The organism is Klebsiella sp. CTHL.F3a (assembly GCF_019890895.1).
GTDB classification, from domain to species: domain Bacteria; phylum Pseudomonadota; class Gammaproteobacteria; order Enterobacterales; family Enterobacteriaceae; genus Klebsiella; species Klebsiella grimontii.
In genome coordinates, this window is record NZ_CP082360.1 from 3720594 (window position 1) to 3778264 (window position 57671).

General features: G+C 53.8%; 52 protein-coding genes, 1 tRNA gene and 1 pseudogene (2 of these 54 cut by a window edge). 27 read left to right on the forward strand and 27 right to left on the reverse strand.

Annotation, left to right across the window (positions count from 1 at the left end):
- The 4 genes from K7H21_RS17565 to K7H21_RS17580 form a co-directional block, all read left to right on the forward strand.
- A protein-coding gene (locus K7H21_RS17565) for a protein-disulfide reductase DsbD family protein (RefSeq protein WP_195321874.1) crosses the window boundary here: on the forward strand, nt 1-1945 show its 3' portion. 80 nt of this gene lie to the left of the window's left edge; 1945 of the gene's 2025 nt are visible here — the last part of the coding sequence; its start codon lies beyond the left edge, outside the window; the stop codon is at nt 1943-1945.
- 7 nt (nt 1946-1952) lie between these two features.
- The gene (locus K7H21_RS17570) at nt 1953-2675 is read left to right on the forward strand and encodes a DsbA family protein (protein WP_223035257.1); all 723 of its coding nucleotides are present in this window, start codon (nt 1953-1955) and stop codon (nt 2673-2675) included.
- 44 nt (nt 2676-2719) lie between these two features.
- The gene (gene dsbG, locus K7H21_RS17575) at nt 2720-3478 is read left to right on the forward strand and encodes a thiol:disulfide interchange protein DsbG (protein WP_004131154.1); all 759 of its coding nucleotides are present in this window, start codon (nt 2720-2722) and stop codon (nt 3476-3478) included.
- A gap of 107 nt (nt 3479-3585) precedes the next feature.
- Nucleotides 3586-3921 carry a gamma-glutamylcyclotransferase family protein gene (locus tag K7H21_RS17580; protein ID WP_004131153.1) on the forward strand — a complete coding sequence of 112 codons (336 nt, stop codon included), beginning with the start codon at nt 3586-3588 and terminating at the stop codon, nt 3919-3921.
- A gap of 43 nt (nt 3922-3964) precedes the next feature.
- Here the strand turns inward: K7H21_RS17580 and K7H21_RS17585 are convergent, their stop codons facing one another.
- A complete protein-coding gene (locus K7H21_RS17585; protein WP_004131152.1) occupies nt 3965-4993 on the reverse strand; it encodes an LLM class flavin-dependent oxidoreductase in 1029 nt (342 codons plus the stop codon).
- Nucleotides 4994-5185: 192 nt separating this feature from the next.
- A complete protein-coding gene (locus tag K7H21_RS17590) occupies nt 5186-5563 on the reverse strand; it encodes a RidA family protein (protein WP_049112743.1) in 378 nt (125 codons plus the stop codon).
- 246 nt (nt 5564-5809) lie between these two features.
- On the opposite strand from K7H21_RS17590, the gene K7H21_RS17595 reads away from it, so the two are divergent.
- Complete coding sequence (locus K7H21_RS17595; protein ID WP_049112745.1) at nt 5810-6697, forward strand: ATP-grasp fold amidoligase family protein; 888 nt, start codon at nt 5810-5812, stop codon at nt 6695-6697.
- A 35-nt stretch (nt 6698-6732) separates the two neighbouring features.
- On the opposite strand, the gene K7H21_RS17600 is transcribed toward K7H21_RS17595, so the two are convergent.
- Both K7H21_RS17600 and K7H21_RS17605 read right to left on the reverse strand, forming a co-directional pair.
- Nucleotides 6733-7803 carry an ATP-binding protein gene (locus tag K7H21_RS17600; RefSeq protein WP_004131147.1) on the reverse strand — a complete coding sequence of 357 codons (1071 nt, stop codon included), beginning with the start codon at nt 7801-7803 and terminating at the stop codon, nt 6733-6735.
- Entirely contained in the window at nt 7800-8504 is a 705-nt protein-coding gene (locus tag K7H21_RS17605; protein ID WP_004131145.1) for a response regulator, read from the reverse strand. The genes K7H21_RS17600 and K7H21_RS17605 overlap by 4 nt, the downstream gene beginning before the upstream one ends.
- 358 nt (nt 8505-8862) lie before the next feature.
- Here K7H21_RS17605 and crrC point away from each other — a divergent pair, with 358 nt between their 5' ends.
- Nucleotides 8863-9249, forward strand: a complete 387-nt coding sequence (gene crrC, locus K7H21_RS17610) for a colistin resistant protein CrrC (RefSeq protein ID WP_049112746.1) — start codon at nt 8863-8865, stop codon at nt 9247-9249.
- 318 nt (nt 9250-9567) lie between these two features.
- On the forward strand, nt 9568-12687 hold the full coding sequence (locus tag K7H21_RS17615; RefSeq protein ID WP_142468727.1) for a multidrug efflux RND transporter permease subunit: 3120 nt from the start codon (nt 9568-9570) through the stop codon (nt 12685-12687).
- 643 nt (nt 12688-13330) lie between these two features.
- Here K7H21_RS17615 and K7H21_RS17620 read toward each other — a convergent pair.
- Entirely contained in the window at nt 13331-13552 is a 222-nt protein-coding gene (locus K7H21_RS17620) for a cold shock domain-containing protein (RefSeq protein WP_004131140.1), read from the reverse strand.
- A 667-nt stretch (nt 13553-14219) separates the two neighbouring features.
- Between K7H21_RS17620 and cspE the strand changes: the two genes are divergently transcribed.
- A complete protein-coding gene (gene cspE, locus K7H21_RS17625) occupies nt 14220-14432 on the forward strand; it encodes a transcription antiterminator/RNA stability regulator CspE (RefSeq protein WP_004131139.1) in 213 nt (70 codons plus the stop codon).
- Between the two features lie 139 nt (nt 14433-14571).
- On the opposite strand, the gene K7H21_RS17630 is transcribed toward cspE, so the two are convergent.
- The 12 genes from K7H21_RS17630 to K7H21_RS17685 form a co-directional block, all read right to left on the reverse strand.
- On the reverse strand, nt 14572-16005 hold the full coding sequence (locus K7H21_RS17630; protein WP_004131138.1) for an anion permease: 1434 nt from the start codon (nt 16003-16005) through the stop codon (nt 14572-14574).
- A 108-nt stretch (nt 16006-16113) separates the two neighbouring features.
- Complete coding sequence (gene acnB, locus K7H21_RS17635; protein ID WP_049112753.1) at nt 16114-18714, reverse strand: bifunctional aconitate hydratase 2/2-methylisocitrate dehydratase; 2601 nt, start codon at nt 18712-18714, stop codon at nt 16114-16116.
- Nucleotides 18715-18782: 68 nt separating this feature from the next.
- On the reverse strand, nt 18783-19349 hold the full coding sequence (locus tag K7H21_RS17640; protein WP_004131136.1) for an RBBP9/YdeN family alpha/beta hydrolase: 567 nt from the start codon (nt 19347-19349) through the stop codon (nt 18783-18785).
- A 32-nt stretch (nt 19350-19381) separates the two neighbouring features.
- Nucleotides 19382-20254, reverse strand: coding sequence for a triphosphoribosyl-dephospho-CoA synthase CitG (gene citG / locus K7H21_RS17645; protein ID WP_004131135.1), 873 nt, complete (start codon nt 20252-20254; stop codon nt 19382-19384).
- On the reverse strand, nt 20229-20777 hold the full coding sequence (gene citX, locus K7H21_RS17650) for a citrate lyase holo-[acyl-carrier protein] synthase (protein ID WP_004131133.1): 549 nt from the start codon (nt 20775-20777) through the stop codon (nt 20229-20231). Before citX ends, citG begins: the two co-directional genes overlap by 26 nt.
- On the reverse strand, nt 20774-22294 hold the full coding sequence (gene citF / locus K7H21_RS17655; protein WP_142468731.1) for a citrate lyase subunit alpha: 1521 nt from the start codon (nt 22292-22294) through the stop codon (nt 20774-20776). Before citF ends, citX begins: the two co-directional genes overlap by 4 nt.
- A 33-nt stretch (nt 22295-22327) precedes the next feature.
- On the reverse strand, nt 22328-23203 hold the full coding sequence (gene citE / locus K7H21_RS17660) for a citrate (pro-3S)-lyase subunit beta (RefSeq protein WP_024359623.1): 876 nt from the start codon (nt 23201-23203) through the stop codon (nt 22328-22330).
- Entirely contained in the window at nt 23203-23493 is a 291-nt protein-coding gene (gene citD / locus K7H21_RS17665) for a citrate lyase acyl carrier protein (protein ID WP_223035258.1), read from the reverse strand. The genes citE and citD overlap by 1 nt, the downstream gene beginning before the upstream one ends.
- Before the next feature lie 24 nt (nt 23494-23517).
- On the reverse strand, nt 23518-24591 hold the full coding sequence (gene citC, locus K7H21_RS17670; RefSeq protein ID WP_049112758.1) for a [citrate (pro-3S)-lyase] ligase: 1074 nt from the start codon (nt 24589-24591) through the stop codon (nt 23518-23520).
- A 63-nt stretch (nt 24592-24654) separates the two neighbouring features.
- On the reverse strand, nt 24655-25518 hold the full coding sequence (locus tag K7H21_RS17675) for a fumarylacetoacetate hydrolase family protein (RefSeq protein ID WP_223035259.1): 864 nt from the start codon (nt 25516-25518) through the stop codon (nt 24655-24657).
- A 79-nt stretch (nt 25519-25597) separates the two neighbouring features.
- Nucleotides 25598-26836 (reverse strand): MFS transporter, encoded by a 1239-nt coding sequence (locus K7H21_RS17680; RefSeq protein ID WP_004131122.1) that lies wholly within the window; start codon nt 26834-26836, stop codon nt 25598-25600.
- 94 nt (nt 26837-26930) lie between these two features.
- Nucleotides 26931-28019 (reverse strand): 4-oxalomesaconate tautomerase, encoded by a 1089-nt coding sequence (locus K7H21_RS17685; RefSeq protein ID WP_004131120.1) that lies wholly within the window; start codon nt 28017-28019, stop codon nt 26931-26933.
- A gap of 158 nt (nt 28020-28177) precedes the next feature.
- On the opposite strand from K7H21_RS17685, the gene K7H21_RS17690 reads away from it, so the two are divergent.
- From K7H21_RS17690 to K7H21_RS17700, 3 genes and pseudogenes are all read left to right on the forward strand, one after another.
- Nucleotides 28178-29104 (forward strand): LysR family transcriptional regulator, encoded by a 927-nt coding sequence (locus K7H21_RS17690; protein ID WP_004131117.1) that lies wholly within the window; start codon nt 28178-28180, stop codon nt 29102-29104.
- 442 nt (nt 29105-29546) lie between these two features.
- Nucleotides 29547-30259, forward strand: a pseudogene (locus K7H21_RS17695) (aminotransferase class IV); the annotation flags it as partial.
- A 431-nt stretch (nt 30260-30690) separates the two neighbouring features.
- The gene (locus K7H21_RS17700) at nt 30691-31269 is read left to right on the forward strand and encodes a TetR/AcrR family transcriptional regulator (protein ID WP_139529381.1); all 579 of its coding nucleotides are present in this window, start codon (nt 30691-30693) and stop codon (nt 31267-31269) included.
- Here the strand turns inward: K7H21_RS17700 and K7H21_RS17705 are convergent.
- Nucleotides 31249-32340 carry an iron-containing redox enzyme family protein gene (locus K7H21_RS17705; RefSeq protein WP_142445485.1) on the reverse strand — a complete coding sequence of 364 codons (1092 nt, stop codon included), beginning with the start codon at nt 32338-32340 and terminating at the stop codon, nt 31249-31251. The genes K7H21_RS17700 and K7H21_RS17705 overlap by 21 nt on opposite strands.
- A 212-nt stretch (nt 32341-32552) precedes the next feature.
- Here K7H21_RS17705 and K7H21_RS17710 point away from each other — a divergent pair, with 212 nt between their 5' ends.
- From K7H21_RS17710 to K7H21_RS17725, 4 genes are all read left to right on the forward strand, one after another.
- Entirely contained in the window at nt 32553-33452 is a 900-nt protein-coding gene (locus K7H21_RS17710) for a DMT family transporter (RefSeq protein ID WP_223035260.1), read from the forward strand.
- 46 nt (nt 33453-33498) lie between these two features.
- Nucleotides 33499-34638, forward strand: coding sequence for an MFS transporter (locus K7H21_RS17715; RefSeq protein ID WP_223035261.1), 1140 nt, complete (start codon nt 33499-33501; stop codon nt 34636-34638).
- A complete protein-coding gene (locus K7H21_RS17720) occupies nt 34611-35840 on the forward strand; it encodes an 8-amino-7-oxononanoate synthase family protein (RefSeq protein ID WP_004131106.1) in 1230 nt (409 codons plus the stop codon). Before K7H21_RS17715 ends, K7H21_RS17720 begins: the two co-directional genes overlap by 28 nt.
- An 89-nt stretch (nt 35841-35929) precedes the next feature.
- Nucleotides 35930-37090: an aromatic amino acid transport family protein gene (locus K7H21_RS17725; protein WP_162626024.1), complete on the forward strand. Its 1161-nt coding sequence runs from the start codon at nt 35930-35932 to the stop codon at nt 37088-37090.
- Nucleotides 37091-37241: 151 nt separating this feature from the next.
- Here the strand turns inward: K7H21_RS17725 and K7H21_RS17730 are convergent, their stop codons facing one another.
- Both K7H21_RS17730 and K7H21_RS17735 read right to left on the reverse strand, forming a co-directional pair.
- On the reverse strand, nt 37242-37856 hold the full coding sequence (locus K7H21_RS17730) for a TetR/AcrR family transcriptional regulator (protein WP_004131104.1): 615 nt from the start codon (nt 37854-37856) through the stop codon (nt 37242-37244).
- Between the two features lie 186 nt (nt 37857-38042).
- Complete coding sequence (locus tag K7H21_RS17735; protein ID WP_004131103.1) at nt 38043-38882, reverse strand: AraC family transcriptional regulator; 840 nt, start codon at nt 38880-38882, stop codon at nt 38043-38045.
- 199 nt (nt 38883-39081) lie between these two features.
- Between K7H21_RS17735 and melA the strand changes: the two genes are divergently transcribed.
- Nucleotides 39082-40389: an alpha-glucosidase/alpha-galactosidase gene (gene melA / locus K7H21_RS17740; RefSeq protein WP_004131102.1), complete on the forward strand. Its 1308-nt coding sequence runs from the start codon at nt 39082-39084 to the stop codon at nt 40387-40389.
- 184 nt (nt 40390-40573) lie between these two features.
- Here melA and K7H21_RS17745 read toward each other — a convergent pair whose 3' ends face one another.
- Nucleotides 40574-40936: a RamA family antibiotic efflux transcriptional regulator gene (locus K7H21_RS17745; protein WP_004131101.1), complete on the reverse strand. Its 363-nt coding sequence runs from the start codon at nt 40934-40936 to the stop codon at nt 40574-40576.
- Between the two features lie 98 nt (nt 40937-41034).
- Entirely contained in the window at nt 41035-41631 is a 597-nt protein-coding gene (locus K7H21_RS17750) for a TetR/AcrR family transcriptional regulator C-terminal domain-containing protein (RefSeq protein ID WP_004131099.1), read from the reverse strand.
- 167 nt (nt 41632-41798) lie between these two features.
- On the opposite strand from K7H21_RS17750, the gene K7H21_RS17755 reads away from it, so the two are divergent.
- Complete coding sequence (locus tag K7H21_RS17755) at nt 41799-43235, forward strand: DHA2 family efflux MFS transporter permease subunit (RefSeq protein ID WP_223035904.1); 1437 nt, start codon at nt 41799-41801, stop codon at nt 43233-43235.
- 164 nt (nt 43236-43399) lie between these two features.
- Here K7H21_RS17755 and K7H21_RS17760 read toward each other — a convergent pair whose 3' ends face one another.
- Entirely contained in the window at nt 43400-44185 is a 786-nt protein-coding gene (locus K7H21_RS17760; protein WP_154902543.1) for an SDR family oxidoreductase, read from the reverse strand.
- A 51-nt stretch (nt 44186-44236) separates the two neighbouring features.
- Nucleotides 44237-45133 carry a GntR family transcriptional regulator gene (locus K7H21_RS17765; protein ID WP_004131078.1) on the reverse strand — a complete coding sequence of 299 codons (897 nt, stop codon included), beginning with the start codon at nt 45131-45133 and terminating at the stop codon, nt 44237-44239.
- Between the two features lie 191 nt (nt 45134-45324).
- Between K7H21_RS17765 and K7H21_RS17770 the strand changes: the two genes are divergently transcribed.
- Genes K7H21_RS17770 through K7H21_RS17800 form a run of 7 tightly spaced genes read left to right on the forward strand, consistent with a single transcriptional unit; the run spans nt 45325 to nt 52004 of the window.
- Nucleotides 45325-46137 (forward strand): ABC transporter substrate-binding protein, encoded by an 813-nt coding sequence (locus K7H21_RS17770; protein WP_004131076.1) that lies wholly within the window; start codon nt 45325-45327, stop codon nt 46135-46137.
- Between the two features lie 28 nt (nt 46138-46165).
- Nucleotides 46166-46891: an amino acid ABC transporter permease gene (locus K7H21_RS17775; RefSeq protein WP_004131075.1), complete on the forward strand. Its 726-nt coding sequence runs from the start codon at nt 46166-46168 to the stop codon at nt 46889-46891.
- Nucleotides 46888-47628, forward strand: coding sequence for an amino acid ABC transporter ATP-binding protein (locus tag K7H21_RS17780; protein WP_004131073.1), 741 nt, complete (start codon nt 46888-46890; stop codon nt 47626-47628). Before K7H21_RS17775 ends, K7H21_RS17780 begins: the two co-directional genes overlap by 4 nt.
- A gap of 13 nt (nt 47629-47641) precedes the next feature.
- Complete coding sequence (locus K7H21_RS17785; protein ID WP_049112764.1) at nt 47642-48817, forward strand: M20 family metallopeptidase; 1176 nt, start codon at nt 47642-47644, stop codon at nt 48815-48817.
- The gene (locus K7H21_RS17790; protein ID WP_004131069.1) at nt 48814-49914 is read left to right on the forward strand and encodes a mandelate racemase/muconate lactonizing enzyme family protein; all 1101 of its coding nucleotides are present in this window, start codon (nt 48814-48816) and stop codon (nt 49912-49914) included. Before K7H21_RS17785 ends, K7H21_RS17790 begins: the two co-directional genes overlap by 4 nt.
- Complete coding sequence (locus K7H21_RS17795) at nt 49901-51070, forward strand: M24 family metallopeptidase (RefSeq protein ID WP_004131067.1); 1170 nt, start codon at nt 49901-49903, stop codon at nt 51068-51070. The genes K7H21_RS17790 and K7H21_RS17795 overlap by 14 nt, the downstream gene beginning before the upstream one ends.
- Nucleotides 51071-51080: 10 nt before the next feature.
- Complete coding sequence (locus K7H21_RS17800) at nt 51081-52004, forward strand: dihydrodipicolinate synthase family protein (protein ID WP_142480728.1); 924 nt, start codon at nt 51081-51083, stop codon at nt 52002-52004.
- On the opposite strand, the gene K7H21_RS17805 is transcribed toward K7H21_RS17800, so the two are convergent.
- Nucleotides 51988-53085 carry a glutamine amidotransferase-related protein gene (locus K7H21_RS17805; RefSeq protein WP_139529375.1) on the reverse strand — a complete coding sequence of 366 codons (1098 nt, stop codon included), beginning with the start codon at nt 53083-53085 and terminating at the stop codon, nt 51988-51990. The genes K7H21_RS17800 and K7H21_RS17805 overlap by 17 nt on opposite strands.
- A 68-nt stretch (nt 53086-53153) precedes the next feature.
- On the opposite strand from K7H21_RS17805, the gene K7H21_RS17810 reads away from it, so the two are divergent.
- Complete coding sequence (locus K7H21_RS17810) at nt 53154-54362, forward strand: pyridoxal phosphate-dependent aminotransferase (RefSeq protein ID WP_142480727.1); 1209 nt, start codon at nt 53154-53156, stop codon at nt 54360-54362.
- Nucleotides 54363-54485: 123 nt separating this feature from the next.
- Here the strand turns inward: K7H21_RS17810 and K7H21_RS17815 are convergent.
- A tRNA-Ser gene (locus K7H21_RS17815) sits at nt 54486-54573 on the reverse strand.
- Between the two features lie 141 nt (nt 54574-54714).
- Nucleotides 54715-56343 (reverse strand): ABC transporter substrate-binding protein, encoded by a 1629-nt coding sequence (locus K7H21_RS17820; RefSeq protein ID WP_087828862.1) that lies wholly within the window; start codon nt 56341-56343, stop codon nt 54715-54717.
- Nucleotides 56344-56610: 267 nt separating this feature from the next.
- Here K7H21_RS17820 and yccA point away from each other — a divergent pair, with 267 nt between their 5' ends.
- Complete coding sequence (gene yccA / locus K7H21_RS17825; protein WP_004100829.1) at nt 56611-57270, forward strand: FtsH protease modulator YccA; 660 nt, start codon at nt 56611-56613, stop codon at nt 57268-57270.
- 89 nt (nt 57271-57359) lie between these two features.
- Nucleotides 57360-57671 carry the 5' portion of a sulfurtransferase TusE gene (gene tusE / locus K7H21_RS17830; RefSeq protein WP_004131058.1) on the forward strand. 18 nt of this gene lie beyond the right edge of the window, so 312 of the gene's 330 nt are visible here — the first part of the coding sequence; its start codon is at nt 57360-57362; its stop codon lies beyond the right edge, outside the window.

A 57671-nucleotide genomic window follows, 5' to 3' on the forward strand; every position in this document is an offset into this window, starting at 1 on the left:
GACATCCCCGCAAAACGACCACGCCCGGATCCGCTTTCAGGCGGAAAAAGGCAAAGATCGGATCGACGGACTGCTCTCTATTGAGCTGGCTTCCGGCTGGAAAACCTACTGGCGCTCGCCGGGTGAAGGCGGCGTCGCCCCGCAAATAATCTGGAACAACGGCGAACGGGCGCGGTGGTACTGGCCTGCCCCGTCAAGATTCAAGATTTCCGGCCTGACGACCCAGGGCTATCACGACCGGGTAGCGATCCCGATAACGATCGCCGCCGCCCCCGGCGACGTGCTGGAAGGCACGCTCACGCTGTCGACCTGCAGCAACGTCTGTTTGCTGACCGACTATCGGCTGCGTCTCGATTTCAATCAGCCCGCAGATGGCAAGTTCCAGGAAGCCTTTGCCCGGGCCATGCGCGCCGTCCCGGCGGATAACGGGGTGACGAACGATGTCGCCGCGCATCTTGTCGGTAGCCAGCTGGTCATCACCGCGACCACGACCGGCGGATGGAAAAATCCCGGGATTTATTTTGACCCGATGGACGGTGGGATTGTGGCCGGCGATCCGGACGTACGCGCCGAGGGCGACCGCCTGAAGGTAACGGTGCCGGTCACCGATGAATGGGGAGAAATACCCGCCACGCTGGCGGGAAAAGCGCTGTCGTTGGTGCTGACAAATGGCGAAAAAGCGCAGCAGATGAACCTTATCACTGGTGCGGATCTCGCGCCAACGGCGACGGTTAGTCTCGGGAAAATAGTGCTTTTCGCGCTGCTCGGCGGCGTCATCCTTAACCTGATGCCCTGCGTGTTGCCGGTGATGGGTATGAAGCTCAGCGCGGTGCTGCAGGCTGGGGCAGATCGGGGCCCGGTCCGGCTACGTTTTCTGGCCACCAGCGCGGGCATCCTGACCTCGTTTGCCCTGCTGGCGCTGATGGTGACGATGCTCAAGCTCACCGGCGCTTCACTGGGCTGGGGGATCCAGTTCCAGAATCCCTGGTTTATCGGCGTAATGGTTGCCGTTACCTTTCTCTTCGCGCTGAATCTGTTCGGGATAGTCGAGATGCTGCTTCCCTCGACTGCCGTTAGCCGGATGGCGACCGCCGGCGGCGCCGGGATAGCGGGGAGTTTCTGCGAGGGCGTTTTTGCCACGCTGCTGGCAACGCCCTGCTCGGCCCCCTTTCTGGGCACGGCCGTCGCTTTCGCGCTTGCCGCTCCGCTTCATGAGCTGTGGCTGATTTTCATGGTGCTCGGGCTGGGGATGGCTGCGCCGTGGCTGTTCGTCGCCCTGTTCCCGCAAACCGCCGCCCTGCTCCCCCGCCCCGGCCGCTGGATGAACACCCTGAAAATGGCGCTTGGCGTCATGATGCTGGCCTCCAGCTTCTGGCTGGCGACGCTACTCGGCGTTCACCTCGGCGATACCGCCAGCGGCGTGATGGCGCTGGCTCTCACCGTAGCGGCCCTGATCGCCTTGTTAGTCGCCCATCAGCGAACGACTCCCGCCCTCTGGCTGGTGGTTATCGTCCTGGCGGCGTATGGCGGTTTTCAGGTTCGCGGTCTGCTGGCGCAGGGTTCCACCGTCTCGTCGCCGCAGGCTAACGCTCAGCAAATTCGCTGGCACCCCCTCAGCGAGGAGGCCATCCGCAGCGCGCGGGCTGAGGGCAAACGGGTGTTTATCGATATCTCCGCCGACTGGTGCGTAACGTGCAAAGTGAATGAACACCGGGTGTTAAATCAGCCCGCGATCATTCGCGCGCTGGCTCAGCCCGATGTCGTGGCGCTGCGCGGCGACTGGAGCAAGCCTTCTGAGCCGATCGCCCGTTTCCTGCAGAGCCGAAATCGCTACGCCATTCCCTTCAACCAGGTCTACGGTCCGGGCCAGCCGCAGGGAGAAATACTGCCGCCGCTGCTCGATCAACAAACCGTCCTCAACGCCCTCAATCATGCCAAAGGTTAAATTAACGATGAAAAAAACGCTGCTCACCCTCGCTCTCCTCCCGGCATCTTTGACGGCTGTGGCGTCTTCGCCCCTTACGCCGGCGCAGGAGGCCCGCGTGCAGGAACTGGTTCAGGAGACGCTCATCGGCCACCCTGAAATTTTGATCGCCGCGGCCGAAAAACTCGATCGGCAGAATGCCCAGGCCGGGCAGGAATCGCTAAAGCAGGTGCTGTCGCAGGACGGCGATTTTCTCTTTCACGATCCCAACTCACCGCGAATCGGCGCGCAAAATCCGAAGCTGACGCTGGTCGTCTTTACCGATCATAACTGCCCGTATTGTAAAAAGTTTGACCCCTATCTGGAGAAAATTGTGGAAAAATACCCGGATGTTGCGGTGATCTTTAAGTTTCTGCCCTGGCGCTCCGAAAGCTCAATGACCGCGGCCAGGGATGCGCTCACCCTGTGGCGCACGCATCCTGCACAGTTTGTTAAATTTAACCATATCCTGATGGCGAAAAAGGGGTATCACGACAGTGCCAGCATTGAGCAGGCGAAGAAGAAGGCGGGAGTCATTGTGGCTCAGCCGGATGCGCAAAGCCTGGAGACGATTAAGCGCAGCTTAGCTGTCGCCGAAAAGCTTGGCATTCAGGGAACGCCGGCCACGCTTATCGGCGATGAGATGCTCTCAGGCTGGATCCCCTGGGAACAATTTGATGCCACAATCGGCGACGCGCTGAAAAAACAGTAACCCACGTCAGGGGGAGCGATCCCCCTGCATTGCGAGGCGATATGATGAAATACTTTTTACTGCTGGCGGCCTGGATGATGCCAGGCCTGGCGCTTGCCGAGGGGGCGATCCCCCAGATAGTTAAAAATTTTGGTGAACAGCAAGGGATTAAAATTATTAAGGAGATAGATTCCCCCGGCGGCGTGAAAGGCTGGGTCGGTCAGTATCAGGATATGGGGGTGACCCTGTTTTTGACGCCGGACGGGAAGCACGTTATTTCCGGGTATCTTTACGATGATAAAGGGCAAAACCTCAGCGAGGGCTACTTTAAAGAAGCGATCTATACCCCGTTAGGCCGCGAAATGTGGAAAAAGCTGAACGATGCCCGGCCGCTCAAGGAAGGCGCTGATTCCGCTGCCAGAAAAGTGATTGTCTTCGCCGATCCGTTCTGCCCCTACTGTAAGACGTTCTGGTCAGCGGCACAGCCGTGGGTAAAAGCCGGTAAGGTCCAGCTGAATACCCTACTGGTTGCCTTTCTCAACCCGAAAAGCGGCCGCTACGCCACGGCAATCCTGAATGCCAAAGATCCGGTAGCCGCCTGGCAAGAGTATGAACTCTCTGGCGGCAAAAAAATCCCGCGCTTTGACGGCGTGACGCCGCGGGAAACCTTTACTCTTCTTCAGCATAACCAAAAGCTGATGGATGATTTGGGCGCCAGCGCGACGCCGGCTATCTATTACATGAATGAACAAAACGAGCTCCAGCAGGTGATCGGCATGCCCGATAAGAAGCAACTGGTGGAGATGTTCGGGCCCGAGCCCTGATGAAGAGCGGGCGTCCCACGGGGCGCCTTGCTAACCCAAGCCTGACTGCGTATTTTTAGTCTTACGCTGCCCTTCCGGGCATTCAACGTTTGAATGAATGAGGAATAATGGAACGCTTATTTGTCTACGGTACGCTGCGTCCGGGCCACTCGAATGCCCATATTATGGACAACATTGGCGGAGAGTGGCTGCCCGGCTATGTGAAGGGTCTGTTTTATGAACGCGGCTGGGGAGCAGCCGCGGATTTTCCGGGGATCGTGCTCGACAACAACGGGCCTCGGGTCAACGGCTACCTGTTCCTGTCCGCGAATCTTAGCGCCCACTGGCCAATGCTGGATGCGTTTGAAGAAGGCTACGATCGCGTTGCCGTGGACGTTACCACGGAAGACGGTCAGCGCGTGACCGCCTGGATCTATCAGCTACAGCCGAAGGTCGCAGCGTAAAACCCTTTCGCCCCGCGCGTGCGGGGCGTCGCTCAGCGCGGGTTTATGCGTCGCGCCAGCCCATTGCCGGCGCAACGTGCTTCAGTATGGACTCAATCACGTGGGCGTTATACTCCACGCCAAGCTGGTTCGGCACCGTCAACAACAGCGTATCCGCTTCGGCAATCGCCTCGTCCTGCTTCAGCTGTTCGACCAGCTTTTCCGGCTCTGCGGCGTAGCTGCGGCCAAAAATGGCGCGGGTCTTCTCGTCGAGGAAACCTATCGAATCGCTCTCGTCACGGCCTGAACCGAAATACATCCGGTCGCGATCGTTCATTAGCGCGAAAATGCTGCGGCTGACCGACACCCGCGGCGTGCGCGTATGGCCCGCTTCTGCCCAGGCCTCGCGATAGGCGCGGATCTGCTTCGCCTGCTGAATATGGAACGGTTCGCCGGTTTCATCGTCTTTCAGCGTCGAACTTTGCAGGTTCATCCCCAGCTTTGCCGCCCACATTGCCGTCGCATTCGAACCGGCGCCCCACCAGATTCGCTCGCGCAGCCCTTCAGAATAAGGCTCAAGCCGCAGCAGGCCCGGCGGGTTGGGGAACATGGGCTGCGGGTTAGGTTTCGCAAACCCCTCTCCGCGCAGCGCGTCCAGCAACACTTCGGTGTGGCGGCGCGCCATGTCCGACTCGTTTTCGCCTTCGCCGGGAACATAGCCAAAATAGCGCCAGCCGTCGATCACCTGTTCCGGCGAGCCGCGGCTGATACCCAGCTGTAAACGGCCGCCGGAGATTAAATCCGCCGCGCCCGCATCCTCGGCCATATACAGCGGGTTTTCATAGCGCATATCGATCACGCCGGTGCCGATTTCAATACGTTTGGTTTTCGCCCCGACCGCTGCCAGCAGGGGGAACGGCGAGCTGAGCTGGCGGGCGAAATGATGCACCCTGAAATAGGCGCCATCCGCGCCCAGCTCTTCGGCGGCAACGGCCAGATCGATGGATTGCAGCAGCGCGTCAGCGGCCGAACGCGTCCCGGACTGCGGCGACGGCGTCCAGTGACCAAATGATAAAAAGCCAATCTTTTTCATGACGTGGGTGTCCTGGGTTGCAGGGAAGTCGTCGGCAGATGGCGCATAATGAAAAACGTGTCTGCCACATTATGCCTCTACTCTACGCATAACCAGGTGAGAATAAATATCGTTTGTTTAACCGAATGCTTCAAATAAATTGATTGAGTCTGCTCGGCGGCGCAGACCGCGGCCCGGGCAATAAACACGGGCTCACAGGCCGAATATCGCCTCAATTTCAATTTTGAGATCCGCAGAAAACAGACGGCTGACTTCTACGAGCGAGCTGGCGGGTAGGTGATCGCCGTAATTCCGGTAAAGCACTTTGCGCAGCTCGCCGATCTCATCAAAAGAAGTGATAAAGATCGTGACTTTGATAAGAGACGAAAAATCAATGCCTTCGGCGCGGGCAACGGTTCGTATCTGCATAAAAATCTCCTCCGCCTGGGCGGCAATACCGTCGCGCTGCGCCCGGGTGCCGAACGCGGTGAGCCCTGAAATGTAGAGCGTGTTTCCGTGCTTAACCGAATGGACATAGGGCGCCTTGACCTCGCCCAGTTCGGGGTAATTTTTTCGTACCATCTGACTCATACCGATATCCTTATTTAAGTTAAAACTGACAACCCTCTGACGCGCTGTTGTGACCACCCAGCGTTGCCGTATCAACGGTATTTTTACCGATTCACTAAAAGCCGGTTCTTACTGGCGCCAGCCGCGAACGCGTTTGATTTCACGCCAGGGCTGGTCACAGCCAGCCTGCTCCATCTCCACTCCATAATCTGAACAATATCACTCAATCCTCCTTCGTCAGAATGTTCATTACGCTCAGGAGGAACCATGAACAAGCTGAACTACTCTCTTAAATACGTCGAATACTTATTCAGAAAATACCGGGGAATGATGACTTCGGATCTTTATTTTCATACTGCCAAACTCAACAAAACGTCACAAACCTTTGCTAATCTCAAAAAACCCATCACGCTGAGTGAGAAGATATGCCACCGCCTCGTCTTCGATCATAACGCCCTTTATACTCTGCTGGCCGACAAACTGGCGGTCAGAGAATATGTCCTCACACGAACGCAGCTTGTGCAGGTGATACCGTTAATTGGCGTTTACCAGCGCGCAGAGGATATTGATTTTAGCAGACTCCCGGCGAAATTCGTGTTGAAGTGCAATCATGACTGCGGCAGCACCGTTATATGCAGCGACAGAGACAATTTTAATCCAGCCAATACCTTAAACCGACTCAAGCTGGCGCTTAAAAAGAATATGTATTACACAACCCGAGAGTGGCAATATAAGCATATTGCCCCGGTTATTCTCTGTGAGATGTTTATCGACTTATTTTCTGACCGAGATAAAAACGTTACGCCTGAGATGTTAAGAATACATTGTTTTCATGGGGTAGCCTGCTTTGTGGAGGCTGATTTCACCGATAAACAGGGGCGCGAATATATTAATGTCTATGACAGATCGTGGCGGCTGCAGCCTTTTCAGATGGAATATCCAAACACACTGGGGCCGGTTCCTGAACCCGAATCCTTTCATCGCGCCGTCACTGCCGCGCAGGAATTGGCAAAAGAGATTGATTACTGTCGTGTCGACCTGATGCTAAAAGAAAATGAAATTTATTTCAGTGAAATAACATTAAGTCCGAAGCGAGGTAAACTTAATATCACACCGGCGATATGGGATGCTAAACTCGGAGACATGTGGCACTGATGTCTCCAGAAACAGGCTCAATTGAGCCTGTTTTCTCAGGGCAGGTTGACAGGCCATGATAATTTAAAAATCGAGTGATTTTCTCGTGACAACCGATAGCTCACACTACCGCCGTGAGCGAGCATAATCGCTTTGACGACCGATAATCCCAATCCGCAGCCTTGAGGATTAATATGTCTGGCATATTCTCCGCGCTGAAAAGGTTCAAATAACAACCGCTGGAGTTCTTCAGGGATTCCGGGACCACGATCCTGAACCAGAATATAATTTTCTTTGCCAGAGGTTCCATTCTTTATCAGCAAAGTTCGGGAGGTGGAATATTTTAACGCATTATCGAACAGCACCGTCAGGCACTGCGTCATACGCAAAGGATCGCAAACGCACAACTGCTGCTTGAGTTCAGTGATAAGGGTGAACTGCTTGCTGCGAAACTCCGGTAAAAAAGTGTCAAGCGCGCTGGTAATCGTCGCTTCGAGATCGACCTCACTGAGCGTCAGCGTATAACCGGCGCCGCCGGAGGAACTCACGACCCGCAGATCCTCAATTAAATTAGTCAGGCCTTCCGTTTGTCTCAGCAGGTTTCTGAATAGCGCGGGCTCTGGCTCAAATACCCCTTCTACCAGCCCCTGAAGCCTTCCGCGCAGAATAGTGACGGGGGTTCTGAGTTCGTGAGCGATGGCCGCGTTCCACAGGTTCCTCTGAACATCGAGGGTCTGCAGTTTTTCCGCCATTTCATTGAAATCATTAACAAGATTATTAATCTCGCCCAGCTGAGAGCTGGTGCCGGACGCTCGTGCGCCAAGATTGCCCTGCGAAATTTGTTTCAGGCTCTGGGCGACGGCATTTAACGGCGTCAATATTCTGGCGGAGAGTTTAACGGTAAAAAACAGCGATACCACCAGACTGGTGACTGAAGCTATCGTGATCCACAGCCAGTCCAGCAAGGTCATATCATCTTCGCTCCCGGAGACGGCGCCTCCCGGCAGGTAATCAATCAAGAAGCTATAAAATAGATAAGAGCCCACCACGGCGATAGCGATAATAATGAAGGTTAACGACAGCATATAGGTCAATATCTGACGGCTCAGAATCGTTTCTTTGTTCATTTTTTCTCACCTAACCGATAGCCCACTCCTCTGATGCTCTCCGGGATGCCTTTGAGCCCCGCGTGTTCAAGCTTTTTCCGCAGCTTACTCATATGGCTATCAACGGTTCGATCGAGTGAATCCCCCTCGGGCAGGCAGGCATCCAGTAACTCTTCGCGTGAGCACACCTTTCGCGGACTGCGCGCCAGGTAGGTCAAAAGCTTAAATTCGGTGGTGGTCAACACCGGGGTGACAATCTTATTCTCGACGGTAATTTCCACGTAAAATTCATCGGGATAGATTGTCAGAAACGGCAATCTCAATGGCCTTGAATTGGCGACTTCGGCATTCGGCCGGGTTCTGCGGAGTACCGCTTCCACTCTGGCGATCACCTCGGAGGGATTAAACGGTTTTATCACATAGTCATCTGCGCCGAGCCTCAGTCCCATCAGTTTATCGACGTCCTGGTCAAGCGCGGTCACCATGATAACCGGCACGTTAGTCTCTTTGCGTAAGGTCGTCAGCACGTTCCAGCCATCATAAACGGGTAGATGGATATCCAGTAACACGAGGTCCGGTTTATGCAGACGGGTAAGATTGATCGCCTGCTCGCCGTCCTCCGCCCGACAGGTTTTCATTCCCGCCCGATGTAAATAGCCTGTCAGAATAGCGGCAATTTCATCGTCATCCTCGGCGATAATTATCAGATTGCTTTTGTTCATTTTAGTTTCCACATTACCGATAATAGATTTTATTTTATCTTAAAAAGATTTTATGCCGTACTTGTTTAAAGGTTCTACAACCAAATCTCAGGCACCTGCCGCGAGCGAATATTTTTCCGGTTAAAAGCAATGTGACAAGCCCGGAGTTAAAAAGTTGCACACGCCGCATTTTTTCCTGCCGATATAAAGCACGCGGAACGCGTCTCCATACTGGCTACACAATCACGAAATAAACAATCAACATACCGCTGCGACAATCCATCATCAAGGAAGAAAAGTGCAAGCGTGAGTGTGACACGCACGCCTGTGAATTCAGCTCGCCAGACAACTGATGTGGGCCCCTGTCAGAGAAAACATTATGGAAAGCTTAAGTAATATTCGTCGTGAAAAAGTTCTCGCTGCCTTTATATTTTCCCTGACAGCATGGGCGTTACTTTATTTATGGTTATACCTGGTGCATGCCATTGATGAAAAGGTAGCTTCCACGACGCTGTCATCGCCATTGGTCGATGCCAGTATCACCTTCTCAGTCCTGGCGTTTATATTCCAAAAGAAACCTGGCGCGTTAAGAGAATTAGCGATTATCGTCTTCTGGCTGGTATTAATATTTATTTATAGCATTGTTGTATTTAATATTCTTTTGAATATTACACCCGGCATATATGATATTGTCTTTTATTATGAGTGTTTTTTGCTGATCGTTTTCTGCGGTTCCCCGGTGTATTTATTGATGCGGATGATTTGATTTTACGCCATGAGAAAGATAGCCCTCTTAAGCAGAGTGCGGTAGCCGCGCTCATAAGGTTAACCGGGAGTACACATACACACTCCCTCCATAAATCGGCCATTGGCGGTCAACATCGCGCATTTAGACTTCGCCTCTTCCTCCTCGACCTCGTTCTGGCCGGATCGCGAGATATGCCATTCGCGCAGGAGACAATTGCTCGAACGTTGCCGCCCGGATGACGCTATCGCGCGAGTTTACCGGAGGATAGGCCCCGGGAAACCGAGCGGTCATCCTGAATTTACTGACCTTTTTGTTTGTTGACTGGATGTCTATCTGATGCCGCACTTTTTTATTGAACGTCCTATTTTCGCCTGGGTGGTCGCGCTGTTTATCGTGCTGACGGGAATATTGTCCATTCCGCGCCTGCCGGTTGCGCAATATCCTGCCGTCGCACCGCCGGGCATTATTATTTCGCTCAGCTATCCAGGGGCCAGCCCGGACGTGATGAATACGTCGGTTGTTTCACTTATCGAGCGTGAGATTTCTGGCGTGGATAATTTGCTTTATTTTGAATCCACCAGCGATACCACCGGAATGGCTTCCATTACGGTAACCTTCACGCCGGGAACGGACATTAAGCTCGCGCAGATGGATCTGCAAAACCAGATTAAAATCGTCGAGCCGCGTTTACCGCAGGCGGTAAGGCAAAATGGTATAACGGTTGAGGCGGCAAATTCCGGCTTTCTGATGATGGTGGGGTTAAAATCCCCGACGGGAGAGTATCAGGAGGCTGATTTAAGCGACTATTTTGCCCGCAATGTGATCGATGAGCTGCGCCGCGTCCCTGGCGTTGGCAAAGTTCAGCTCTTCGGCGGGGAAAAAGCGCTGCGTATCTGGCTGGATCCTATAAAGCTCCACGGTTACGGGCTTTCCGTCACGGACGTCGTGACCGCTGTCGGCCAACAAAACGTGATTGTTTCTCCCGGCAGAACGGGAGATGAACCAACAACGCCGCAGCAGGCCGTTACTTATCCGATAACCGTTAAAGGTCAGCTCTCATCCGTTGAGGCGTTTCGCAACATTACCTTAAAATCTGAGGTGACTGGCGCACGGCTAAAGTTGGCTGATATTGCGCGCGTGGAGTCTGGGTTACAAAGCTATGCGTTTGGCATACGAGAAAACGGCGTTCCCGCCACGGCTGCCGCTATTCAGCTCTCTCCCGGCGCAAATGCGATCGGCACGGCATCGGGGGTCCGCGCGCGGCTCGCAGAGCTTTCAGGCGTGCTTCCTGAAGCAATGGCGTTCACGGTTCCGTTTGATACCGCCCCCTTTGTGAAGCTTTCTATTTTGAAGGTGGTGGAAACATTTGCCGAAGCAATGGTGCTGGTGTTTCTCGTTATGTTGTTGTTTCTGCACAAAATCCGCTGCACGTTTATACCTGCTATCGTGGCCCCGGTGGCGCTACTGGGCACCTTAACGGTGATGCTGCTTAGCGGCTATTCCATCAATATCCTGACCATGTTCGGCATGGTGCTGGCAATCGGCATCATTGTTGATGACGCTATTGTTGTTGTGGAGAACGTTGAGCGCCTCATGGAAGAAAAGGGGCTCTCCCCGAAGCAGGCCACGCGGGAAGCGATGAGCGAAATCACCCCAGCCATTATGGGTATTACACTGGTGCTGACCGCAGTATTTATTCCCATGGGTTTTGCCGACGGGTCGGTAGGGATTATTTACCGGCAATTCTGCATTTCTATGGCGGTGTCCATTTTATTATCGGCATTCCTGGCGCTGACGCTCACCCCTGCCCTTTGCGCTACGTTACTTCGGCCTCATCAGCCTGACCGGAGTAAAGGCGGCAGGTTTTCCGCATGGTTTAACGCCCGTTTTGACCGCCTCGCCTCATTTTACGCCTCCGGGCTCGGGTTTGTTCTGAAACGGACCGGACGCATGATGTTGCTGTATACCGCGCTCTGTCTCGCGCTGTATGCCGGTCTATCCTCATTACCTTCGTCATTTTTACCGGATGAAGACCAGGGTTACTTTATGTCGTCGATCCAGCTCCCTTCCGACGCCACGATGCAGCGTACGCTTAAAGTGGTACAACGATTTGAAGATGAAATCGCCGCGCGGCAGGCCGTTGAAAGCAACATCATGATCCTGGGATTTGGCTTTTCAGGCTCGGGGCAGAACTCAGCCATGGCTTTCACCACCCTGAAGGACTGGAAAAATCGCGAGGGCGCGACCGCCCAGGGTGAAGCAGAGTATATTCAACGCAGTATGGAAAGCGTTCCCGATGCCGTAACGATGAGCCTGCTCCCTCCGGCTATCTCCGACATGGGGACCTCATCCGGGTTTACCTGGTATTTGCAGGACCGTGGCGGCAAGGGCTATCCGGCCCTGAAAAAGGCAGCGGATGAGCTGGTAAAGCGTGCGAACCAGAGTCACCTGTTGAACGATGTCTATATCGATGGGCTCCCTGAAGGGAGCAGCCTGATGCTTAACGTCGACAGGGAAAAAGCGGAAGCGATGGGCGTATCGTTTGATGAGATTAATCAAACGATTTCCGTCGCAACGGGCTCCAGTTACGTCAATGACTATACCAATAATGGCCGGGTTCAACAGGTGATCGTTCAGGCGGATGCGCCCTACCGTATGCAACCGGAGCAGTTATTGACGCTGTCGGTGAAGAACCGCTCGGGGCAGATGCTTCCTTTGGCGACGTTTGTGACGCTCTCCTGGAACGTTGCCCCACAGCAGCTCAATCGTTATCAGGGATATCCGGCCATCCGCATTAGCGGAAGCGCCGCCGCGGGCGAGTCCACGGGTAGCGCAATAGGGGCGATGGAGAGGCTGGCGGACCAGTTGCCGGCGGGTTTCGCCGGAGAATGGGCGGGGAGTTCGTTACAGGAAAAGCAGTCCGCGTCACAGCTGCCGGGGCTGATAATACTCTCGGTGCTGGTCGTATTTATGGTGCTGGCCGCACTCTATGAAAGCTGGTCGATTCCCTTCGCGGTAATGCTTGTGGTTCCTCTCGGCCTGCTCGGCGCGGTTGTGGCCGTGACGGTGGCGAATATGACCAACGATGTCTTTTTTAAAGTGGGCCTGATAACCCTGATTGGCCTTTCCGCTAAAAATGCGATTTTGATTGTGGAATTTGCCAGACAACTGATGAGCCAGGGAATGAACGTGGTGGATGCAACATTACTCGCCTCAACCCAGCGCTTACGCCCAATACTCATGACCTCGCTGGCATTTACATTAGGCGTCGTACCGCTGATGCTGGCCAGCGGAGCGAGCGACACGACACAGCATGCCCTGGGAACGGGCGTCTTCGGGGGCATGATAAGCGCAACGGTGCTGGCTATCTTCTTTGTCCCCGTCTTTTTCGTGATGATTACGCGGTGCATTGAACAACGTCGGAAAGGGGAAAACACCCCGCGCCATATTAAATAGCACGAGGTTGGTACGAGCGTTGCCGGAACGACAGGATGGGTTTTACGCCGCGTTAAGGGGAAGTATGTCGCCGCGCTTTAGACTCGCTTGCCTCACTCGTCCGGCGGTCTGGTCGTGATCCATTATTCTGGCCAGTCGCTAAAAAGCGGCTGGCTAATGGCGCGCGCTTTTCATTGCATCCTGCCTGCCCGGATTGCACGGTTCTTTTGTGCCCGGGAGATAAAATTTTCCGGACGAGTCAGGCTGCGTTCCGCCCGGGCACCCAGGGCGTCCAGACGCGGTCGCGCTGCCATCAGAGCCATTGCCCCCATCCGAGTTATTCCCATTCCCACCGTCGCCACCATTACCGCCGTTAGCGGCATGGACTGAGAATGCGCACAGCATGAAGAAACACACCACAAAGCGTCTGACCATCACCATCCCCTGTCATCGGATTTAAATACTGACTGAAAGCCGGTGAATTGTACTCGCTTCCAGAATCCGTCGAACGCATTTCTGCCGCATTGCCGGATAAGAAAAACCGTACGCGACGGTCGTGGTGCTCAGGGACAGGGCATGGAATAAGAGAGGAATAATCCAGAGACAGGCCGTCGCGATATCGCCAACACGGCTTTCACTATCGCGGCCGTAACGCTATAAATCGTTATTTATCGCACAGTATAACATGGGTAGCAGCAGGACCTTTGTCGTCTCTATGGAGTACAGCATATTCAACTTTCTGGCCTTCAAATAGGGTATTAAAATTATCCCCACGAAGCGCCGAGCAATGGACCGAAATATCTTTGCCGCCATCGAGAGGTGAAATGAAACCAAATCCCTTCGACTCATTATACCACTTGACCAGACCTTTAATTCTTGAGGACATACTGACTCCAGTTGCGCATCAGGTAATTGACAGAAAACGTGTCGGATTAAACGTATGGACTCAAAAGAAAGGGGGTATCAGCGATAGCGCCTGGTAATGAGAACGGCCGATAAATTTTTTAAGCTCATGCGTTTTTTTCGAATTAATAATTTCATTAATGCATGAATACCATTCATAAGCAAATTAAATTTTAGCCATCCAGATGCCCCACTGGGGATAAAATAATGAGAAATGGCCTTAAATTTATCGCGCTGCGACGCATGATATGGCTTCACCACCGCATGAGCCTGTTCGCAAAAATAAAAAAATACCCCCTCCAGATTCATCCACGTTATCGTAATCCAAAATTTAGTTAACCCAATGAAACTATGATAGTTATTATCATTAAACCCTCAACAAGGCGCTGGCAAATCACTCCCCCCCTCTTTCCGTATTACTCTCCGTCCCGGCCATATCAATTGAAATAAGTCTTGCTATCCGCGGTGAAGTATGTGACTAATGATTAGTCGGTTAAGTACACAGACATAATAAAGCGGTTTAGTAAAGCAGTCCTCATCTCAAGTGTTATCCGTTGATAATTCTTCCTTTTGAGTCTCCTTATCGTTATTAATTAGATTCTGTGCGAAACCTTTTCGCCGTAAGGCTCAGATATGTTGAGGTATTATCAATGTCTAATAAAATGACTGGTTTAGTAAAATGGTTTAATGAGTCGAAAGGCTTTGGTTTCATCACCCCGGACAACGGTAGCAAAGATGTGTTTGTACATTTTTCGGCTATCCAGAGCGGCGGTTTTAAGACCCTGAACGAAGGCCAGAAAGTCGAATTCACCATTGAAGATGGCCAGAAAGGCCCTTCAGCGGGTAACGTCTACGCCATCTAAGCTGCGCTTTATTCACTGGCGTAGATTTCAGCTTCGCTGCCGATGATGAAGTCACGCCAGTTCAAAAACCCTGACATCATGTCGGGGTTTTTTCGTTATGTCGCGAGCCGCCAGGTTCAAATAAAAATGCAGGCCGGCCTCAAAGTATTCCGTGCTGAATCAAAAAGCCCCACCACGGAATGCCAACAACCATATGAACCAGAAAAGTTAATAACGCTATTATGGTCCCGGTTAACCACCAGGATTTAATATCATTATAACCGGCGGCAAAAATAATCGGCCCGGCGGCACCACCATAGTGCGTGATACAGCCCCCGTAAGAGTTAGAAAACAGGATCGCGAGCGCCAGCAGCGCAGGCGCCGTTCCGGTAACCAGTCCGACGGTAGCGAAGACGGGAACCATAGCCGCGACGTATGCACCGCCGGAGGCGAATAAATAGCGCACGATGATGCTTAAAAAAACAATAATCACAATGGTCGTGTTACCGGCGCCGAGGAAATCCAGATGCGCGGACATAAAGGCGGCAAGCCATTTAAAAAATCCCTCTTTGCTTAAGGTCGCACTCAGTCCAATAATGCCGCCGTACCAGATTAACGTATTCCAGCCGCCCTTATTTTGCAGCACATCATTCCAGCAAATAACATTCGCGAGCAAAGCGCCAGCCATGGCGATCACCGCAACGGAGGATTCATTCAGCCCCAGATAATGAGAAAATATCCAGCCTGAGAGCGCGGAGATAAATACGACGATCAGCCCTTTCTCTTTCGAACTGATGGCACCCAATTCATTCAGGCCCGCAGTGGCTATTTTTATATTGTCTATTTCTTTTAATTGCGGGCGCACTATTTTGTAGGTGATATAAGGAATAACAGTTAACATCAATAGCCCGAGCGGTACCCCCGCCAGAGCCCATCCTACCCAGCTTATGCGAATATGAAAAATATCGGAAATTAACTGTAACGCTAAGGCATTTCCGGCAAACGCGGTCAAAAACATATAGCTGGTGGTCTTAGTCACCATATACACATTCACCATCAGGTAACGTCCGGCCTGACGCGGACTCTCTTTTGGCGTCGAACCTAACACCAGGGCAATGCTATTGATAATCGGGAATACGACGCCGCCGGCGCGCGCAGTGTTAGAAGGCGTCGCCGGTGACAACATTAGATCCAACAGCGCCGTGACGTACCCTAGCCGTAGGGTTGTCCCACCAAATTTTAAAATAAACCAGTACGCCAGCCGTTTCCCCAACCCGGTAGTGACAAAAGCGGCGCTCAAAGTAAACGCGCTAAATACCAACCATGTCGTTCCCGAGGAAAAACCGCTCAGTACATCCATTGACTTGACGGGAGAGTCATCAAATCTTGCCACCGTTAAGCATGACAAGCCTACCGCCGACATCATAATCACGGGCTCAGGATAAGGCTTACTCACCAGCCCTATAATGGACGCCAGATAGATGCCGGCCAGTATCCAGGCTTCTTTCGTCAATCCGTCGGGGGGTGGAATTATTATAGCTAATATAATAATAAAAATAAGCACCGCTATTTTTATTAGCTTGGACTTCAACATGCTTCACCTCGGCTACAATCCGTGTCGTTAAAAGCAGAAGCCTCATTCTTCTGAAGCTTCCGCTGAACAAGTGAGCTATTCACCGTTATTGTTTAATGCAGTAAAGAATTAGCCAGCAAATGTTTTAATAATATTTTTTTCATTATTCGTTGACTGATACTCTGGCAGCCGATCGAAGTTCAGGTAACGATAAATGTCGTCCCTTGTTGCTTTGATTTTATCCATGTGCCAGAAATATTGTTCAACGGTCGGCATTTTCCCTATCATCGCCGCCACGGCGCTCAGCTCCGCCGACGCTAAAAAAACGTTCGCATCGGTGCCAAGACGATTCGGGAAGTTACGAGTCGATGTTGAAACAACGGAACTGCCCTGACGTACCCGCGCCTGGTTCCCCATACACAGCGAACAGCCGGCGGGTTCAATTCTGGCGCCCGTTTTTATGAACTGATTAAAGTACCCTTCACTGGCAAGCTGACGCGCATCCATTTTCGTCGGCGGAGCCAGCCACAGCCGTGCGGGTATCTCGCGGGCGTCGGCAATAATTTTACCGGCGGCGCGGAAATGGCCAATATTCGTCATGCAGGAGCCAATAAAGACTTCATCTATCGGCGTACGCGCGACTTCCGACAGCAGCCGGGCGTCATCCGGATCGTTCGGCGCACAGACGATAGGTTCGGTAATTTCCCTAAGATCGATCTCAATCACCGCGGCATATTCGGCGTTCTCATCGGCCACCAGCAGCGACGGATTCGCCAGCCACGCCTCAATTTCCGCAATTCGCCGCGCCAGCGTGGCGGCATTTTCATAACCCTGATTAATCATCCAGCGTAGCAATGTGGCATTGGAGCGCAGATATTCCGCCACGTTCTCTTCTTCCAGACGCAGCACGCATGCCGCTGCGGAGCGTTCGGCCGAGGCGTCAGCCAGTTCAAAGGCCTGCTCCGCTTTCAGCATGCCGAGTCCTTCGATTTCCAGGATACGCCCGGAGAAGATATTGATCTTATTTTTTTTCTCCACCGTCAGTAATCCCTGCTTTCTGGCATAGAGCGGAATGGCGTGCACCAGATCGCGCAGGGTTATCCCCGGCTGCATCTCTCCCGTAAAACGGACCAGTACTGACTCCGGCATATCCAGCGGCATAATGCCCGTTGCCGCAGCAAAGGCCACCAGCCCGGAGCCACCGGGGAAAGAGATGCCAAGCGGGAAACGGGTGTGAGAATCCGCCCCGGTCCCTACGGTATCAGGAATTAGCATACGGTTAAGCCAGGAGTGGATAATGCCATCCCCCGGCTTCAGCGCCACGCCGTTCCGGCGGCTGATAAATTCAGGCAGCGTTTCATGCAGCTTCACATCAACCGGCTTGGGATAGGCTGAAGTATGGCAGAAAGACTGCATAACCAAATCAGCGGAAAAACTCAGGCAGGCCAGATCGGTAAGCTCATCGCGCGTCATTCCTCCGGTAGTATCCTGCGAACCGACGGTAGTGACTCGCGGCTCGCAGTACTGTCCTGGTCGGATCCCGGCAACGCCGCAGGCTCTTCCCACTATTTTCTGCGCCAGCGTAAAGCCGGCGGCGGAGGATGCTGGCGCTTTCGGCCTGCGGAAAACGTCGGAGGGCGCAAGGTTCAGTGATTGCCGCGCTCTGGCCGTCAGGCTCCGGCCAATAATTAGCGGAATGCGCCCGCCGGCGCGCACTTCATCAAGCAGAACGTCCGTTTTCAGGGAAAATGAGGTGATAGGCTGCTGGCTGTGGGCTTCGCAAATTTCTCCGCGATACGGATAGAGATCAATCAGCATTCCCGTTGATAGCGCGGAAACATCCATTTCAAGCGGCAGCGCGCCGGAATCTTCCAGCGTATTAAAAAAGATGGGCGCAATATTTCCGCCAAAAACAAAGCCGCCGCTTCGTTTATTCGGCACCCATGAAATATCGTTGCCAAGATGCCATAAAATAGAATTAGTTGCCGATTTTCGGGAAGAGCCTGTGCCAACGACATCTCCGACGTAGACCAGCGGGTAGCCCTCTTTTTTTAACTGCTCTAGCTGCCGTATCGGCCCACGGCTTCCCGGTTCATCCGGGCTTACGCCGTCGCGCGGATGACACAACATGGACAACGCATGCAGAGGAATATCCGGACGTGACCACGCCTCGGGCGCAGGCGACAAATCATCAGTATTGGTTTCCCCCGGCACCTTAAATACTTTCAGCGTGATCTTCTCCGGCAGCGCCGGGCGACGTAAAAACCATTCGGCGTCGGCCCATGACTGAAGCACTTTTTGCGCCCAGGTATTTCCTTGTTTCGCCTTTTCTTCCACATCCTTAAATTTTTCAAAAATAAGCAGCGTAGCGCTTAATTGTTCCGCGGCGCTGCTGGCCCAGCGGGGATCGTCCAGTAAGTGGATGAGCGGTTGAACATTATAACCGCCCTGCATGGTGCCCAGCAGTTCAATAGCCTGCTGAGGCGCAATAATACTCGCAGGTTTTTCTTCTTTAATCTGCTGATAAAGAAAATCGGCTTTAATTTTCGCCGCCGGATCGACGCCCGGCGGCACGCGATGCGCTAACAGCTCAACAAGGGCATTTTTATCTTCGCAGGTCTTGCTGGTTAGTAATGTAATTAATTCTTGCGTTTGCTCAGCGGTTAACGGCTTCGGTGGAATATTTTTTCCAGCACGTTCGTCGACATGCTTATTATAAGCTTCTAACATATGCTCTCCGTTTCAGAAGTTATTTATCTGAAGGTTGTTTATGTAATCGCGATATTCGGTTGGTAACATTAAGTTTTAATAAATTGCGGTAGCCCTTCACAAAATGCTGCTAACTGCTCCAGACCATAATTCCAGTCGCCGAATCCGGACTCAGCATTAATATGCCCGGCGTCACCCAGATCGATTAAACGTCCTCCCCAGCATTCCGCCCAGTACTGCGCTCGCTTAAAGGTCATTAACGGATCGTTTCGGCTGGCAAACATGAGGCTGGACGTCCGCAGACGCTCGGGAAGTACCGCCTCCTCCAGTTCGAAGAGCGATGGCTCCGCAGGCGCAACCATGACGATACCCGCTATATTCACCTTTTGTGTCTGAATCAGGCGACATGCGGCGAGCGCCCCAAAGCTATGCCCGACCAGCACAGCCGGGAGCTGACAGGTAGCCAGCTCCCGACGGATAGCGGACACCCAGGCATCAATATCCGGCTCCAGCCAGTTCCGCTGGCTTATCCGCTTCCAATACGGAAAACGACGACTCCAATAGCTTTGCCAGTGATGCTCATCGCTGTCTCGCAGGCCCGGCACCAGAATAATCGTCAACTTTTCGCGCAGCTGTTCCAGACGTTGGGTAGTCATTAAGCTTTCCTCTCCACGTTCAGTACCGCCCGTCAGGCCGGGTAATGGGAAAGTACCCAGCCAACGGCAAGGAGATCCGCGCTGCCGCCAGGGCTGAGATTTCTATCAATCAACGCCTTATCCATGTGTCTCAGCGCTTTTCTGAGCTTTTCACCCGCCAGGTGTTCCATCTTCAGAATGCGTTTTGCATAGCGCTGCACATACTGCAGGCCGCTTAGCCCGCCCCGGGACACCACATTGGTATCGGGGTTGAAGGCCATCAGGGCCAGCAGCATTCTGAGCAGCGCATCCTGCTCAGGTAGCCCCTCCCGCCGCGCTTTCTGCCACTGGGGCAGCCCAAACTGCCTGACGGTATAAAAACCGTTCTCCGCCTCACCCCGCGCGCCGCTAAACCCGAAGCGCTGAAAAATATGCTCGCCTTTGGTTTTGGCGAGGCCATTTTTTTTCAGTTCATGGCTAACCAGGCCCGCGCACATCGCACTGGTTTCCCGGCACAAATTGCGCTGGCTAAGCATCTGGTTGCGCTTAACAAGGCGCCCTGCGGCGGCACACAGCAGGCCGAGGGAAAAAATGCCGCCTTTGTGGGTGTTGACTCCCCCCGTGGCGTTGAACATCGCCTGTTCGCAGGCCAGTCCTGTGGGCCTTATCGCTAATAGCGTCTGCGGGGCAGGCAAATCCGCGGTCGCCACTCCCTGCGCAAAAAAGCGGGGGAACCAGGGCGAGACGGCGCGAATACTGGCCATAAACAGCGCGATGTTCATATCACGATGCGAGCCATTGTTCTCGCCATCAACCAGCCCGGGCTTTGGCGTTAATCTCACTTCCCGATACATCGCCTCGGCAGCCAGCCAGGCAATGCTTTCCCGTTGCTCAGCCCGTTCAGCGTTCACCGCGAAAGTAGTCATAGGCTAAATCCTCAATCACTTGCGCAAGTTCATTCTGAGAATGGCGGCGCATACGGGAACAGACGTGGGCAGCCTCATTGCAAATGAAGCATCTGCGCATCGGCTGTCGGATCGCGCTGCGCTTAATTAATCCGGATGTGGGACAAAAGACATCGATATCCCACAGACGCCCGAGAGGATGATGATCTTCAAGATGCGCCGTCACGTGCTTGATCATCCAGGCAGGCGCCGCTATGGACCAGAACGCTTCGGGCCCGGTGGGCTGAAAACTAACCTCGTGCCTGGAAACGTCCCAGCGATGTTTCCGCAGCAGCTGGCTGAACGCGTGCGTCGCCTGCGCCATAACCTGCCGGGCAAGCGGCGTATCTTTTACCTCGCCGGGCCAGACGAGCGTGGTGGATACCATCGGTTGTTCAAAGCGGCTCAGCCACGCCTGTTGTACACTCGCGCGCGCTTCTCTGGCTTTAAGGACTTCCTCAAGGGTGATAGAGGCGCAGGAAGCGTTTGTCGTTTCGTCGATCATTCTTTCACCTGCCTTACCACGTCAATGACGCTGCCATCGCGATAACGCACGACGCCGACAATGCGCGAGGTAAACTCGATCGGTTTCGGTTCGCCAGAAATCACCAGCGATGTCTGATAAAGCGCCTCGATATCAACAACCGGCAAACCGGCCGCCGTCAGCCTCTCTTTGACTTCCGGGCGGGCAGGATTCACGGCAATGCCGTGGTCGGTGACCAGCACGTCAATGCTCTCTCCCGGCGTTACGCGGGTTGTGACGTGCCTGACGACGGTGGGAATACGGCTGCGGATCAGGGGCGCGACCACGATAGTTAAATTTGCCGCCGCAGCGACATCGCAATGTCCGCCCGACGCGCCGCGCATCACGCCGTCGGAGCCGGTCAGTACGTTGACGTTAAAATCCGTATCAATTTCCAGCGCGCTTAAAATGACGATATCCACGCGGTCGCAGCAGGCGGCTTTCGCCGCCGGGTTGGCGTAAACGCTGGTCGAGATTTCAACGTGGTGCGGATTTTTCGCCAGCGACTCCCCCGCCGCGCCATCAAAACTTTGTGTATCCAGCAGCTTAGTAATCAGTCCCTTTTCATGCAGATCGACAATGCTGCCGGTAATGCCGCCTAAGGCAAAGCTGGCGACGATATTGTGCTTCCTCATGCGGGATTCCAGGAATCGCGTACAGGCGGTGGACGCCGCGCCCGATCCCGTTTGCAGAGAAAAGCCATCGCGAAAATAACCGGAATGCTCAATGACGTCCGCAGCAGACCGCGCGATCATCAGCTCTCGCGGATTGCTGGTCACGCGCGCGGCGCCAACGCTGATTTTCGCCGGGTCGCCTACGCTGTCGATTTTGACAATATAATCAACCTGATCCTGAATAATGCTGGCCGGCATATAGGGGAACGGTTCGATGCTTTCCGTCAGCAAAACCACTTTGCGGGCATATTTTGCATCGACCATCGCGTAGCCAAGCGAACCGCATCGGGATTTGCCGCCGGTGCCGCTGGCATTGCCATATTCGTCGCAGCAGGAGACCGCGAGGAACGCGACATCAATATTAATTTCACCCTTTTCAATCAGATTGACCCTACCGCCGTGCGAGTGGATCTGTACCGGCTCCTCCATCAGGCCGTGTGAAATCGCATCCGCTAATTCACCGCGCATCCCGGAGGTATAGATTTTGCTAATAACGCCTTGTTTAATATGCTCGATCAGCGGCGTGTTGCAGGTCATCAGGGAACTTGACGCCAGCGTTAACCCTCGCAAGCCTTTTTCCGCCAGCCGGGTCATAACGTAGTTAATCACTTTATCACCCTCGCGGAAGGCGTGATGAAATGAAACGGTCATCCCATCGCGTAAATCGCAGCGCGATAAAACCTCATCCAGCGTGTCGAAAAGTTTGCGCTGATATTTTTGCCGGGTATCTGCAAGATAGGGCGTATGGGTATTTGCGCCGGAAAATACCTCATATTGGTGCTGGGCGCCGGATATATTATGAAGGACTTCTGTTAATTGATTCATAGTTAAATCCTGTTGCTGGTGACTGAATGGAGATTATTGACGGATGCCGGAGGCATTTTTGCGTTCAATAACCACCCGGGCATGGTTGATGATCGGCGCGTCAATCATTTTGCCGTTCAGTGAAATCACCCCAAGTCCGCTACGCTCCCCTTCTTCGGCCGCGGCAATAACACGCTCCGCGTAATCAACCTCTTCCTGAGTGGGGGCATAGGCATTATGTAAGATCTCAATCTGCCGCGGATTAATAAGCGACTTACCGTTAAAGCCCATACGCTTAATCAAATCCACTTCTTTCAAAAAGCCGGCCTCGTCATTAATATCGGCATAGACCACGTCAAACGCATCAATGCCTGCCCCACGGGCCGCATGTAATACCGCGCAGCGCGCATAAAACAGCTCGGTACCGTCGCCGCGTTCCGTTTGCATATCCATGACGTAATCAAACGCCGCCAGCGCAATTCCCATCAGGCGTTGAGATGCCCTGGCGATAGCGACGGCATTAATGACGCCCACCGCCGATTCAATCGCCGCCATGAGCTGCGTAGAGCCCACCGGACGGCCGCAGCTCTCTTCAATACGCACAATTTCACGCTCAAGCTGATAAATATCTTCCGGCGTATCGGTTTTGGGTAAACGGATAACATCGACGCCGGCGCGCACCGCCGCTTCGAGGTCTTTTAAGCCAAACGGCGTATTCAGCGGGTTAATCCTGACAACGGTTTCAATATCTTTATACATAGGATGCTGTAACGCATGGAACACCAGCAGCCGCGCGCTGTCTTTCTCTTTCAACGAGACCGCATCTTCCAGGTCAAACATGATTGAATCGGGTTTATAAATAAAGGCGGTTGAAAGCATAGCGGCGCTTGAACCCGGTAAAAAAAGCATGCTGCGACGTAATTTTTTCATCATAATTTTTCCCACGCAATTTCGTTGCTGGCCGTTCCCCGTAAAATCGCCGCCTGCATTCTGGCGCGGATAACACAGTCCAGCGCGCCCTTATCCTCCACAATAATCTGGCCCTGCGTAACGTTTAATATGGAAAGTGTTTCATTGACCACTGCCGTAATCTGTTCACCAAATTGTTTGTACACTTCACTGTTGATAGTTATATCGAGCCCATAATCGTAGGGGCTGACTTTGACAACCAGGTCGCTGGATTCGAGCGTCCCGGCGATTGCCGCATGTAATATTTTCATATAAATATCCTGAACAATTATTTATTAAGCATCGACCATATCCAAATCGGGCTGCTTTGATTGATTCGCTGATAACCATTTATATAAATAAGGCATGGTAGTCGCTGGCACCATACTTTTAACGGTGTGCATATCTTCGTGATTTAACAATTTCCTGACCGCAGAGGCGGAGATGGGAAGATTATTAATATCGGTCATCCTCTGAATCTCATTCACCTTGATACTGGCGGCAGGTATTGTCATCTCATCCTCCAGCCAGTGATGCATTGCATCATTATATTGCGCGGTCACCTTGCAAAAGGGTTCAGTGCCAACAAAGCGCTGATTAATATTTAAAGCCGGAGCAATGTAACGGCGGAACATAAGCAAATCTATTGCGGCATACACCTCATTAATGATTTGTTTTTCTTTGAGAAAGTAACCGGGAAATGTTCCTCGAGAAATAATGTATTTTGAGCCAGGGTGAACAGTAATATTAGGCAGGTGCCGTGAACCCTCCTGAACCATGGCAAACCGTTGCCGAAAAGAAAACGTGGACAGATCTTCCTCAACGACAAAGACATGTAGCCAGTCGCACGCTTTCGCCGCCTGCTCAATCAGATACTGGTGCCCTAACGTAAAGGGATTTGCATTCATCACAATCCCGCCGATATTTACGGCGGTCACCAAATGCTGGCCCCGCAGTTGACGGCAGTAGCGATGGATGCCAACCGGCGAATTTTCCATCAGCGTCGCTCTGTTATCGAGTGTGACCAAAGGATAAAATCCGCATCCCTGGAATGACCGCACATTATCCGGACACGTCAGAAGAAAAAGCTGATGTTCGCCGTTCTGAATAGCCTGCAACTCCGCTTCATGAATGATTTTCAGGCCTAACGCTGTGCCACGCCATTCTCTGGCAACCGCAATGCATTTTAACGTATTCCCCGCAAGCCCGGCGCAGGCAACCAGCTGCCGCTGACAGCGTGCGACAACAAATTGCTCAATGTCGCCGTCGATACCTAATCCATTGTTCTTCAGAAAGAGAATGATTTCTTCTCTGAAGGTACCGTTGCTAGTTTCCACTTTCTCGAATTCTAGCGTTTGGTCGGTGTACATCTTGTTTCTCCTGCCCATACCTTAATGGGCGTCAAAAAATAATCTTGCCCGAGCCTGCGGAGACTACGACATCTGCATTTCGTGCTGCGGTTTTGATTCGATAATCGTATTCATGAGATGACCAATATTTTCAATAACCACCTCGACCCGATCGCCTTGATGCATAAAGAGAGGGGGGGTTCTTTTTTTACCTACGCCGCCTGGGGAGCCGGTAATAATGACATCGCCGGGGCTGAGAGCAGTAAATGTACTGATATAGCTAATCAAATCGGCGACTTTATGGATCATATTGCTCGTCGAATCATTCTGAACCAAGATGCCATTCAAATAGGTTTGAATAGACAAGCGGTGGGGATCGGGTATTTCATCAACGGTTGTCAGGCAGGGCCCAAATGCGCCGGTCTGCCGCCAGTTTTTCCCGGCGGTAAACCAGGCATGCTGCCAGTCGCGTACCGATCCATCCATATAGCAGCTATAGCCGGCAACATGGCTCAGGGCAGCGTCGGTCTCGATATTCATACCCGGTTTGCCAATAATAACGGCCAGTTCGCCTTCATAATCAAATTCATTAGATAGCGCGGGTTTTAATATCGGCGTTGCATGCCCGGTTTGCGAGTCAGGGAAACGAACGAAAAGGGTCGGTGCATCGTTGGTTTCAGAAAACTCTTTTCTTTTTTCCGCATAATTCATACCGACGCAGATAATTTTCCCAGGGCTTTCAATAACGGGTAAAAAAGTAATATCAGCCATCATAATATCGACCGGATAATTAACATACTGCCCGGCAATCTCAATGGCGCCCCACTGCAACAAGTCCTTCAGCGTACTATATTGATGACCAATTTTGCCACCCAGGTCAATAATGCCTGTCTCCGTCAAAATTCCATAACTCTTACGACCATGATGAACATAGCTTGCTAATTTCATGATGACACCTTACTAACATTGAATTTCTTTGCTCACGCCATTGGATATGACGTGAGTAATTTACTTCGCTACAAAGAATTTAAGACTCAACCGGAACCATGGCTTTTGTTTCGCTGGAAGACAAATACGTTGCAACCACCGCACCCACGGCCAGTAGTGCAATAATGAATCCCGTCATCCCCTGCCAGCCCATAGAGTGGAAAACAAAACCGTTCACGAAACCAATCACTGAGCCGCCCATGTAGTAGAAGAACAGATACAGCGCGACGGCCTGGCCTCGTGCATGCGTTGCATTTTTACTTACCCAACTTAAGCCAATGGAGTGACAACCAAAGAAACAGCCGGTAAAAACAACCGCGCCGATAATAAAGGTGACGACGTTAGAGGTTAAAGTCAGCAACATTCCCAGCGCCATCATTACAAACAGCGCGCGCAGGACTCTCATACTGCCGTATTTTGCGGAAAGGCGTCCCGCCTGAGGGGCGGTGAAAAAGCTCAAGGCAAAGCTAAAGGAGAGCAGGCCCGCATTCGCCGGAGAAATATGAAACGGTTCGCCTTTCAGGAAGAAAGCCAGGTAGTTATAGAGAGAGGTAAATACCCCAAAAATGATAAAGCTAATCACAAAAGCTAACGCCAGTTTTTTATTTTTAAAGTGAGATGCAGCGCCTTTCACTACACGAAGAACGTTAAGGTTTTGCGTTGGCTTAAAGTTCCGAGACGTCGGGAGCAAAAAGTTAACCAGCAAAGCAACCAAAATCAGGCTGATCGCAAAACCATAGAAAATGGTGTTTATTGAGATATGGTCGATCAGCTGGCTGGCCACAATACGCCCGGACATCCCTCCCATCGAGTTACCAAAGACGAAGTATCCAGTGACCACCCCAGCCACCACCGGCGCGACCTCCTCGCTGATATAGGCGGTTGCGGCAGCAGCGATACCGCTGAGCGCCAGACCAATGACCGCACGCAGAGCCACCAGCATCGCCCATGATTCGACAAGAGGACAGAGCATCGTCAGCAGTCCGCCAAGTAGCAGCGAAACGATAATTAATTTTTTTCTGCCGTAATGATCGGACAGCGTCCCGGTGAATAATAATCCTATCGCCAGAAGCGCCGTTTCTGCAGAAAGAATGATACTCACCTGACTAACCGGCACATCATATTCGACGGCCAGAACCGGTAACAGAGGTTGAATAAAAAAAAGTGAGGCTAATTCTGCAAGGCCGGATAGCGCCAGGGCCAGGATGATCCGAATATAATTACTGACCTTGACGGGAGCAGAATTAAGCTGGTTATCTTTCGTATGGGTTATAGCCATAAAATCCTCGACATTATTTTTTTAGGTACAGAGTTATGTAGCAACTACACGCTAGAGGACATCAGTACTTCATCGCATTAATGATATAAAATATTTATAACTCCTCCGCTAAAACATATTCCGGGACGCAAACCGTGCCTTCAAATAATTTACGGGAGGTTCTAATCACTGCGGCACGTGTTTTCTCAATGTCATTTCCCTCTTTAAGTAAAGATACGGAAATTTTCCCGCTTGGATGTTCAATATTAATTATATTGGTATACGGCGTCCTGGGCTGATCGGCCACAATGTGATGGGCTACCGACCCTTCAATTATCGTGGCCGTTGCTATGCCGATAGACCCCGTGATAGCCAGAGATTTATGGCAGGTATGAGGCATAAAATAACGAACTCTGATAGTCCCGCCTGCGCCGGGTTCACTCAGCAGAACCGGTTTTGGGATCACTTTATCGGCAACATCGCCCAGCCCCATTTTCGCACCCGCCTTACGCCGAATCGTTTCCAGCTTAGTCATAAAGGCGCTGTCAGCATCAAGGTCGGCCGGTGATTCGTCTCCTCTTTTTCCCATCCGCTCTGCCCTAATCAGCACCATCGGCATCGCCATATCGATGCAGGTGACTTCCACATCATCAATCACATCGACGACGTTACCGGTTGGCAGCAGCTTTCCCGTCTTGCATCCAGCGGAGTTAAGGAAAGTCAGGCCAATCGGCGCGGCGCAGCCCGGAACGCCATCAATGTGCGTATCGCCTTCATAGTTGACATAAAAATTCGGCGTTTGTACTTCCGCATCTACCAGCGTACCGGTATTCAGGTTGCGAATTCGCACTGTCGTCACCGGACTTTGCGCCTTAACAAGGCCTTTTTCAATCGCAAAGGGTCCTACGGCACAGAGCATGTTACCGCAGTTGGGCGTGGTATCGACGCGACGCTCGTTGACCATCACCTGGACAAATAAATAGTCAACATCAGCATCCGGACTGTCCGAGGGGCTAACAATCGCGACTTTACTGGTTTGGGGGCTGCCGCCGCCAATACCATCAATTTCAAGTTCGTGACCCGCGCCCATTAAGCCCAGCAGCACAGCATCGCGTTCTTCAATTTTTGTCGGTAAATCACTGGCCAGAAGCACCGGGCCTTTCGAAGTACCGCCACGCATCAGTACACAAGGAATCTTTAACATTATGTTTCTCGTTTCACGCATTGATAAGAGCAATGTCAGGATTCCACAGACGAATACATAATGCTAATGCCAATAAAACCAACCATTAATACGTTTTGCGTATAAATAGCGGTTAGGTTAGTGTGTTTGCATCGCGACAAAGTCTGGAGTGAAATCTTATGCTGCACGATCTTCAAGGTATACAAGCGTTTGTTAAAATTGCAGAAATTGGATGCTTCACAAGAGCATCACATTTTCTTCACACATCCCAACCGGCGTTAACGCGGCGGATCAAAAAACTTGAAGAGCAGCTTGGAGCTACGCTATTTGAACGGACAACCAGAAACATCAAACTCACGGCAGTAGGCAGAGAGTTTTTACCTAAGGCAAAGAATTTAATAGATTTTTATGAAAGCTCAATCCTGAGTATTAAAGAAATGGCCACTCATCAAAGCGGTGTCGTCACCCTGTCCTGTCTCCCCACCGCAGCGTTCTATTTCCTCCCCTCCGTCATCAGGGACTATAACAACCACTATCCCAATATCCGTATCCGAATCCTCGAGCACAGCGCCAGCGATTGTCTTGAAGCTGTCTTAAACGGTGACGCAGATTTCGGCATAAACATGATAAACATCACACATCCCAATATTGATTTCTCGCCGCTGGTCAATGAGCCTTTCGTATTAGCCTGCCGACGGGATCACGAACTGGCGCAGAAGTCGCTGATCTTGTGGGAAGACCTGGCCAACTTCAGGCTTATTGGCGTTAGACGCTCAAGCGGTAACCGCTCTCTGATCGATCAAGCGCTGGAGAATATGGACTGGAAGCCCAACTGGTTCTATGAGGTCAGGCATCTGTCGACATCGCTGGGTATGGTAGAAGCAGGGCTTGGCGTGGCAGTGGTTCCCAGTCTGGCCATGCCGACCGATGAGCATCACATTCTTGTCAGCCGTCCACTCGTTGAGCCGGTTATTCGCCGCACGCTCGGTCTCGTGCTGCGCAGAGAAACGGCGCTTAGCCCTGCAGCGGAAAAGTTCAGGGAGATGCTATTACAACTCTGGTCACAGGATACAAGCAGCCCGTGGATAGGGAAATTTACCCGCTAAAGCCGTTTTCATCTTCTGCACTCTATCGCCAGACGCTGCGTAAGGGGCATGGCGATATCATTTTCAGGCCGGGACGCTCGTCGGGCAAATATTGCCGCTCTTTGATGAGCCTGCCGGTCAGAAGTGATACTTTTAACGACCCCGCAAGCTATGACTCCCACCCGTTCGGTGTTTTTAAATTCGGCGACAGGAATAAACCACCTTAGAACGATAGCGTATTGAGTTATCAATAATCTGTGCAACACGCCATGATTAAGCTAAACAGCTTAGGTATCAGTAAATAACGTTCGGGCATGAGTTAAACCAGAAGAACAATAATGCACTGATAACAAACTCCGTCATCGTGTTCGCGTAATACATTGTTTTCAGAAATGACTTTCTCATCAGGGTAAAAATATGCCAGGAAAAATTCATAGATACGCATTGCCCACACGCAGATGGAAAAGTGGGGCTCGGCCAAAGTCGTGATGAGCTAACCGATATGATGTACAACACGCTGAAGATCAACGGTATGACGGACGGCGCCCTCTGCGACTCATGGTCACCCGCGGCAAAAAGCTCACGCCAAATCAGGACCCGCGCTTTATCCTCGGTGGCGCTACTATCGTCTGCGTAGCGGAATATAAGGTTGTTGATGAACAGGCCAAACGGCGAGGCCATGCCTTGTTCACCTCGACCTATCGTACCAGCGCGCCGGATTTCTTCGATTTGCGTCTTAATTCCCACAGCCGCCTGCACTAGATTCAGACGCTATTGCCGGTGCAGATGAAGCGCTGATGATGGACCCTCATGGTTTCGTCGCCAGCTGCCATTCCACCAATTTTTTCTCGTATGCCGGGGCAAACTGTGGACCTCACACGGCCTGTACTGCTTTAACGATATTACCCACCGCACGATCTTGTCGCTGGCGCGCCGGCAGGGCATCGGCGTGCAGGAAAGATCCTTTAGCCTTGTCTAAGCATTCACTGCTGACGAAGCTTTGTCACCTGAACGCTGGCAGGTATTACCCCGGTGAGCAGGCTCGACGGCAGGCGCTTCGACCTCAACGAAAATCCCGTGACCCAATGCATCAGCGGCTGGTATCAGGATTATTTACAGCAGGTGGAGTCGCCGCCCACCGACAATCGCCGGACGAAAAAAAACCCGCAGAGATAGCGCGGGTCGATTTAAATTCAAATCCATTGACTGCAAGTAACATCACAATAACCGAGCGTTATTTTATGACTTGTGTCACAAAAACATCACCCCCTGTTCGGGGGGGATGCTAACTTCTACCCGGCCTCTCTTTATCCGTCCCGAGCGCAAGGTGAAGGGCATAAGGGCATGAAATGGCGACGCCTGCGTATTTCTGTTTCATGCGCAACTGAGATGGCCTGAGGATTTTTGCTTTTTTCGAGGCCGGATGTAAGAATCGACGTACGTTTTTGATGGGTTAACGCGTTCACTCATGCCGCCCACCGCTGGGGCATGGATATCGGTACCGGGATAACATTGCGTCTGCATCGTTGCGATGCCCGCCCGACATATCAACTGCTGACTGCTATCTACCAAAGCCCTCTGTATTACTACCTTCAACGGGAAACAGTATGAAGCCAAAACAAGCGGAAATTATCCGCCATTCTATGTCCCTGTTTAACAAAGAGGGGTATCAGTCGCCGAGTATTGACCGAATTTCGGAGAACGCGGGCATCTCCAAAATGACGTTCTACCGCTACTATCCGGATAAAGAAGCGCTCATTCTTGATATTTTACAGCAGAAAGAGTGTGAGTTTATGCAGGCGCTGCAGGACATTACCGCGGATAAGCCCACGGGGCGTGAGAAGCTATTTGCCGTCTTTGAATACTACAATAACTGGTTCACCTGTGCGGATTTTCACGGCTGCATGTTCACCCGCGCCCTGTTTGAATACGGGGCCTCGTCTCCCGCTATCCGAACGATATGTTCACAGTTTAAATCGCGCCTCTACCAGTTTTTCCGCGACATCCTCATCGGGCTATTAAAACCAGAGCCTGCGGAACGGGTGGCGATGATGATGCTTATGCTGATTGATGGCGCGATTGCCGCCCAACAGGCCGAGTCATCGGAGTGCCGGGAGATCCCTCCCGGAATAACGGCCTGGAGCGCGGCGAAAGCGCTTATCTATTCAGAGGGCGGTACCCTCTGATTCGCGGTCAGCGAGCGTGCGTAACGCCTCCAGCAGACAATCGTAATAATCGCAGCAAGTCTGAAGACGCAGCGCTGCGCCAGAGTAGACCTCTTCCAGCGCAGCCGGATTTTTATTGCCAATCGGTACGATAACGTTATTCAGCCATCCATCCGCATGGCCGATATCAACCTCGATATGCTCTGAGTAATAATGGACGTCGCGATCCGATAGCCCGATACGGCGGCATCCTGTCACCAGCTTCTGGTACTGCGGCGGATCCAACAGTTCCGTCATCGCCATGACGCCAAGCGATTTGTAGTAATGCTGACGGTTAACGCCGCCCAACATAAACGCGTTGTAGCCAGCGAGCCCCTGCCAGTCGTACAGATGGGCAAAATGGTTTTCAGGCAACGCAATATCCCTTCTCTTCAGTAAATCCTTATACAGATTAACGTGCGTGATCTCCTGGCTGCCCTGGCCTATTTCATCCCAGAGATTCTGGGCAATCTCTGCGCGCGTTTCAGGCAGAGAACCGACCAGCCCCATTGCCACCAGATCGAAAAACAGCAGATTCAGCGCGCTATCGCTTTTGAAGAAATAGTCTATTTGCGTAACGGAAGCAGAAGAAGCGAGAAAATCAAACAGAGGATGGTGCGAGGCCGGGTGTTTCTGACAGAGGTCACGAAGTTCCTCAACGATATTGCCGGCGTTAAGCGCGGGTATCGGGAATGCGAACCGTTTTTTTTCCACCCGTAGCCATTCTGACTCGATGTAGCTTCTAATCCCGCAGAGCAAGGGATGGAACTGGTTTTTTGCCGCTGCCGATAGCGGCTCCGCCAGCCATGCCTGGTACAGTTTAAACAGCGCGCCGTGGGCACGCTTTTTAGCCTGCGGATCGTTGGCGGTAAAAGCTTTGATGCAGGTGTTTTCGGTCAGGTACCAGACTCTGTCGGCCAGTAGCGGATTGGCCGTAAGTTTTAGTGAAAGCGCGTTGCTGTGGAGAAGCTGGTCAATCATGTCATCCAGAGAGAGCCTGGCCATTGCGGAATGCTGTTCATTCCCGGTGAAACCATTTTCTGTCTTACGCATCGATTTATCCCTGTATAATGCATGGTATAGATACGTTATCGTACAGATATATATGCTGCAATCAGATTTTTTGCACATGCGTAACAAATTTTTAATTATTTGTTTTTTAAACAAATAATAGCAAAAACCAAAATAATAATAAAATTTAATTGATATATTAAAAAAAATAAAGTTACCATTTAGTACAGTTCGAAGCGATGCAAGGAATCAGCATGCCTTACCTGTTACTCACGCTGGCGGCCCTGTTTTGGGGAGGGAATTATGTCGTAGGGCATATTCTCGTTCAGGGCGCGGACCCGATCCTGATGACCGAAGCGAGATGGGCGTTGACCGCGATACTGCTGGTATTGCTCTATCAGCGGCAAATCCGCGACAGTCGCCTGCTGTTCCGCCAAAATGCGCCAACGCTGCTGATTTTAACGCTGTGCGGGCAGGTAAGTTTTCCCTTAACTCTCTATATTGGCCTGCAGTCGACTTCGGCGCTGAACGCAGCGATTTACATGTCTGCGACCCCCTGCATGGTGCTTATTATTAATCGGTTGATTTTCCGCGACCGGGTGTCGGCGCGTAACTGGTGGGGGGTACTTTTTAGCACCGCAGGCGTCCTGCTGCTGCTTCTGCACGGCAATCTGACCAACGCTGAGGGGCTAAAAGGCTTTAGCCAGGGCGATCTGTGGGCAATGGGGTCCGCGCTGAGCTGGGCGGTATATTGCTCTCTGTTACGTAACAAAGATCGTCGTATCCCCGCCAACGCTTTCGTCGCCGTCAGTTCGCTTCTCGGTGCCCTTATTCTGCTTCCGGTGGTGATTTTCTGGCTGTGGCGGCATCCCGCGACCTCATTCGCTTCGTACCACGATATCGCTTTCCTGACCGGACTGGCGTACCTGGTTATTTTCCCCTCATGGCTGGCCTACTTATTCTGGAATAAAGGCATCGCGGCCATTGGCGCCACTCGCGGGGAAATTTATACCCATATTATTCCGCTATCTGGCGGCATATTAAGCATTCTGTTTTTACACACCCAGCCGCACCTCTATCACTTACTGAGCACGCTGCTAATTTTGACCGGGATCGCTATTTGTTCACTCGCTAAAAAAGCAGCACCGCATTAAAAATAATAACGCCACGTTTTAATCAATATTAACCGAAGAGTTTAACATGCTCAGGATATACTTATACCTTATTCTCGCCACATCGGTTTCCGCGCTGGCGACAGATATGATCGTGCCGGCGCTACCCCTGTTACAAAAAGCGTTCCACAGCGATTATTCATCTATTCAGTTAACCATTAGTGGTTTTCTGGTGATATACGCCTGTAGCCAATTATTATCAGGGTTTATCGGCGAAAAGCTGGGTAAATTACGCGTGCTGACGGCCAGCTTTTTGCTTTTCCTGGCGGGGAGCCTCCTCTGTTTTATGGCCGATAGTTTATCAATGCTGTTGGCCGGCAGAGCATTACAGGCCGTGGGCGCCGGGGCAGGACCGGTTCTGTCTAAAGCCATCGCCAAAGAGACGTTTTCTCCCCTGACGCTCAAGCGCGCCCTTTCCGATATTTCTTCCGCCAGCGCGGTGGTTCCGCTTATTGCGCCGCTGGCCGGCGCCGCAATCCTCGGCCATCTGAGCTGGAACCATATATTCCTCGTTATGGCCCTGTTTAGCGTCGTTACCCTCCTGCTGTCTCCGCGCCGCCTTGGGCATCGCGATAGCGCTGCGGCGCCCTCTTCTTCCGGGTTTATCACGCCGGCATTTATCCAGGGAACGCTGCTGGTTTCGCTGATCCTGAGTTCGCTGTTTTGCTATATCTCGCTGTCGCCGGCCATTTTTATGCAGCAGCTTGGGCTGAGCACAATGCACTACTCGCTGCTGTTTTCCGCTTCCGTGTTGTTTTTTATTATTGGCAATCAGTTCTCAAAATTTGAGCGCATAAATAACCCCTGGATTTTGTTTATCATCAATGCGCTGGCGGTCACCCCATTTATTATCGGTAGCCACTCACTCATATTATGCATCGCTGGATCGATGATTTTTAATTTCAGCCTTGGCGCCTATTACCCGACCGCCAACTTTATCGCACTGCAAATCAAAGGTACTAAAACCGGTATTGCGGCATCGGTCACCGGTTTTATTCAAACAGTCTGCGCCGGCGCCATCAGCTATTTCGCTGTAAAACTCACGGACACCGGCCTGGGGTTTGACAGAACCCTCGGCACGAGCACGTTAACGCTGGCAATTTTATCTCTTCTGGTAGTCACGACAATGAAGGTAACGCAATGGAAAACTGGCAAAAAAGGAAAATAGATAGATCGCTAAAATATCAAACCAGGGTGTTCTCTGAACATATTAATGAACTGGTGGTAGCCAAAAGGGATGGCAAGGTCATTACCCTCGACGATGGCAGAAAAATGGTGGAGTTTGTCTCATGCTCCTATCTTGGGCTGGAGACTCATCCGGCGCTGAAAAAAGCGGTTATCGACGCGATTGAGCGTTTTGGCGTGCAGGTTTCCGTCGCCAGAACGCGGGTAAAAGTCGATCTGTTCCCGCAGCTGGAAGCGCGACTGAATCAAATCATGCATGGGGCTCATACCCTGACGTTCAACGCGGTGACGCCCTGCCATATCGCGGTATTACCGCTGCTGGCGTCCGGGACGCTGCCGCATTTTACGTTCAGTAAAAAACCCTATTTTATTATGGAGAAGACCGCCCACGCGACGCTGCAAATCAACCGTGGTCTTTTACAGCAGTTCGGGGACGTCGTCAGAATTGATTTCCAGGATACGCCGCGGATCGAAGAGGCCTTTCGCTATGCCGCCAGCCAGGGACTGACGCCGATATCGGTATCAGACAGCGTAGGCTCCATGGGCGGAGTCGCCCCGGTCGCGCAGATTGTCCGCCTGGCGCATCAGTATGACGGCTACGCATATATAGACGATGCGCATGGCACCTCTATCTACGGCGACTACGGTTCGGGATATGTGATGGCATGCCTAGGCCATCGGCTTGACGAGCGTATTATTATCGCCGGATCGCTGTCTAAAGCTTTTGGCTCGCACGGCGGATTTATCGCCTGTCACGCCGCAGAGACCATCAATTTTATTAAGACCTATGGCACAACCTACGCCTTTGGCGGACCGCCGTCATTGCCAGGGATTGCCGCCTGCGTAGCCGCCGCCGATCTCCACCTGGACGGCACCGTCGCTGCCCGCCAGGAGAAGTTACAGAATGTCATTCGCTATTTTGACGAAGTTTTCGGCAAGACCGAAATCGTAAACCGGGGTACCACGATGCCGATTCGGGGGATCCTGATTGGTAACGAAGATCTCGCCATCACGATGTGCAAAAAGCTGCACGATCGCGGCTTCGCGACGACCGTGGCGATGTATCCGACCGTTGAAGAAGGGCACGCCATTTTGCGCTGCGCTTTATCAGCTCTCCACGAGAGCGGGCAAATCGACGACTTCTATCGAAACTTCAGAGAATCACTGGCTGAAGCCACGAAATAAATAGCTGCTGCCGGCCTGCTTCGTCAGGCCGCTTACGGACACTCATTCATATGAAAGGAACAGGGTTCCCTCTGCGCGGAACGTCTCTCATGGTGGCGACCATTATCGGCGGCGGCATGTTCGCGTTGCCGATCGCGTTCGTCCACGTATGGTTTTTAAAAGGCCTGCTGATCCTCTCGGCAACGGGCATATTGATGCTGATGACGGGGCTAATCCTCGTTGACATCACGATGCGATTTCCTCCCGGCGCCAGCTTTCATACTTTCACCAGCGCGCTGCTCGGCCCCGCCGCCAGCGTTATCATCGGGGTAGCCTTCTGCTTTGTGCTCTACCTACTGACCTACGCGTACATCTCAGGCGCCGCGTCAATATTGCGCGATCTCTTACCGCCCGATGCCAGGGGCCGCAGCTGGCTGCCGATAATACTGCTGTCGCTGACGACCTCGGCGATCCTGTGGGCAGGCGGCAGATTACCCGGCTATATCCTCTCCGGCCTTATCGCCGCCAAGTTCACCCTGTTTTTTCTGCTGTTCGCCGGTGCCGCGGGTGGCGTAAAGCCGCTCAGATTGTTCGACATCTCCGCCAGCACGCCGCTCGGGTATTACCTGCCGATCGTGCCGGTCTGTATTATCGCTTTTGGCTTTCATGGCAGCGTGCCCTCCCTGAGCAGAATGTACAGACTGGATAATCATCGCGCGGTTACCCGCTCTCTCTATTACGGCTTTGCGGTTTCACTGATCGTCTACGCTTTCTGGCTGACGCTGACCATGGGCGCGCTCACGCCTCAGGCGATCCAGCATGTCAGCGACCAGGGCGGGAACATCGGGGCCTTCATTACCGCCCTTAATATCCACCAGACCACCTCGGCGACCCGCCTGACGCTGGTCTCCTTTGGGTGTATTGCCGTTTTAGCCTCACTGATGTCGGCCTCAATCGGCTTGAGTGATTATCTTGAGGATATACTGAATAAAATCAGCCGCCGGGGATCGCGCCCGCTGGCAATATTTCTGACCTATTTCCCTCCTGCTCTGGCCTGTATTTTCGCCCCACAAGGATTTTTATCTGCTCTCGCCTTTGCCGGCATTTCACTGGTGCTATGGAGTATATTATTGCCGCCTTATTTACTCATTAAGGCCAGGCGCTCCGCCCTGCCGCCGGTATATATTTTCCCGGCCAGCAATGTCCTTCTGAAAATGATGATTATCGTCGGCGCCCTACTCTGGCTACTGATGATTTACGCTTTTCTTTAGTAGATATGCATCGCAAGGTCAGTAAAAAATGCTTCAGCTGGGCCATCAAATCCCGGCACAGACGACAAGCGGCAAAAAGCCTGAGCATGGGAAACGCTTAATCAGCTCCCGCATACTCAGACCAGTGACCAAAAAAAAGAGCGGTTATCATTCAGGGGGCCAGGCTTCTTAGAATCAACGAGGAGAGAATGACCGCTGCCGTCGGCGCCGCTTCAAGGTTAAACTGCAGCTGAACAGGGTTAATGAAGGGGCACATCACCATGTATATCGCATAGGTTGCCTCGTCAAGAGGGGTTTTCCTCTCGAACTCGCCGGCCTGCCTGCCTTCGACAACAATGCTTTCAATCAGCTTTAACAGGCGTTCCGCATACCTTTCCGTTGATGGCCACTTCTCCCGGGAGGCGACGGCGGCAATGTCATAGAGCTTACGATCGTGGAAAAACAGTTCGCTTCCCGCTTCGGTGAGCGCGCGAAACAGGCGGCGTAATTTTTCGCTGGCTGATGGCGCATCCGCCACCGCTGCAAGTACCGCCGTCATGATCGTCTCCAGGCGGTTAGCGCAGATCACTTCGCCGATAGCCTGTTTGGAATCGAAAAACTTATAGATGTAGGCCTTTGAAAAACCGATAGATTTAGCCAATTCCGCTACGGTGGTTTTTTCGTAGCCGTAATGCCCGAAATGCTCAAATGCGGCGTTGACGATTTGCTCCCGGACGCTGTGATCGAGCGGGCCACGTGCTGATGGTACGTTCATTTTTTTAGTCATTCTGTTAGCTTAACGCGGTGGTCTTTGATTGACAAATAGTGACCATTTTATCATTCAGCCACAATTTCGCTTGATGCAAGGTCATATAAAATTGTATCAGACAAAATCGTCCGCCAACAAAAGCATCGGCTCCCCCCGATAAAACTTTATTTCAACCACACCACAGAGGTAAATAAGCGGTAAACGTCACGTCGCCGGCTGCTGTTCAGAAAGGTATTTTTGCCGCCATTTAGCCGGAGATACGCCGTGCATTTTCTTAAAAGCCTTAGAAAAATGCAGCTGATTTTCATAGCCTACGGAAATACCCACAACTTTAATCGCCGTATTGCTGTTTTTGAGAAGGCTGACGGCGATGCTCATACGAAAATTGAGCAAATACTCCTTGGGACCTATACCGTAGGCGCTTTTGAACAACCGGCAAAGGTAGCTACGGTTGATATTGCAGTATGCGGCCAGGCTCTCAACGGTCAGAGGTTCGTGGTAGCGATTTTCAATTTTTTTGATCGCCTTTTGCAGGTGTCTGGTCTTGTCATCACGGAGAGGAGCCCGGTGATCATGCGTATTGCTGATTAAGGTCGAAAAGAAGAGATAGCACAGCCCCTGCACCTTCAGCCGGTGTTCATCGCCATGTTCGATAATGTGCCGCAGGTAGCCGAGGGCGCTGAGGTTGTCATTATTCAGATTGGGTCGGTAAATTGGCGATTGCCGGCTCAGATGGCACTCCGCGAAAATTCTGGCGGCGATCAGCCCATCGACCTCAAGCCACATATAATGCCAGGGATCTTTTTTATCCGCGCAGTAGGTGGTCACATCATGGGGGTGGATCAGAAACCCCTCCCCCGCGACGACAGGAAAAGCGCCGGATTCACTGTAAAAGGTGCCGGTTCCACTTATCACATAATGAAATAGATAATGCTGACGGACAGCGGGGCCATAACGGTGCCCCTTATGACAACTCTCCTCGCCGTACTGGTACAAGTTCAATTCGATATTGTCGGTATGATTGAGAGTAAAAGTCTTGTGCATCAGTAACTCGCGATTTTTTCCCCTCACATTATCAGAGATACCGCCAGTAAAGTCCCCCGGTTCAGTCAGATTCAGAGCTGGCTCACACTTTCTTTGCGACATCATTTTTCGCCATAGCAATATCACATTTAGCCATATTTCCGGGTCACGCCACAGCGTACAGTCTGCCTGACGAAAACAGCAGGAACGGAGAAATACCATGATTAAAGTGACATTTATGGGCGCGGGCAGCACCATTTTCGCCAGAAACGTACTCGGGGACATTATGGCGACCCCGACGCTGAAGGAGGTGGAGATTGCACTGTACGACATCGACGGCGCGCGTCTCAATGAATCACTCGCCATGTTGAACAATATCAACAGCAATACCAATGCGGGCAGAGCGAAGATCGCCGCTTACCTTGGCGTTGAGAATCGCCGCGCGGCATTGAAAAACGCCCATTACGTGGTGAATGCCATCCAGGTCGGCGGCTACGACCCTTGCACCATTACCGACTTCACTATCGCGAGAAAATATGGTCTCCGGCAGACGATTGCCGATACCCTGGGAATTGGCGGTATCTTCCGCGCACTGCGCACCATACCCGTAATGTTTGATTTCGCGCGGGATATCGAAGCCGTCTGCCCGAACGCCTGGTTACTGAACTACACCAATCCTATGGCCACGATAACCGGCGCTATGCTGCGTCATACGGAGGTGAAAACGGTCGGACTTTGCCACAGCGTTCAGGTCTGCGCTGAAACGCTGTTGAAAAGCGTGGATATGCCAACCGACGACGTGCAATTTCATATCGCGGGTATCAACCACATGGCCTGGCTGCTGGACATTCGCCGCCACGGCGAGGATCTGTACCCGGAAATTAAGCGCCGGGCCAGCGCCCTGCAGGGCAAGCATGATGATATGGTGCGCCATGAAATCATGAAAACTTTCGGCTATTACGTCACCGAATCGTCAGAGCACAACGCCGAATACATGCCTTACTGGATCAAACGCAACTACCCGGAACTGATTGAACGATTCAATATTCCGCTGGATGAATATCCGCGCCGGTGTATTGAGCAGATTGAACAATGGCAGCAGCAGAAAGTGGCGCTGACCCATGACACCAGCCTGACCCATAGCCGTACCCATGAATACGCGTCTTATATCATCGAAGCGATGGAAACCGATCGGCCCTATAAAATTGGCGGTAACGTGCTCAACACCGGTTTGATCACTAACTTACCTTCCGAGGCCTGTGTCGAAGTCCCTTGTCTGGTGGATGGCCAGGGCGTCACGCCATGCTACGTCGGCAACTTGCCTGAGCAACTGGCGGCGCTGAACCGTACCAACATCAATACCCAACTGTTGACCGTCGAGGCGGCGGTTACGCGCAAGCGCGAAGCTATCTACCATGCCGCTCTGCTCGACCCGCATACTTCCGCCGAACTGTCGATCGATGACACCCGCAAGCTGTGCGATGAATTGATTGACGCGCATGGCGACTGGCTTCCCACCTACCATTAATCGCCCTGCTGACCAGATACCTCCTGATAACTCACAAGGCGCGGCTTTTTCCGCGCCGTTCCTCATGGTTACCCAAAGAACAGGAGGTTTTGTATTTTCGGCGCTGTCTGCTTTTCTATTTATTGATAAATCTCTTCGCATCGAGTTATCTGCGGCGGCTTGGCCAGGGCTATCGGAAAGGAGATTAAAATTCAGCTTTGCCCGGGACGTAATAGGTTGTTTTGTTTTTCTTGCGATATTCACCGGGCGGCAAATGGAAATGCCGGGTAAATAATCGGGTGAAGGTTTGCTGCGAGTCATAGCCGTAGCGCAAACCAATACTGTAAATATTCTCATCGGTCTCGCGTAAATCTCGGGCAGCTGAATCCAGCTTTTTATTACGAATGTAGCGTCCCAGGCTCTCTCCTTTATATTGCAGGAACAAACGCTGCAGATACCATTTTGAATAGCCTGAGTAGTGAGCTATCTGTTCTATACGCAGTGGTTTATGTAAGTTATCGTCGATCCAATCAATGATAACGGCGATCACGGATTCAGAAATAAACATGGGGTCTCCTCCTTATGCATTCTCCCGGTATTATCAAGGTGGTTCTGTGGTAATTTTTGCTAAAGCCTGATGCTAATCGTGTTGTAATAAGCACAATATTAAGCTGATGGCATTGATAATCCTTTAATTATCAAAGACAGACCATACTCAAAAGCGGTATCCGGATGTGGCTTGACCAACGATTCGATATGGGAAATTTCTGCCGGTATTTTTGATAACTTTTTATTATCATTACCGTACGTTCGCGACTGTTCCTCTAATACGCACCCCAAAGTATATTCGCTAATCGCAAGTAATATCATTGCGGCTTCAGCCTCACTGAAACCGGCTCGGACAAGATAAACCAGCTTTGGATAAAAGGTTTCTCCTCCCACCCGGGTCGGCGATGTGCCTGCATGTAACAGAGCGCCGTCCCGATGGGCGAGCAGAGCGCGGCGGAAACTACGTGCGTTATCCGCCAGCCAACTTGTCCATTCCGAAGTTTCTTCGGGCACCGCTAGCGCATGGTGTTTGGCTAAAACAGCTGAAGCCATTTCTTCCAGCAAATTGGCCTTGTTTTTGAAATGCCAGTACAACGTCGCGGATTCCACGCCCAGTTTTTGTGCCAGTTTACGGGTCGTCAACGCTTCCAGACCGACTTCATCCAAGAGAGCTAATGCTGCCTCAATCACCTGATCTCGTTGAATTTTCGCCATGATATTGATCCTGTTGTTAATCCATTTACCCGTGCCAGCGGCCTGTGAAGAGACATTTTGTCTGCCCCCGGCGCCTGACGGAAACTTTAATGCAAATTACTCTATCAATGATAGATAAATTGATCAATGATAGATTTCTTCGCTTATCGTCTGTTAGGGGGCTTTTTATGAATATCCATCAAGACAAGCTGGTCAAGGAAACAACCCATCCGCGACCGACAAATGCCATACCGCCAGTGTTGTGGATGCAGGCAGCCATTATCACGCTGGGAGCTTTTTCCACCATGCTTTCATCAACGATGCTCAGCGCGGCGCTGTCCGCCATGGCCATCGGCCTGGGGGTGCCGGACTCGGCAATACAATGGATAGCAACAGCGTATCTTATGGCCCTTGCGGCAGGCGTTCCGCTGAGCGCCTGGGCCGTCAGACGCTTTGGCGCTACGCAGCTTTGGCTCTATGGGCTGATGTTATTTGCGATCTTCTCGGCAGTTTGCGCCCTTTCCCCACGTTTCGAGGTGCTGCTTGCCGCAAGGATAATGCAAGGTCTGGCAGGCGGATTACTCGTACCAGCGGGGCAAACTATTCTTGGTCTGGTCGTCGGACGCGAACGCCTGGGGCGGGTCATTGGCACGATTGGCGTCGCCATCGTCATTGCCCCCTTATTGGGGACATCGCTTGGCGCACTCCTGCTTGAAAGCTGCGGATGGCGAGGGTTATTTTGGATCACCGTGCCCTTCTGCCTGTGTGCCTATCTTGCCGGATGGAAGTTGCTTCCCCGTCCGACCATAAAAAATGACAGGCCTCTCTCGTTGGACTGGCTGGGGCTGGCGCTGGTCTTTTGCAGCCTGCCGATACTGATGGAAGGCATGAAAGAGCTCAGCCTGAATAGCGGCAAATATGGCTGGAACGCCATCATGCTCAGCGTGGGCGCCCTGTTCACCTGCTTGTTTATTTATCGCTCTTTGCGCATTGAATCCCCCTTACTTCATCTCGGGCTTTTCAAACATCGGGGCTTCGCTCTATCTGCCATATTGATGACTATCGGCGGCGCGGTGAATTTTGGCGGCCAGTTCCTGCTTCCTTTATATTTCCGCGACGTTTGCCATAAAACACTGGCTGAAGTGGGCTTGCTTCTTACTCCTCAGTTAATCGGTTCGGCGATAGGATTTCCGGTGGCAGGCTACTTTTCTGATAAGTTGGGGCCACGCGCGGTGCTGATCGTGGGCGGCTTACTCGCGGCATTTGCCACCCTGCCGCTGGGGATGATTGATGCGGAGAGTCACTATACGCTTGTGGGTGGCGCAATCGCCGTCAGAGGGTTCGGTTTAGCCCTGGCGACGGTACCCGCTATGGCAGCGGGCATGGCGATGGCTGGCAGCCGTCATGTCGCTGATGCCGCGCCTATTCTTAACATCCTCCAGCGTATTGGCGCGATGGCGGGAACGGCATTGATTACCGCGAGCTACCTCCAATTCGCTCCGACTAATGGGAGCTTAACCGCCTTTCACCACGCCGGATGGATACTTACCGCTGGGGCCGTAATGCTCGCGCTTTGCGCATTTTTTATGGTGAATCATTCCGCTTTAACAACGCAGGAAGAATAAAAGTTTAATCAGAAAATTTATCGTATTCAGACCCGATCCCAACACCTGCGGGTTAAATTTTTAGAGATGGACTTCGTTGCCTGCAAAATAAACAATTCAGAGCGGCTGATAAGCCGTCATGCCGGTCCGCTGCGAAACCGACCGGCATGACGCATTCTCCGTGACTAAATCGCGCCGATCAATCCGCCATCAACCCGAATCACCGCCCCGGTAATGTAGCTGGCAGGCTGGCTTGCCAGAAACGCAGCGGCGGCGCCGTACTCCTGCGGTTCACCGTAGCGCCCGGCCGGAATGCTCATACGACTCTTTTCGGCGACCGCTTCCGCACTGCTGTTTTCCCGTTGCGCCGTGAGTGCGTCCAGCTGCCCCACGCGGTCGGTGGCGATGCGCCCTGGCACCATCACATTCACCGTCACGCCGTCGCCAGCCACTTCACTGGCGAGAGTTTTCGACCAGCCGAGCAGGCTCATGCGCAGCGCGTTCGACAGGGCGAGGCCAGGAATGGGGGTAATCACGCCGGATGACGTGGTGGTAATAATGCGTCCCCAGCCGCGGCTGCGCATGGCGGGCAGGAGTTTATCGGTGAGCTGAATCAACGAGGCGACCATCACTGAAAACTGCTGTTGCCAGACTGCGCCACCTGTCCCCTGCGCCGATGCGGGCGGCGGGCCACCGGAATTATTGACCAGAATATCGATATCGCCCCACTGCTGGCGAATATCGGCAATCACCGTATCGAACCGCTCCGGGGCGGCCAGATCCAAAGGCCAGGCGCGGGCAGTGCCGCCCGTCTGGGTAATACGCTCCACCGTTTGCGCCAGTTTATCAGCATTGCGGCCGGTGACCGCCACTCTCACGCCTTCCTGCGCCAGCGAAAGGGCAATAGCCTGCCCAAGTCCGCTTCCGGCCCCGCACACCAGCGCCACTCGTTGTTGTATCTGCAAATCCATAAATGCTCCTGATTGTATTTTCAGAAGCAATATGTGCAAGAGCGATGCCAGCTATGCGCGACCGTTTTTGACATTGACCTGGTCAAACGCGTATTGCAGGTGTTTTCTCATCAATTCCGCCGCCTGTTCCTGCTTGTTCTCTCGCAGGGCATCGATGATAGCAACGTGCTCTTCGCACCACTCTTTTACGCGGCGCTTATTGTGATAGCTGCCAAATTCCAGCAAACGGCGCAGCCGGTTTTGTTGCTGGATAGCCTGTAGCACAAACAGATTGCCGCTGGCTTCCGCCAGCAACTCGTGGAATGCAGCGTCGGTTTCGAAAATCTCTTTTGCCGGAACCTGCGTAATGTCCGGGTGGGTAATAAGGCGCAGATGCTGGGCGCGCAGACGTTTAAGCATCTGCCTGTCAACATGCAGGTTAGGTGTCAGCAGCGCCGTCGGTTCAATCATCAGGCGAAAACCGTAGCTGTTGCGCAGGGCGACATCAGAGTTGAGGGTTTGCAGGAAGCGCCAGCCGTGCCCCGCATTACGCGCAATCAGACCATCCTCCGATAGCTTCACCAGTGTACGGGTCAGCACACCGCGATCGACTTCATAGCGCTGGCTGATTTCAGTCTGGGTAAACGATTCAGGCAGCACGCCCGCAATACGGTCATGGACCAGCTGTTCGTAGAGCTTCTGGTCATTGCTCTTGGACTGCTCAATCTCCAGCAGCTCCAGCTCATTGCTGCGTTTAAGCAGGAAAAATCCCTGGTTTGGACGCGCTTCAACCGCCCCCATTCGGGTCAGTTCTTTTAACCCGGCGCGCACCGGCGTACGCGAAACCCCCAGTGCATCGGCAAGATGTTGCTCGCGTAAATGATGACCTGGATCGAATTTTGCTTCAGATATCAGGTCGAGTATTTGCCGGGCTATCCGGCGACTGCTCGCAGTGGAGTCAGGCTGCATGGAGAACGCTTCCCTGAAATGCATTGTTGTGGTCGATATATACAATATCATGCACAACAAATTGCAGCAAAACAAAGCAAGGACTGCACGATTAACGTGCAATATGCACCAGGATGAGACGCTTTCTTCACATGTACAATTGTATTTATTGACACATTAAATTCAATTTAGACCTTAACCAGGAGACGACTATGTCCAGCAATTCTTTACTGTTTCGCCACGTGCGTACCTTGATGTTCGCGCTGACCGCCCTCCCGCTGGTGGGCCATGCTGCGGTGGAAACCATCGCCCCGGGCAAGTTGACCTACGGCACGGCGGCGACGTTTATGCCTTTTGAATTTGTGAAAGAGGGCAAGCTCACCGGCTTCGATATCGACCTGATTAACGCGCTAAGCAAAGAGATCCGGCTGACGCCTGCGCCGATGCCGATGGAGTTCAAAGGGCTTATCCCAGCACTGCAAGGGAAACGCCTCGATATCATCAACTCCGCCATGTACGTCAACCCGACCCGTGCCGCGCAGGTCGACTTCGTGCCCTACCTGAAGATCGGCAGCCGCGTGGTGGTGAGCAAAGGTAATCCGGCAAAAATCACCGGACGCGACCTGAGCCTCTGCGGTAAAAATATCGCCGTAACGCTCGGGGGGATCGAAGAGAGCCAGGCCCGGGCAGACAACCAGCGCTGTCTGGACGCCAAAAAACCGGCCATTAACGTCATGACCTTCCCCGCCGCTACCGACTCCGCCGTTGCCGTCTCCCAGGGCCGCGCCGATGCTGAATTCCTCTCCACGCCGGGGACCGTCGCCCTGCTAACCGAAAAAGCGGGCATGTTCGAAGCGGTTGGCGATGAGTTCGAGGCAGATACCCACATCGCGTTTGCCGTGCGTAAAGGCGATAGCGAAACCCAGGCTCTGCTGGAAAAAGGTCTCCAGGGCCTCGTCAAAAATGGCACCTACAAGCAACTGATACAGAAATGGAACTTCCCTGATTCCGTTGCTCTTTTCTAACCCGTCTCGCCATTAACCGGAGAACGCTATGTCGATCGAACTTATGTGGCAGTACTTCCTCTCACCCGAGTTTATTCAGGGTGCCTGGATGACGCTACTGATTACCCTCTGCTCACTGTTGTGTGGCGTGGTGCTGGGCCTGGTGTTGGCGCTATTGCAGGAAGCGCCGTTTCGCGCCGGGAAAGGGCTGGCCTTTTTCTACCTGTGGCTGTTTCGCGGGACGCCGGTGCTGTTCCAGATAATCTTTGTCTACAACGTGCTGCCAGGCTTCGGCTTACGCTTCTCCGCATTTACCTGCGCAGTGCTGGCGCTTTCGCTTAATGAAGGCGCCTACATGGCGGAAATTCTGCGCTCTGGCCTGCAGGCCGTAAAAAGCGGCCAGCGCACCGCCGGCATGGCGCTCGGTATGACCAACGGGCAGATCATGCGAAAAATCGTGCTGCCTCAGGCCGCACGCATCGTTCTGCCACCGATGGGTAACCAGATGATCAGCATGCTGAAATCGAGCGCGCTGGTCTCGGTTATCGCTGTTCAGGAACTGCTGCTGGTCGCCAACCAGACCGCCAGCGCCAGCTTCCGCTACTTCGAAGCGCTATGCGCCGCAGGCATCTATTACCTGCTGCTCACCAGCCTGTTTATGGTCTTCCAGTCGTGGCTGGAAAGCGTGCTGGATCCCAAACAGCGCCGCAGCAAAAGCCAGAAGCGGCTGAACCGCCTGTTTAAATTACCAAAACCCGCCCGGGAGGAACCATGAGCGAGAAACCGCTGCTGGAGATGATCGGCATTGATAAGACTTTTGGCCGCCAGACCGTGCTCAAGAACTGCTCACTTGAGGTGCAGCGCGGGGAAACCGTGGTACTGATTGGGCCATCGGGCTCGGGGAAATCCACCCTGCTACGCTGCGTCAACATGCTCTCCCCTGCCGACAGCGGCGACGTGTTCTTCGCCAGCCAGCACATCAGCCGCGGCGAAGTGCCGGTGCACAAACTGCGGCAGCGTATTGGCATGGTGTTCCAGAACTACGAGCTGTTCTCGCACCTGACGGCGGCGGAAAACATCATGCTGGCCCCGATGACGGTGCTGGGGATGAACCGCATTGATGCCCGCACGCTGGCGGACAACCTGTTGGCGAAGGTGCGCATCAACGAACGCGCGGACCACTTTCCGGACGAGCTCTCCGGCGGCCAGCAGCAACGCGTGGCGATTGCCCGAGCCCTGGCGATGAAGCCCGAGCTGATGCTCTACGACGAACCCACGTCAGCCCTCGACCCGGAGATGATCCGCGAGGTGCTGGAAGTGATGGCAGAGCTCAGCGCAGAAGGAATGACCAGCATGGTGGTGACCCATGAAATGGGCTTCGCCCGCCGGGCCGCTAACAACATTCTTTTTATGGAAAACGGCGAAATTATCGATCGCGCCAGCACCAGCGATTTCTTCGCCGGCCACGTCAGCGACCGCGCGCAGCGCTTCCTGACGCAAATATTACATTAACCACGGAGTTCCTATGTCCAGTTACCAGGTTGACAGCGCGCGTATGAAAAAAGACTTAGCGACGCTGGTTGCCATCAATACGGAGAATCCGCCGGGCCATGAGCGTGAAGCCGCCGAATGTCTGGAAGGCTGGCTGCTGACCGCCGGATTCGACCTCTCCTTTAGCGAATACGCGCCGGGGCGGACCAACGTTATCGCCGTCCTGCACAATGGACCGGGGCCGTGCTTCGCCTTTAACACCCATATCGACACCGTTCCGGCGGGCAGCGGCTGGACCAGCGATCCCTTCACGCTCGCCGAGCGCGATGGGCGCCTGTACGGGCGCGGCGCCTGCGATGCCAAAGGCCCACTGGTGGCGATGGTTGAAGCCCTGCGTTGGCTGGCCGCCAACCGTCAGCGCTGGTCCGGCACGCTGATGGGCGTGTTCACCGCCGATGAAGAGGTCGCCAGCGAAGGGGCGAAATTCTACGTACGTGATAACCCACCGGCGATTGATTTCGCGGTGATTGGCGAGCCGACATCGAATGCGACCTTCTCCGCTCACAAAGGCAGCTTGCGTCCTCGCGTGCGGGTAAAAGGCGTCACCGCGCACTCCGGCACGCCGGAGCTGGGGGTTAACGCCATTTACCAGTCCGCGCGCCTTTTAGGGCTGATTGAAGAGGCCCACCACCAGCAGGTGCGTTGCCGCTGCCACGATCTGGTCGGTAACGCCAGCCTGACGGTGACCCGCATCCACGGCGGGCATGCGGACAACGTGGTGCCCGACAGCTGTGAGCTACTGCTTGACCGCCGCATGGTCCCGGGTGAAGACGAAGAGGTCGTCAAGGCCGAACTGCAACAGCTACTCGACCACGCGTACGCTCATGCGGGCGTGGAAGCCGAAATTATCGCCTGGCAGCCCACCACCGGTGGCGCGACGCAAACCGACAGCAGCGAAGCCATTGTCGAGCAAAGCCTTGCCGCCTGTCGCCGTCACGGACAGAGCGAGCCTGGCCCGTTTGGTTTTCAGGGCGGCTGCGATCTGGTGCATTTCCGTTCGCTGGGCGCAAAGGGCGTGGTCATTGGCCCCGGCTCACTGGCCGTGGCGCACAAGCCCGATGAATTCGTCCCCGTCGATGAGTTTATCGCCGCGGCAGATATCTATCTCGATATTGCGCTCGCCATGCTGCCGCCGGAGCCCGGTTTATGAAAGCGCAGCTCTTTCGGGGAGAGCTGCATTATACCGGTGTGACGCTGCATACCGCCGCCTCTGGCCCGGTGACGGCGCTCGACACGGTCTGGCTGCGTCTGGAAGACCAGGGCGTGACGGGGGTTGGCGAAGTACGGCTCAATATTCGCTACCTGCATGGCTATAGCGAAGAGCAGGTGCTGAACAACCTGCTTCAAATCCTCAGCCGTTGGGACTGGCGCCGGCAGCCCGCGGCGCTACTTGCCGCGCTGGATGATGAGGACCACACGCTGCTGCCGCCGTCACGCATGGTGCTGGATATGGCATTGCACGATCTGCTGGCGCGGCAGGAGGGAGTAAGCGTTGCCGCCTGGCTGGGGGCGCAAGCGGGCCTGCCCGCCTGGCGCACCAATCAAACCCTGTTCTGGAGCAGCGAGTCGCGGATGCTGGAGCAGGCGCAGCGCTATGTCGATCGCGGTTTCACCGAGCTGAAGTTACGCACGGGCGTAGCGGATTTCGCCACCGACCTGGCCCGCCTGCAAAGGCTGCGTCTGCGGTTTGGCCAGCAGATTTCGCTGGCAATTGACGTCAACGGCCAATGGTCGCTGGCGCAGGCTCACGCGGCGTTCCCCTCTCTGCAAGAGCTGAATCTTAGCTATATCGAACAGCCGTTAAGCCCGGTATACGACAGCCAGCTTGCGGAACTGTACGGTTACGGCATCCCGATCATGCTCGACGAAAGCCTCAATAGCGACGCAGCCATTACCCGGCTGATTGCTGCCAAAGGCGCGCTATGGGGGCATCTCAAGCTGGTGAAATTGGGTGGCCTCGCTCCGACGCTTGTCGCCGCCAACCGTCTGCGGCTCGCCGACGTGCCGTTCATGATTGGTCAGATGAATGAAGGCCATGCCGCCACCGCCGCCGCGCTCCAGCTGTGCCGTGTGGTGCAACCGGCATTTGCCGAACTGTATGGCGCCGATGGATTAACCGACGATCCCGTCTGCGGGCTGGAATACCGCAATGGCATGGTCGCCGTTAACGACTCTCCCGGTCTGGGCGTGCAGTTCGATGCCGCGCGGGCCAACTTACTCCAGGAGTTTAACGATGCAAGATGTTAACAATGTGATTCAGGGCAGCGAGTCCGCCTTTCGCGCCGACGAATATGCGCAGCGCATTCGACGTACCCGCGAACGCTTAAGCCGCGCGGGCGTGGACGTGATGATTGTTACCGGACCGGAAAACATTTTCTGGCTTACCGGTCAGCAAACGCCGGGCTATTACACCTTTCAGGCGCTGCTGCTGCCGGTAGAAGGGGATCCGGTCTTTGTGATTCGCCAGCTCGAATACTTTAACTTTATCGCCAACACCTTTATTTCAGACGCCGCCATCTACCAGGATGGCGATAACCCGGTGGATTTTCTGGTGGGCATGCTGCAACAGCGCGGCTGGCTCAATAAGCGCATTGGGCTGGATAAACGCGGCTGGTTCCTGCCGATTGCCGTCTATGAAGCCCTGCAGGCGAAGCTCGGCGCTATTGCCGATACGGCTGGCGTCATCGAACCGCTGCGCGCGGTGAAATCGGCTGCAGAGGTGGAAAAAATCGCCGCCGCGGCGCGCTATGTCGATGCGGGTATGCGCGCCGGAATGGCGGCGATTCGCAGCGGCGCAGACGAAAACGCGCTGGTCTCGGCGATGATGGGGGCCGCCATTGCCGCCGGTTCCGAGTATGTCGGCATGGAACCGCTGGTCTCGACCGGCCCGCGCAGCGGCGTGCCGCACGGCACATGGCGACGTCGGGTGATGCAGGATAACGACCCGGTCTTCCTGGAGATGTCCGCCGCCCACGATCGCTACCACGCCGCGATGATGCGCTCCGCCTGGCTGGGCCGCCCGCCCGCTATCGCCATCGAAATGGAAAAAGTTTGTCAGGAAGCCCTGCAGGCCGCCCTCGACGCCATTCGTCCGGGCGCCACCTGCGAAGCGCCGCACCTGGCCTGCCAGAAGGTGATCGACCGCGCCGGATTCACCGAAAACTTCAAAAAACGCACCGGTTACGCCATCGGTATCGCCTTCGCGCCGGACTGGGGCGAAGGCGGCATTCTCAGCCTGTACAGCGGCGTCACCACCGAGCTGCAGCCTGGCATGACCTTCCACATCCCGCCGGCCCTGCGTATCTACGGTCAATTCACCGTCGGCGTCAGCGAAACCGTGGTGGTGACTGAAACCGGATATCGCCAGCTGGGTTCCCTGGCTCGCCCATTAACACTACTGTAAGGAAAGAAAGATGAAAGATATCAATGAGTGCCGTGAACGCCTGCGCGGTATTTTCAACATTACCGTCACCCCGTTCGACGCCAGCGGCGCGATCAACTACCCGGCGTTGCGTGAAAACATCGAACGCGTGATTGGTCTGGGCTATGACGGCCTGCTGATTGGCGGCACCTACGGCGAGTTCCCGGTAATGACCGTCGAAGAACGCCGCGAACTGTTTCATGAAGTGATGGCCTGCGTGGATGACCGCGTGGCGGTGATGCTATGCAGCGCCAGTTCCGATCCGCGCGACGCCCGCGAGCTGACCGTTCTGGCAAGCGAGCTGGGTGGCCTGCCGATGGTCACCGCGCCCTTTGTTAGCGAAATCACTGACGAACAGATCGTCAGCTACTTCAATGAGATGGCACCGTTATCTAAAACCGGCATTCTGGTGTACAACGCGCCGGGTATCGGCATTACCCTCTCCCCGGCGCTGCTGGAACGGCTGGCAGAGATCCCGAACGTGGTCGGCATCAAACAGGGCGATCTCAACCCCACCGCCATCGACCAGATTGCCAACCGCCTGCGCGGGCGTTTGCGTTTGTTCTGCGCCTCCGATCTGGCTTTCCTCGGACCGATGATGGCCGGGTTTGATGGCATCAGCACGACCAACAGCGGCGCGCTGCCGGAGCTGATCGTCAATACCTTCCGCGCCGTGGAACAGGGCGATGCCGCCACCGCCCGCGATTTGCATCAGCTGTGGTACGCGTATCGAGCGCTGGCGCGCAAATACGGGCAGCCACAGCTGGTGAAAGCGGCGATGGCGCTGCGCGGCTTTAACGGCGGCACCGTACGCGCACCGTTAAAACCGATCGGCGACGCGGCGCTGGCAGAGCTGACCCGCGTCATGCAGGCGCTTGCCAGCGATCGTCGCAGCGGAGTTACGCTGGCGCGTTAAGCGCCGCCTGTAGGAAGGCGACGAACAGCGGATGGGGCGCATCCGGGCGGGACATCAGTTCCGGATGCCCCTGAACTCCGTGCCAGAACGGCAGCTCAGGCTGGGAAACGGCCTCCACTATACCGTCGCTTTGCGCGCTCACGCGGACCCCGCCGGGAGACAGCGCTGGCAATAAGTCGGGGTTAAAGCAGTAGCGATGGTTGTAGTGCATTTCGCGGATATCGCCGGGGATAAGCCCCGAGGAAAAAGGAAATACGCCGCAGCGGTGACGGCCATCGGCAAAGGGAACAAAGCTGTGCAGAGCTTCATCGGGGGCGACTTCCGCGGGAATGGCCGATTCGAAACCCGGGCTACGGCGCACGGCTGCGGTCATCATGCTCTGCATTCCCAGGCACAGCCCCAGCGTTGGCTGACCGCGGGTAAGCGTATCTTCCGCCACGCGAATTTGTCCGTTGACCGCCGCCATGGACGAACCGCCTGGCAGCACTACGCCCTGGAAGAGGTGAAGTTCGTGTAACCCAGCGGACAGACTGACCGGCGCGAAGAAATGGACATCAAGGTTCAGCCCCAGGGACGCCGCCGCATCGCCCAGTGAGCCGAGCGTGGCGGGATAGACCAGACGGTGATCCGCCTCGCGGCCAATCAACGCGATGCGCAAGGACGCGCCGGCAGACGACGACACGCCGCTATCCCAGCGGCCATAGCGGTCGGCGGTGAGATCTAACAGCGTGTGTTGCCCGTCGCTTAGCGTCAGGCGATGGCGGCTGTCATCGCTGTAAAGCCGCTGGCCCGGCAGGTCGGCGATAAGCGACGCCTGCGAGGACGCCAGCACAATGACGACGTCTGATGACGGCAGGCGGGCGATATCGTGCACCTCTTCACGCAGCGTATCGCTGCGCCAGAGGCCGCTGGTCACGCAGTACCCTGCACGAATAACGTGCTGGTGGCTATCGGGCACATCCCCGGCGAAGTTGGGGCGAAGGCTCCATAGGGGCAACCCAAGACGATTGGCCCACAGGCTGGCGGTGATACCGTAGCGGGCGGGGGCGGAGCTGTTATCGAGAATATAGATCGGTGACACGCCGAGTTTCCTGCTGATGTTGGGTACCTAATTGTATTAATTGAATCATTAGATACAAAAGAGGATTTATGAATAACAGTCAAATCGCCCGTCGTATGCGATCCGTACGGCCTTCTCCAACCGCGGCCATTTCTGACCAGGTACGGGTACTGGAAGCCGCAGGCAAGCAGGTCATCAACCTGGGCGAAGGGGAACTGGATTTTGCTACCCCGCCCCATATTAGCTATGCGGGCATTGAAGCTATCGTACATCACCAGACTAAGTATACCGCCGTTTCCGGCACCGCAGCGTTAAAGTCGGCGATTGCCGCCAAGTTCGCGCGCGACAACCAGCTGCACTACCGCCCGGAGGAGATCATCGCCGGGAGCGGCGCCAAGCAGCTCATTTTCAATGCCTTTCTGGCAACCCTGGACGTCGGGCAGCAGGTGATTATTCCCGCCCCCTACTGGGTCTCCTACCCGGATATGGTCTCTCTGGCCGACGGTGAACCGGTGATTGTGCCCTGTGATGAACAACACGGCTGGAAGCTGACGCCGGAACAACTGGCCGCAGCCCTCACCCCGTCAACGCGCTGGTTGATCCTCAATTCGCCGGGCAACCCGACCGGGGCGATTTACAGCGAACCGGAGCTGCGCGCGCTGGCAGACGTGCTGGCGGACTACCCGCAGGTGCTGGTGATGGCCGACGACATTTATGAGCCGCTGCGTTACGACAATACCCCGTTCACCACGTTTGCTCAGGCCGCGCCGCAGCTGGTTTCGCGCACGCTGACGGTGAACGGCGTGTCCAAAAGCCACGCCATGACCGGCTGGCGTCTGGGCTATGCGGGTGGGCCGCAGTGGCTGATTGCCGCCATGCAGATCCTGCAATCACAAAGCACGTCCAATCCCAGCAGTATTTCACAGGCGGCGGCGGTCGCGGCCCTTAACCATTCGGCGGATTTCTTCGACGGCTGGCTGCACAGGTTGGATAAACGTCGCCAGCAGGTTCTGGGGATGATTGCCGCCACCGAGGGCCTGAGCGCTGGCATCCCCCAGGGCGCATTCTATGTCTTTGCCAACTGCCAGCAGCTTATTGGGCGGGTGACCCCTGGCGGCGAAACCCTCTACGACGACAGCGGGCTGGCGAACTGGCTGTTAGAACACACTCAGGTGGCCGTGTTACACGGGTCCGCGTTCGGCATGCCGGGGTATTTACGTATTGCCTACGCGGTAGAAGAAGGGCTGCTGACGCTGGCCTGTCAGCGGATTGCCGAAGCCTGCGCGCAGCTGCGTTAGGGACAGGTTGAGGCAGCGTTTACCTACGCGGGCGCTGCATCAACGCTTAATCTGGATAATGGCGCAACAGAAAGCGTATAAAACGAAAAACCCCGAGCTATTTAATAGCTCGGGGTTTATATTTGGCGGAAGCGTAGAGATTCGAACTCTAGAACCCTTTCGGGTCGCCGGTTTTCAAGACCGGTGCCTTCAACCGCTCGGCCACGCTTCCAATGAGGCGCACTATAAACACCTCTGTTCCGGCTGTAAAGCACCAATTTATTCAACTGCCTTAAAATTAAACAAAAACTCGTTATTCGTCTGAAATTCAGGCAGTTTGCGCAGATTTTCAGCGCAAACTGCCCTCTGCGGGTTAATGTTTTTTGATATACATATCTTTGCTGTAGTAATACCCCAGCTTATCCGGCGTAAATCCGCCTACCCATGGCTTGACCAGATGGGTGCGCACATAGTGGTAGACCGGAATCGCCGGGACATCCTGCCCTAACAAATCCTCCGCCTGCTGGTAGAACTTGCCCCGCGCCATCGTGTCAGAAGCTTTTGCCGCATTGCGCAGCGCCTCATCGTAGGCCGGGTTGCTGTATTGGCTGGTATTTTCACTGTCGCCGGTGCGGAAGTTGTTGAGAAACGTCGCTGCATCGTCGTAGTCAGCGATCCACGCGTAGCGCACGGCGTCAAAATTATGCGTATGCATGGTGTCGAGCATGGTCTTCCACTCCTGGTTTTGCAGCTTCGCCTCCACGCCAAGATTCTTTTTCCACATCGAGCTGGCGGCTATGGCAATTCGCTGGTGAGATTCGGATGTGTTATAGAGCAGATTAAAGACCAGCGGGTGTGACTCGTTATACCCGGCCTCGCTCAGCAGCTTTTTCGCCTCGGCGATACGCTTATCGCGCGGCCAGTTGGCGTACTCGGGATTGTGCAGCTCTACCCCGCCGATGTCAGGCTGGCTGATAAGCCAGGCCGGACGCTGTCCCTGCCCCAGCACCTTCTCCGCGATAATGTCTTTATCGAGAGCCATATTGAGCGCCCGTCGTACGCGGGAGTCGTTAAACGGCGGCCGGGTGGTGTTGAATTCGTAATAGTAGGTGGCCAGCTGCGGTGAAACATCCAGCTGATCGCCCATGGTTTTTTTGAGCTGGGCAAACTGATTAATCGGCACCGTATACACGATGTCGATCTCTCCCGCCTTATAGCGGTTGACGTCGGCGGTTTCAGAACTTATCGGCAGGTAGGTCACCTTATTGATGACCGTATGCGCGTTATCCCAGTAGCGCGGATTGCGCTCGGCCACAATGCGCTCATTCACCACCCACTGCGACAGCTTATAGGGCCCGCTGGTCACCATATGCTCCGGTTTGGTCCACTTGTCGCCGTAGCGCGATATCAGCACTTTATCGAGCGGAACCAGAGACGGGTGCGCCAACATCGCCAAAAACGCGGCATTCGGCTGAGTTAAGGTCACCACAAGGGTGGCATCATCCAGCGCCTTGACGCCCAGCGTCTCGGGCGCTTTTTTGCCCTGCGCTATCTCTGCGCCGTTGACGATATGCATATTGCCGGGGTAGCTCGCGTAAGGGGACGCAGTAAGCGGCGACACCAGACGCTGCCAGCTCCAGACGATATCCTGCGCCGTAATCGCCGTACCGTCGGACCAGGTCACTCCGGGGCGCAGGTGGAACGTCCAGACGGTGTTGTCTTTATTCTCCCACTTCTCCGCCAGCCGGGGCTCAATCTCTCCTGTTGGCGATACGCTGACCAGCCCCTCGAAAAGATCGCTGATAATGTTGTTTTCAACGTCGCTTTCCACTTTATGCGGATCCAGCGATGACGGCTCGCTGCCGTTATTTCTGACCAGCTCCTGCTTCTCGGCCAGCACCGTTCCCGGCGGCACCTGAGCGGCCAGCGTCGGAATAGCCATGGAGAACAGGCCGATGGTCAGTAGTACGCGTGTGATGTGATTATATTTTTGTGATTTCATATCCCTTGCCTTTGTTACGCTTCGTTTGTACCCTCTCCAGAGTTAGCCGCAGAATGGATATAACGCAATATTTTTCAGTGAGTTATCAGATTTCGATCTGACTTCCGAAGGCGAACAAACAAACATACTGTGTATTTTTGTTTTTCTGGAATTAAATGCTGCATTCAGCCCGTAGCCCTTGAGTAAAGATGGGTAAAAGCACTATGGCTTCGGCCTTGATTTTTTTATGCTTCGTTATTAATTACATCTGTCATAAGAGAGTGACTCATGGATCGTATCATTACATCGTCGCGTGACCGTTCATCGCTGCTTAGCACGCACAAAGTTCTGCGGAACACCTATTTCCTGCTTAGCCTGACGCTGGCATTTTCGGCCATTACGGCGACGGCCAGCACCGTGTTGATGCTGCCTTCTCCGGGTCTGATTCTGACGCTGGTCGGTATGTACGGCCTGATGTTCCTGACCTATAAAACGGCGAATAAGCCAACGGGTATCATTTCCGCGTTCGCCTTTACCGGTTTTCTGGGCTATATCCTGGGGCCAATGCTTAACGCCTACCTGTCTGCGGGCATGGGAGACTTAATCGGCCTGGCGCTGGGCGGTACCGCACTGGTGTTCTTCTGCTGCTCGGCCTACGTGCTGACCACCCGTAAAGATATGTCCTTCCTCGGCGGCATGCTGATGGCGGGCGTGGTGGTCGTGCTGATCGGTATGGTCGCCAACATTTTCCTGCAGCTGCCGGCCCTGCATCTGGCCATCAGCGCGGTGTTTATCCTCATCTCTTCAGGCGCGATTCTGTTTGAGACCAGCAATATCATCCGCGGCGGTGAAACCAACTACATCCGCGCGACCGTTAGCCTGTACGTCTCGCTGTACAACATCTTCGTCAGCCTGCTGAGCATCCTTGGCTTCGCCAGCAGAGACTAATTCTCTCCCCCGGTTGTTCTGAGGCCCCGCTTATGCGGGGCCTTATTTTTTGCTACACTGCCGCCATTTTCAGCGGTATGTGAAGAATCATGTTTATCTTTGACGGTAATGAAATAGAGACCGATAGCGAAGGCTATCTGAAGGACACAACCCAGTGGAACGAAGCGATGGCGGCCGTTATCGCCGAGCAGGAGGGCATCAGCCTTTCCGTTGAACACTGGGAAGTGGTGCGCTTTGTGCGCGACTTTTATCTGGAATTCAACACCTCACCGGCGATTCGTATGCTGGTGAAGGCGATGGCGAACAAGTTCGGCGAAGAAAAAGGCAACAGCCGCTATCTCTACCGCCTGTTTCCGAAAGGCCCGGCTAAGCAGGCGACAAAAATCGCCGGTCTGCCCAAG

Excerpts from the sequence above, each read along its gene's own strand:
- K7H21_RS17755 (WP_223035904.1), top strand. The coding sequence starts at position 41,799 with ATGAATATCCATCAAGACAAGCTGGTCAAGGAAACAACCCATCCGCGA.
- K7H21_RS17750 (WP_004131099.1), bottom strand. The coding sequence starts at position 41,631 with ATGGCGAAAATTCAACGAGATCAGGTGATTGAGGCAGCATTAGCTCTC.
- K7H21_RS17780 (WP_004131073.1), top strand. The coding sequence starts at position 46,888 with ATGAGCGAGAAACCGCTGCTGGAGATGATCGGCATTGATAAGACTTTT.
- K7H21_RS17675 (WP_223035259.1), bottom strand. The coding sequence starts at position 25,518 with ATGAAATTAGCAAGCTATGTTCATCATGGTCGTAAGAGTTATGGAATT.
- K7H21_RS17765 (WP_004131078.1), bottom strand. The coding sequence starts at position 45,133 with ATGCAGCCTGACTCCACTGCGAGCAGTCGCCGGATAGCCCGGCAAATA.
- K7H21_RS17770 (WP_004131076.1), top strand. The coding sequence starts at position 45,325 with ATGTCCAGCAATTCTTTACTGTTTCGCCACGTGCGTACCTTGATGTTC.
- K7H21_RS17680 (WP_004131122.1), bottom strand. The coding sequence starts at position 26,836 with ATGGCTATAACCCATACGAAAGATAACCAGCTTAATTCTGCTCCCGTC.
- K7H21_RS17570 (WP_223035257.1), top strand. The coding sequence starts at position 1,953 with ATGAAAAAAACGCTGCTCACCCTCGCTCTCCTCCCGGCATCTTTGACG.
- K7H21_RS17730 (WP_004131104.1), bottom strand. The coding sequence starts at position 37,856 with ATGACTAAAAAAATGAACGTACCATCAGCACGTGGCCCGCTCGATCAC.
- K7H21_RS17785 (WP_049112764.1), top strand. The coding sequence starts at position 47,642 with ATGTCCAGTTACCAGGTTGACAGCGCGCGTATGAAAAAAGACTTAGCG.
- yccA (WP_004100829.1), top strand. The coding sequence starts at position 56,611 with ATGGATCGTATCATTACATCGTCGCGTGACCGTTCATCGCTGCTTAGC.
- K7H21_RS17700 (WP_139529381.1), top strand. The coding sequence starts at position 30,691 with ATGAAGCCAAAACAAGCGGAAATTATCCGCCATTCTATGTCCCTGTTT.
- K7H21_RS17585 (WP_004131152.1), bottom strand. The coding sequence starts at position 4,993 with ATGAAAAAGATTGGCTTTTTATCATTTGGTCACTGGACGCCGTCGCCG.
- K7H21_RS17615 (WP_142468727.1), top strand. The coding sequence starts at position 9,568 with ATGCCGCACTTTTTTATTGAACGTCCTATTTTCGCCTGGGTGGTCGCG.
- K7H21_RS17605 (WP_004131145.1), bottom strand. The coding sequence starts at position 8,504 with ATGAACAAAAGCAATCTGATAATTATCGCCGAGGATGACGATGAAATT.
- acnB (WP_049112753.1), bottom strand. The coding sequence starts at position 18,714 with ATGTTAGAAGCTTATAATAAGCATGTCGACGAACGTGCTGGAAAAAAT.
- K7H21_RS17600 (WP_004131147.1), bottom strand. The coding sequence starts at position 7,803 with ATGAACAAAGAAACGATTCTGAGCCGTCAGATATTGACCTATATGCTG.
- cspE (WP_004131139.1), top strand. The coding sequence starts at position 14,220 with ATGTCTAATAAAATGACTGGTTTAGTAAAATGGTTTAATGAGTCGAAA.
- K7H21_RS17795 (WP_004131067.1), top strand. The coding sequence starts at position 49,901 with ATGCAAGATGTTAACAATGTGATTCAGGGCAGCGAGTCCGCCTTTCGC.
- K7H21_RS17640 (WP_004131136.1), bottom strand. The coding sequence starts at position 19,349 with ATGACTACCCAACGTCTGGAACAGCTGCGCGAAAAGTTGACGATTATT.
- K7H21_RS17590 (WP_049112743.1), bottom strand. The coding sequence starts at position 5,563 with ATGAGTCAGATGGTACGAAAAAATTACCCCGAACTGGGCGAGGTCAAG.
- K7H21_RS17705 (WP_142445485.1), bottom strand. The coding sequence starts at position 32,340 with ATGCGTAAGACAGAAAATGGTTTCACCGGGAATGAACAGCATTCCGCA.
- K7H21_RS17710 (WP_223035260.1), top strand. The coding sequence starts at position 32,553 with ATGCCTTACCTGTTACTCACGCTGGCGGCCCTGTTTTGGGGAGGGAAT.
- dsbG (WP_004131154.1), top strand. The coding sequence starts at position 2,720 with ATGAAATACTTTTTACTGCTGGCGGCCTGGATGATGCCAGGCCTGGCG.
- K7H21_RS17630 (WP_004131138.1), bottom strand. The coding sequence starts at position 16,005 with ATGTTGAAGTCCAAGCTAATAAAAATAGCGGTGCTTATTTTTATTATT.
- K7H21_RS17810 (WP_142480727.1), top strand. The coding sequence starts at position 53,154 with ATGAATAACAGTCAAATCGCCCGTCGTATGCGATCCGTACGGCCTTCT.
- crrC (WP_049112746.1), top strand. The coding sequence starts at position 8,863 with ATGGAAAGCTTAAGTAATATTCGTCGTGAAAAAGTTCTCGCTGCCTTT.
- K7H21_RS17775 (WP_004131075.1), top strand. The coding sequence starts at position 46,166 with ATGTCGATCGAACTTATGTGGCAGTACTTCCTCTCACCCGAGTTTATT.
- citE (WP_024359623.1), bottom strand. The coding sequence starts at position 23,203 with ATGAAAAAATTACGTCGCAGCATGCTTTTTTTACCGGGTTCAAGCGCC.
- K7H21_RS17595 (WP_049112745.1), top strand. The coding sequence starts at position 5,810 with ATGAACAAGCTGAACTACTCTCTTAAATACGTCGAATACTTATTCAGA.
- K7H21_RS17745 (WP_004131101.1), bottom strand. The coding sequence starts at position 40,936 with ATGTTTATTTCTGAATCCGTGATCGCCGTTATCATTGATTGGATCGAC.
- citD (WP_223035258.1), bottom strand. The coding sequence starts at position 23,493 with ATGAAAATATTACATGCGGCAATCGCCGGGACGCTCGAATCCAGCGAC.
- K7H21_RS17800 (WP_142480728.1), top strand. The coding sequence starts at position 51,081 with ATGAAAGATATCAATGAGTGCCGTGAACGCCTGCGCGGTATTTTCAAC.
- K7H21_RS17690 (WP_004131117.1), top strand. The coding sequence starts at position 28,178 with ATGCTGCACGATCTTCAAGGTATACAAGCGTTTGTTAAAATTGCAGAA.
- K7H21_RS17760 (WP_154902543.1), bottom strand. The coding sequence starts at position 44,185 with ATGGATTTGCAGATACAACAACGAGTGGCGCTGGTGTGCGGGGCCGGA.
- K7H21_RS17715 (WP_223035261.1), top strand. The coding sequence starts at position 33,499 with ATGCTCAGGATATACTTATACCTTATTCTCGCCACATCGGTTTCCGCG.
- citG (WP_004131135.1), bottom strand. The coding sequence starts at position 20,254 with ATGACTACTTTCGCGGTGAACGCTGAACGGGCTGAGCAACGGGAAAGC.
- K7H21_RS17790 (WP_004131069.1), top strand. The coding sequence starts at position 48,814 with ATGAAAGCGCAGCTCTTTCGGGGAGAGCTGCATTATACCGGTGTGACG.
- K7H21_RS17725 (WP_162626024.1), top strand. The coding sequence starts at position 35,930 with ATGGTGGCGACCATTATCGGCGGCGGCATGTTCGCGTTGCCGATCGCG.
- K7H21_RS17820 (WP_087828862.1), bottom strand. The coding sequence starts at position 56,343 with ATGAAATCACAAAAATATAATCACATCACACGCGTACTACTGACCATC.
- K7H21_RS17580 (WP_004131153.1), top strand. The coding sequence starts at position 3,586 with ATGGAACGCTTATTTGTCTACGGTACGCTGCGTCCGGGCCACTCGAAT.
- K7H21_RS17735 (WP_004131103.1), bottom strand. The coding sequence starts at position 38,882 with ATGCACAAGACTTTTACTCTCAATCATACCGACAATATCGAATTGAAC.
- K7H21_RS17685 (WP_004131120.1), bottom strand. The coding sequence starts at position 28,019 with ATGTTAAAGATTCCTTGTGTACTGATGCGTGGCGGTACTTCGAAAGGC.
- citX (WP_004131133.1), bottom strand. The coding sequence starts at position 20,777 with ATGATCGACGAAACGACAAACGCTTCCTGCGCCTCTATCACCCTTGAG.
- citF (WP_142468731.1), bottom strand. The coding sequence starts at position 22,294 with ATGAATCAATTAACAGAAGTCCTTCATAATATATCCGGCGCCCAGCAC.
- citC (WP_049112758.1), bottom strand. The coding sequence starts at position 24,591 with ATGTACACCGACCAAACGCTAGAATTCGAGAAAGTGGAAACTAGCAAC.
- K7H21_RS17620 (WP_004131140.1), bottom strand. The coding sequence starts at position 13,552 with ATGTCCTCAAGAATTAAAGGTCTGGTCAAGTGGTATAATGAGTCGAAG.
- K7H21_RS17720 (WP_004131106.1), top strand. The coding sequence starts at position 34,611 with ATGGAAAACTGGCAAAAAAGGAAAATAGATAGATCGCTAAAATATCAA.
- melA (WP_004131102.1), top strand. The coding sequence starts at position 39,082 with ATGATTAAAGTGACATTTATGGGCGCGGGCAGCACCATTTTCGCCAGA.